52 protein-coding genes, 1 pseudogene and 1 riboswitch (1 of these 54 only partly in view) are annotated in these 55,386 nt (G+C 63.6%); of the genes and pseudogenes, 26 read left to right on the top strand and 27 right to left on the bottom strand.

The annotated features are described in order from the left end of the window. From CKO11_RS13420 to CKO11_RS13405, 4 genes are all read left to right on the top strand, one after another. A protein-coding gene (locus CKO11_RS13420) for a hypothetical protein (RefSeq protein WP_223639736.1) crosses the window boundary here: on the top strand, positions 1–484 show its end. It extends 1,391 nt beyond the left edge of the window; the window shows 484 of its 1,875 coding nt (coding positions 1,392–1,875); its start codon lies off the left edge, out of view; its stop codon occupies positions 482–484. A 502-nt stretch (positions 485–986) separates the two neighbouring features. Continuing rightward, positions 987–1,313 (top strand): hypothetical protein, encoded by a 327-nt coding sequence (locus CKO11_RS13415; RefSeq protein WP_223639733.1) that lies wholly within the window; start codon positions 987–989, stop codon positions 1,311–1,313. A 44-nt stretch (positions 1,314–1,357) separates the two neighbouring features. Beyond that, positions 1,358–1,744, top strand: a complete 387-nt coding sequence (locus CKO11_RS13410) for an SET domain-containing protein-lysine N-methyltransferase (RefSeq protein ID WP_223639731.1) — start codon at positions 1,358–1,360, stop codon at positions 1,742–1,744. Then, positions 1,744–3,885: a putative bifunctional diguanylate cyclase/phosphodiesterase gene (locus CKO11_RS13405; RefSeq protein ID WP_223639728.1), complete on the top strand. Its 2,142-nt coding sequence runs from the start codon at positions 1,744–1,746 to the stop codon at positions 3,883–3,885. The genes CKO11_RS13410 and CKO11_RS13405 overlap by 1 nt, the downstream gene beginning before the upstream one ends. A gap of 59 nt (positions 3,886–3,944) precedes the next feature. On the opposite strand, the gene CKO11_RS13400 is transcribed toward CKO11_RS13405, so the two are convergent. The 3 genes from CKO11_RS13400 to choX all read right to left on the bottom strand — a co-directional run bounded on the left by CKO11_RS13400 (position 3,945) and on the right by choX (position 6,329). Continuing rightward, on the bottom strand, positions 3,945–4,394 hold the full coding sequence (locus tag CKO11_RS13400; protein WP_223639725.1) for a hypothetical protein: 450 nt from the start codon (positions 4,392–4,394) through the stop codon (positions 3,945–3,947). 106 nt (positions 4,395–4,500) lie between these two features. Beyond that, positions 4,501–5,412: an alpha/beta fold hydrolase gene (locus CKO11_RS13395; RefSeq protein WP_223639723.1), complete on the bottom strand. Its 912-nt coding sequence runs from the start codon at positions 5,410–5,412 to the stop codon at positions 4,501–4,503. Further along, on the bottom strand, positions 5,409–6,329 hold the full coding sequence (gene choX / locus CKO11_RS13390; protein WP_223639721.1) for a choline ABC transporter substrate-binding protein: 921 nt from the start codon (positions 6,327–6,329) through the stop codon (positions 5,409–5,411). The genes CKO11_RS13395 and choX overlap by 4 nt, the downstream gene beginning before the upstream one ends. Positions 6,330–6,456: 127 nt before the next feature. Here choX and betI point away from each other — a divergent pair, with 127 nt between their 5' ends. Beyond that, entirely contained in the window at positions 6,457–7,107 is a 651-nt protein-coding gene (gene betI, locus CKO11_RS13385; protein ID WP_223639719.1) for a transcriptional regulator BetI, read from the top strand. A 62-nt stretch (positions 7,108–7,169) separates the two neighbouring features. On the opposite strand, the gene CKO11_RS13380 is transcribed toward betI, so the two are convergent. The 7 genes from CKO11_RS13380 to CKO11_RS13350 all read right to left on the bottom strand — a co-directional run bounded on the left by CKO11_RS13380 (position 7,170) and on the right by CKO11_RS13350 (position 16,339). Continuing rightward, the gene (locus tag CKO11_RS13380; protein ID WP_223639717.1) at positions 7,170–9,326 is read right to left on the bottom strand and encodes an esterase-like activity of phytase family protein; all 2,157 of its coding nucleotides are present in this window, start codon (positions 9,324–9,326) and stop codon (positions 7,170–7,172) included. Between the two features lie 253 nt (positions 9,327–9,579). Further along, a complete protein-coding gene (locus CKO11_RS13375; protein ID WP_411742018.1) occupies positions 9,580–11,085 on the bottom strand; it encodes a cobyric acid synthase in 1,506 nt (501 codons plus the stop codon). 102 nt (positions 11,086–11,187) lie between these two features. Then, on the bottom strand, positions 11,188–11,532 hold the full coding sequence (locus CKO11_RS13370) for a hypothetical protein (protein WP_223639715.1): 345 nt from the start codon (positions 11,530–11,532) through the stop codon (positions 11,188–11,190). Next, positions 11,529–11,870, bottom strand: a complete 342-nt coding sequence (locus CKO11_RS13365) for a cysteine-rich small domain-containing protein (protein WP_223639713.1) — start codon at positions 11,868–11,870, stop codon at positions 11,529–11,531. The genes CKO11_RS13370 and CKO11_RS13365 overlap by 4 nt, the downstream gene beginning before the upstream one ends. Positions 11,871–11,966: 96 nt before the next feature. After that, positions 11,967–12,153, bottom strand: a riboswitch (cobalamin riboswitch). A 94-nt stretch (positions 12,154–12,247) separates the two neighbouring features. Then, the gene (locus tag CKO11_RS13360) at positions 12,248–13,297 is read right to left on the bottom strand and encodes a lipocalin-like domain-containing protein (RefSeq protein WP_223639711.1); all 1,050 of its coding nucleotides are present in this window, start codon (positions 13,295–13,297) and stop codon (positions 12,248–12,250) included. Next, entirely contained in the window at positions 13,287–15,692 is a 2,406-nt protein-coding gene (locus CKO11_RS13355) for an FtsX-like permease family protein (RefSeq protein ID WP_223639709.1), read from the bottom strand. The genes CKO11_RS13360 and CKO11_RS13355 overlap by 11 nt, the downstream gene beginning before the upstream one ends. Then, positions 15,689–16,339 (bottom strand): ABC transporter ATP-binding protein, encoded by a 651-nt coding sequence (locus CKO11_RS13350; RefSeq protein ID WP_223639706.1) that lies wholly within the window; start codon positions 16,337–16,339, stop codon positions 15,689–15,691. Before CKO11_RS13350 ends, CKO11_RS13355 begins: the two co-directional genes overlap by 4 nt. 253 nt (positions 16,340–16,592) lie before the next feature. Between CKO11_RS13350 and prfA the strand changes: the two genes are divergently transcribed. The 3 genes from prfA to CKO11_RS13335 all read left to right on the top strand — a co-directional run bounded on the left by prfA (position 16,593) and on the right by CKO11_RS13335 (position 19,598). After that, positions 16,593–17,648 (top strand): peptide chain release factor 1, encoded by a 1,056-nt coding sequence (prfA, locus tag CKO11_RS13345; RefSeq protein ID WP_223639703.1) that lies wholly within the window; start codon positions 16,593–16,595, stop codon positions 17,646–17,648. Then, positions 17,645–18,490 carry a peptide chain release factor N(5)-glutamine methyltransferase gene (gene prmC, locus CKO11_RS13340; RefSeq protein WP_223639700.1) on the top strand — a complete coding sequence of 282 codons (846 nt, stop codon included), beginning with the start codon at positions 17,645–17,647 and terminating at the stop codon, positions 18,488–18,490. Before prfA ends, prmC begins: the two co-directional genes overlap by 4 nt. A 265-nt stretch (positions 18,491–18,755) precedes the next feature. Beyond that, positions 18,756–19,598 carry a DUF4167 domain-containing protein gene (locus CKO11_RS13335; protein ID WP_223639697.1) on the top strand — a complete coding sequence of 281 codons (843 nt, stop codon included), beginning with the start codon at positions 18,756–18,758 and terminating at the stop codon, positions 19,596–19,598. A 55-nt stretch (positions 19,599–19,653) separates the two neighbouring features. Here CKO11_RS13335 and rsmA read toward each other — a convergent pair whose 3' ends face one another. From rsmA to lptF, 6 genes are read right to left on the bottom strand one after another with little or no spacing between them, the layout of a single operon-like run. Then, positions 19,654–20,496: a 16S rRNA (adenine(1518)-N(6)/adenine(1519)-N(6))-dimethyltransferase RsmA gene (rsmA, locus tag CKO11_RS13330; RefSeq protein ID WP_223639694.1), complete on the bottom strand. Its 843-nt coding sequence runs from the start codon at positions 20,494–20,496 to the stop codon at positions 19,654–19,656. A gap of 42 nt (positions 20,497–20,538) precedes the next feature. Next, on the bottom strand, positions 20,539–21,537 hold the full coding sequence (gene pdxA, locus CKO11_RS13325; RefSeq protein ID WP_223639691.1) for a 4-hydroxythreonine-4-phosphate dehydrogenase PdxA: 999 nt from the start codon (positions 21,535–21,537) through the stop codon (positions 20,539–20,541). Then, a complete protein-coding gene (locus CKO11_RS13320; RefSeq protein WP_223639689.1) occupies positions 21,534–22,778 on the bottom strand; it encodes a peptidylprolyl isomerase in 1,245 nt (414 codons plus the stop codon). Before CKO11_RS13320 ends, pdxA begins: the two co-directional genes overlap by 4 nt. A gap of 40 nt (positions 22,779–22,818) precedes the next feature. Then, positions 22,819–25,071: an LPS-assembly protein LptD gene (locus tag CKO11_RS13315; protein WP_223639687.1), complete on the bottom strand. Its 2,253-nt coding sequence runs from the start codon at positions 25,069–25,071 to the stop codon at positions 22,819–22,821. Further along, positions 25,071–26,171: an LPS export ABC transporter permease LptG gene (gene lptG, locus CKO11_RS13310; protein WP_223639685.1), complete on the bottom strand. Its 1,101-nt coding sequence runs from the start codon at positions 26,169–26,171 to the stop codon at positions 25,071–25,073. The genes CKO11_RS13315 and lptG overlap by 1 nt, the downstream gene beginning before the upstream one ends. Next, positions 26,168–27,307, bottom strand: a complete 1,140-nt coding sequence (gene lptF, locus CKO11_RS13305) for an LPS export ABC transporter permease LptF (protein ID WP_223639683.1) — start codon at positions 27,305–27,307, stop codon at positions 26,168–26,170. The genes lptG and lptF overlap by 4 nt, the downstream gene beginning before the upstream one ends. Before the next feature lie 175 nt (positions 27,308–27,482). Between lptF and CKO11_RS13300 the strand changes: the two genes are divergently transcribed. Both CKO11_RS13300 and CKO11_RS13295 read left to right on the top strand, forming a co-directional pair. Further along, positions 27,483–28,949: a leucyl aminopeptidase gene (locus CKO11_RS13300; protein WP_223639681.1), complete on the top strand. Its 1,467-nt coding sequence runs from the start codon at positions 27,483–27,485 to the stop codon at positions 28,947–28,949. Position 28,950: 1 nt separating this feature from the next. Further along, positions 28,951–29,403, top strand: a complete 453-nt coding sequence (locus tag CKO11_RS13295) for a DNA polymerase III subunit chi (RefSeq protein ID WP_223639679.1) — start codon at positions 28,951–28,953, stop codon at positions 29,401–29,403. 141 nt (positions 29,404–29,544) lie between these two features. Here CKO11_RS13295 and CKO11_RS13290 read toward each other — a convergent pair whose 3' ends face one another. The 5 genes from CKO11_RS13290 to CKO11_RS13270 form a co-directional block, all read right to left on the bottom strand. Then, complete coding sequence (locus CKO11_RS13290) at positions 29,545–29,889, bottom strand: hypothetical protein (protein ID WP_223639677.1); 345 nt, start codon at positions 29,887–29,889, stop codon at positions 29,545–29,547. Positions 29,890–30,038: 149 nt separating this feature from the next. Next, the gene (nusB, locus tag CKO11_RS13285; protein ID WP_223639674.1) at positions 30,039–30,548 is read right to left on the bottom strand and encodes a transcription antitermination factor NusB; all 510 of its coding nucleotides are present in this window, start codon (positions 30,546–30,548) and stop codon (positions 30,039–30,041) included. Further along, positions 30,545–31,096 carry a 6,7-dimethyl-8-ribityllumazine synthase gene (locus CKO11_RS13280; protein ID WP_223639672.1) on the bottom strand — a complete coding sequence of 184 codons (552 nt, stop codon included), beginning with the start codon at positions 31,094–31,096 and terminating at the stop codon, positions 30,545–30,547. The genes nusB and CKO11_RS13280 overlap by 4 nt, the downstream gene beginning before the upstream one ends. Before the next feature lies 1 nt (position 31,097). Beyond that, entirely contained in the window at positions 31,098–32,231 is a 1,134-nt protein-coding gene (gene ribB, locus CKO11_RS13275; protein ID WP_223639669.1) for a 3,4-dihydroxy-2-butanone-4-phosphate synthase, read from the bottom strand. Continuing rightward, on the bottom strand, positions 32,228–32,818 hold the full coding sequence (locus CKO11_RS13270; RefSeq protein WP_223639667.1) for a riboflavin synthase: 591 nt from the start codon (positions 32,816–32,818) through the stop codon (positions 32,228–32,230). The genes ribB and CKO11_RS13270 overlap by 4 nt, the downstream gene beginning before the upstream one ends. A 223-nt stretch (positions 32,819–33,041) precedes the next feature. On the opposite strand from CKO11_RS13270, the gene CKO11_RS13265 reads away from it, so the two are divergent. The 3 genes from CKO11_RS13265 to CKO11_RS13255 all read left to right on the top strand — a co-directional run bounded on the left by CKO11_RS13265 (position 33,042) and on the right by CKO11_RS13255 (position 37,574). Next, on the top strand, positions 33,042–34,328 hold the full coding sequence (locus tag CKO11_RS13265) for a capsule biosynthesis protein (protein ID WP_223639665.1): 1,287 nt from the start codon (positions 33,042–33,044) through the stop codon (positions 34,326–34,328). Between the two features lie 106 nt (positions 34,329–34,434). After that, positions 34,435–35,535: a polysaccharide biosynthesis/export family protein gene (locus CKO11_RS13260; RefSeq protein WP_223639663.1), complete on the top strand. Its 1,101-nt coding sequence runs from the start codon at positions 34,435–34,437 to the stop codon at positions 35,533–35,535. Further along, positions 35,535–37,574 (top strand): capsular polysaccharide biosynthesis protein, encoded by a 2,040-nt coding sequence (locus tag CKO11_RS13255; RefSeq protein ID WP_223639661.1) that lies wholly within the window; start codon positions 35,535–35,537, stop codon positions 37,572–37,574. The genes CKO11_RS13260 and CKO11_RS13255 overlap by 1 nt, the downstream gene beginning before the upstream one ends. Here CKO11_RS13255 and ribD read toward each other — a convergent pair. The 3 genes from ribD to CKO11_RS13240 form a co-directional block, all read right to left on the bottom strand. Continuing rightward, positions 37,571–38,662, bottom strand: coding sequence for a bifunctional diaminohydroxyphosphoribosylaminopyrimidine deaminase/5-amino-6-(5-phosphoribosylamino)uracil reductase RibD (gene ribD / locus CKO11_RS13250; protein WP_223639659.1), 1,092 nt, complete (start codon positions 38,660–38,662; stop codon positions 37,571–37,573). The genes CKO11_RS13255 and ribD overlap by 4 nt on opposite strands. After that, positions 38,659–39,129: a transcriptional regulator NrdR gene (gene nrdR / locus CKO11_RS13245; RefSeq protein WP_223639657.1), complete on the bottom strand. Its 471-nt coding sequence runs from the start codon at positions 39,127–39,129 to the stop codon at positions 38,659–38,661. The genes ribD and nrdR overlap by 4 nt, the downstream gene beginning before the upstream one ends. Positions 39,130–39,286: 157 nt before the next feature. Then, complete coding sequence (locus CKO11_RS13240; protein WP_223639654.1) at positions 39,287–39,625, bottom strand: hypothetical protein; 339 nt, start codon at positions 39,623–39,625, stop codon at positions 39,287–39,289. Between the two features lie 144 nt (positions 39,626–39,769). Between CKO11_RS13240 and CKO11_RS13235 the strand changes: the two genes are divergently transcribed. Both CKO11_RS13235 and CKO11_RS13230 read left to right on the top strand, forming a co-directional pair. Continuing rightward, the gene (locus tag CKO11_RS13235) at positions 39,770–41,044 is read left to right on the top strand and encodes a sensor histidine kinase (protein ID WP_223639651.1); all 1,275 of its coding nucleotides are present in this window, start codon (positions 39,770–39,772) and stop codon (positions 41,042–41,044) included. Beyond that, positions 41,037–41,603 (top strand): response regulator transcription factor, encoded by a 567-nt coding sequence (locus CKO11_RS13230; RefSeq protein ID WP_223639648.1) that lies wholly within the window; start codon positions 41,037–41,039, stop codon positions 41,601–41,603. Before CKO11_RS13235 ends, CKO11_RS13230 begins: the two co-directional genes overlap by 8 nt. A gap of 87 nt (positions 41,604–41,690) precedes the next feature. Here the strand turns inward: CKO11_RS13230 and CKO11_RS13225 are convergent, their stop codons facing one another. Further along, the gene (locus tag CKO11_RS13225; protein ID WP_223639645.1) at positions 41,691–43,304 is read right to left on the bottom strand and encodes a DEAD/DEAH box helicase; all 1,614 of its coding nucleotides are present in this window, start codon (positions 43,302–43,304) and stop codon (positions 41,691–41,693) included. 285 nt (positions 43,305–43,589) lie between these two features. Between CKO11_RS13225 and argS the strand changes: the two genes are divergently transcribed. From argS to CKO11_RS13195, 6 genes are read left to right on the top strand one after another with little or no spacing between them, the layout of a single operon-like run. Beyond that, positions 43,590–45,335, top strand: coding sequence for an arginine--tRNA ligase (gene argS, locus CKO11_RS13220; protein ID WP_223639642.1), 1,746 nt, complete (start codon positions 43,590–43,592; stop codon positions 45,333–45,335). A gap of 57 nt (positions 45,336–45,392) precedes the next feature. Next, positions 45,393–46,406 carry an SPOR domain-containing protein gene (locus CKO11_RS13215; protein ID WP_223639639.1) on the top strand — a complete coding sequence of 338 codons (1,014 nt, stop codon included), beginning with the start codon at positions 45,393–45,395 and terminating at the stop codon, positions 46,404–46,406. Next, the gene (locus tag CKO11_RS13210) at positions 46,403–47,401 is read left to right on the top strand and encodes a glycoside hydrolase family 3 N-terminal domain-containing protein (RefSeq protein ID WP_223639636.1); all 999 of its coding nucleotides are present in this window, start codon (positions 46,403–46,405) and stop codon (positions 47,399–47,401) included. Before CKO11_RS13215 ends, CKO11_RS13210 begins: the two co-directional genes overlap by 4 nt. Then, complete coding sequence (locus tag CKO11_RS13205) at positions 47,394–48,191, top strand: segregation and condensation protein A (RefSeq protein ID WP_223639633.1); 798 nt, start codon at positions 47,394–47,396, stop codon at positions 48,189–48,191. Before CKO11_RS13210 ends, CKO11_RS13205 begins: the two co-directional genes overlap by 8 nt. Beyond that, positions 48,188–48,829 (top strand): SMC-Scp complex subunit ScpB, encoded by a 642-nt coding sequence (gene scpB, locus CKO11_RS13200; protein ID WP_223639630.1) that lies wholly within the window; start codon positions 48,188–48,190, stop codon positions 48,827–48,829. Before CKO11_RS13205 ends, scpB begins: the two co-directional genes overlap by 4 nt. A 3-nt stretch (positions 48,830–48,832) precedes the next feature. After that, positions 48,833–49,042 (top strand): hypothetical protein, encoded by a 210-nt coding sequence (locus CKO11_RS13195; protein WP_223639627.1) that lies wholly within the window; start codon positions 48,833–48,835, stop codon positions 49,040–49,042. 3 nt (positions 49,043–49,045) lie between these two features. Here CKO11_RS13195 and CKO11_RS13190 read toward each other — a convergent pair whose 3' ends face one another. Then, complete coding sequence (locus tag CKO11_RS13190) at positions 49,046–49,834, bottom strand: enoyl-CoA hydratase (protein ID WP_223639624.1); 789 nt, start codon at positions 49,832–49,834, stop codon at positions 49,046–49,048. Positions 49,835–49,887: 53 nt separating this feature from the next. Here CKO11_RS13190 and CKO11_RS13185 point away from each other — a divergent pair, with 53 nt between their 5' ends. Beyond that, the gene (locus CKO11_RS13185) at positions 49,888–50,304 is read left to right on the top strand and encodes a PaaI family thioesterase (RefSeq protein WP_223639621.1); all 417 of its coding nucleotides are present in this window, start codon (positions 49,888–49,890) and stop codon (positions 50,302–50,304) included. Between the two features lie 36 nt (positions 50,305–50,340). Here CKO11_RS13185 and CKO11_RS13180 read toward each other — a convergent pair whose 3' ends face one another. Beyond that, positions 50,341–51,807 carry an SLC13 family permease gene (locus CKO11_RS13180; protein WP_223639619.1) on the bottom strand — a complete coding sequence of 489 codons (1,467 nt, stop codon included), beginning with the start codon at positions 51,805–51,807 and terminating at the stop codon, positions 50,341–50,343. A 256-nt stretch (positions 51,808–52,063) separates the two neighbouring features. Here CKO11_RS13180 and rplM point away from each other — a divergent pair, with 256 nt between their 5' ends. The 4 genes and pseudogenes from rplM (at position 52,064) to pssA (ending at position 54,664) form a co-directional block, all read left to right on the top strand. Further along, the gene (rplM, locus tag CKO11_RS13175) at positions 52,064–52,528 is read left to right on the top strand and encodes a 50S ribosomal protein L13 (RefSeq protein ID WP_223639617.1); all 465 of its coding nucleotides are present in this window, start codon (positions 52,064–52,066) and stop codon (positions 52,526–52,528) included. A gap of 2 nt (positions 52,529–52,530) precedes the next feature. Continuing rightward, a complete protein-coding gene (rpsI, locus tag CKO11_RS13170) occupies positions 52,531–53,028 on the top strand; it encodes a 30S ribosomal protein S9 (RefSeq protein ID WP_223639615.1) in 498 nt (165 codons plus the stop codon). Between the two features lie 178 nt (positions 53,029–53,206). Further along, a pseudogene (locus CKO11_RS13165) lies at positions 53,207–53,911 on the top strand (phosphatidylserine decarboxylase); the annotation flags it as partial. Between the two features lie 15 nt (positions 53,912–53,926). Continuing rightward, the gene (gene pssA, locus CKO11_RS13160) at positions 53,927–54,664 is read left to right on the top strand and encodes a CDP-diacylglycerol--serine O-phosphatidyltransferase (RefSeq protein ID WP_223639611.1); all 738 of its coding nucleotides are present in this window, start codon (positions 53,927–53,929) and stop codon (positions 54,662–54,664) included. Positions 54,665–55,386 lie beyond the last annotated feature (722 nt).

The following is a 55,386-nucleotide window of genomic DNA, read 5'->3' as shown; positions in this document are numbered from 1 at the left end:
CACGGCAGAGCTTCCAGCTGACGCTGTCGCGCAGATCGAGGTGGGTGAGTTTGCCCATGCGGTGTTGCAAGCGGCAGGGCGTGGCCGGGTGCGCGGTTGCAAAGAGGGGCGCTGCCCATCTTGCGATCTCTACATCATCGCCCCAGGCAAGAAGACCAAGGCGCTGCTGCAAGCCACCTTTCCAGGTGCAAGGGTGAAGCCGTGGAAACAGCAAAACAAACCGCTGAAAGGGCGGCAGCAGAAGGAGCTGATCGCTTTGATCGACGCCAGCCGACACCAAGACCCCACCGCTCCGATCTTCTTCGCGGATCTGATGGCAGGGCTTGGCATAGCGGATCGGGCCAACTTCAACCGGCTGTGCCGCCATCCTGATGTTGCCGCTGAGTTGGCGCGGCGGAACCTGCAGCGGGTGCAGATCCACGCCAGCCGGGGCGCTGATGCCTTCCAGCCGATGTTTGGCCCGGTGGTCCCGCCCGGTGGATAAAGACCCCGGAGGTTTTGGGGTCAAAAATCTGAGCGCCTTCCCCTTATTAGGCGATGGTCGCTTCCCCCCGGTGGGGGTGGGCGCTCGGAAATCTCACGGCTTGGGGCGTGAAGGGCTGGCGCGGGAAACGACACCACCGCTCCAGCCTGGCCCCGGGTCTGCCCCGTTCGGCTGGCGTAGAACAAATCGTAGAACAGACGACGCCTGTTGACCTACCCCCGCCGATGGCGTTAGCCCTTGTTTTGCTGAGGCAAATGGCTGACGCGGTGCCTGTAACGGGAAACAAACCAAAAAACGCAAACCCTCCGCCGGCACCAAAGCTTTTCGTTTGAAGAGCGAGGCAACTGCAAACTGCGGATTGGTCCCCCCCGGTCAGCATCGGTCCCCCATTTATGGTTAAATTGATGTATTTTCTCCTTTCGCCTTAAAGGAGCGACAAGGCGTTTCGTTGCATTTTCAAAAGGTAATTCGAAAATGGCACCGATCCTGGGAATTCCGCCTGATGCGCTCTTACCTGATCCTTCTTGGCATTGTCGCTTTCACGATCCTTGGCGATTACGCTCTTAAATCTGCGGCGATGCGCAACGCGCCCCTGACCAGCAGTTGGTTTGGCGCCGGGGCGGTACTTTATGCCGCCACAGCGGTCGGCTGGGTCTGGCTGATGCAAACCCAAAATCTTGCCCAGATCGCCGTTCTTTACAGTTCGGCCACGATCCTTGGGCTTACGGCTGTGGGCGTCGCCTTTTTCGGAGAAACGCTTTCTTTGCGGCAAGTGATCGGCCTTGGGGCTGCACTTTTTGCCGTGGTGATCATGGAAAGCGAAGCTTGAGAATGTAAACGAAAAATTAACCATAAGGCCGCACGATGCTTCTAGTGAACCACTATGTCTCGCAAAGCCCCATTCACGGCTTGGGTGTTTTTACCAAAGAGCCGATCCGAAAAGGCGATACGGTCTGGAGGTATGACCCGATGTTCGATGTGGACATCCCCGCCAGCGCATTGGCACTGTTCCCCGAAGAGGCTGTGGAAACCGTGCTGCATCATGCGGAGTATATCCCGCATTTGCAGCTTTTCCGGCTTGGTAATGACGGCGATATGTTCATGAACCACGCCGACCGGCCCAGCCTGATTGATTGCGGCGAAGAAATGATCGCCGCCGCCGATCTTGAGGCCGGTGCGGAACTCACGTGCGATTACGCGCACGTCTGCGTCTTGGGTTATCACAATCAGCGGGTGATGCTGCAGGAGGTCGCCGCTTGATGCGCAGCAACACCCTGCCGCGGCAGATTGTAGCCCTTGTGACTGCGGTTTTGCTTGCGGTGTTGGCGGTGTTGTGGCTGTCGCTTCTCTCTGTCCGCCAGACGATGGATCAAAACGCGGTGGAGGAATCCTCCAAGCGGGTGATCGGGCGTATTCAAAGCCTTCAGGAAGAGGTGTCGCTGATCGCGAGCGACTATCATAACTGGACCGATCTTTATGTTGCGGCCCGTGACCTGGCGGTTGATCGGCTGGCCTCGAATTATGGCATCACCGCAGAGCGGGGCGATGTCTTCCAATATGCCGAGCTGTTTGACGGGCCGCTGCCCGATCCGCTTTCTTGGCAAGCTGGTGCTGGCCTTGCTCCGCAAACCGGACTTTTGCGCCCGGCGACACGTGAGGTTTTGCGCGAACAGGTCCACAAACTTGACAGTTCGACGCGGCAAACCTTCGATTTCTTTGGTATCCGCGATGGGAAGCCAGTGATGTTTTCGGCCTCTTACCTTCTGCCGGAAAACCGCCAGCTTTTAGAGACGGTGGCGCTAGAAAACGCGGCCATTGCGGTGATTGGCAAGGTTTTGGAAGACGCCCGCCTGCGCGACATGGAACAAGAACTCACCATCGCTGGGCTTGATGTGTTGTCGGAGCCGCCGCCTGCGGGGCAGGTCTTTATCACGCTTGCGGGGGTCACCGGAGAGCCTATCGCCTGGATGCGCTGGTCGCCGCCGCGCCCGGGGACCCTGCTTTTTTGGAAAATGTTCCCGATCATGGGCACGTTCAGCTTTGTTTTCGTGGCAATTTCTTATTGGGCAGCAATGCTTTTACGCTCCAAAGCGGCCGGTTTGATTGCCAGCGAGGCCCGCTCGTATGACCGGGCGCGCAGTGACGCGCTGACCGGCTTGCCAAACCGCTATGCGATGCGCGAGCATCTGGGCAAATTGCACAAGCGCAGCGATTTAGGCTGTGCCGTGATCGCCATTGATCTGGTGCGCTTCAAGGTGATCAATGACACCGTCGGGCATTTGGGGGGCGATGCCTTTTTGGTGGAATTTTCGCGCCGTCTGAACACTTTGGCCGACAAGCACACCTTTGTCGCGCGCTATGGCGGGGATGAATTCTTTGTCGTCGTCGCGGCAAAAGACGGGCTTGAAGAGATCGTCGCGCAAAAATGCATGATGTTGCAAAATCTTTCGGAGGCACCGATCACCTGCCATGGTGTCAGCTTTGAGGTTTTGGCCTCGAAGGGGCTTGCCTTCCATGACACGCAAACGATGGATCACGAGGACCTTTTGCGCCGCGCGGACCGGGCGATGTATTCGGCCAAGCTGCACGAGACATTTGAGGTGGTGCGCTATGACAAGGCGATGGAAACCGAAGATCTTGACCACAAACATATCGAAAAGGAACTGCGCCGCGCTCTAAGTGATGGCAGCGGTTTCACCATGTATTATCAGCCGATCTTGCCCGCCAGCGGTGACCCGGAACAAATGCGCTACGAGGCGCTTGCGCGGTGGGTGTCCCCCGACTTGGGTCCGGTGCCGCCGGATCGGTTTATCAAGGTGGCCGAGGCCAGCGGCTTGATCATGCAACTGGGCTGGATCTTGTTGGAGCAGGTCTGCGCCGATATGCAAAAGCTGCACGGGGCCAAGGTCAGCATCAATGTTTCGCCCACGCAATTGATGAGCCGTGGATTTGCCGAAAAGTTCACCCAGCGGGTTCGGGCACATGGCATTGACCCCGCGCAGATAGAGGTGGAGGTCACAGAACAAATCGTGCTGCGCGATGACCTGACCATCTCGCAAGAACTGATCACGCTCAGCGCCAATGGCTTCACCCTTGCGCTGGATGATTTCGGCACCGGCTTTGCCTCGATCGGATTTTTGACGCGCATGCCCTTTGACGTGTTGAAGATCGACCGCTCTTTTGTGCGCTCCATCGAAGAGGGGCAGCAGGGCATCAAGATGATCAAATCGATTGTCGGTCTTGCGCGTGCCATGGATTTGAGCATCATCGCAGAGGGGATCGAAACCGAAACCGATGCTGCCCGGTTGCGCATCATCGGGGCCGATTTTCTGCAAGGCTATCACTTTGGGCGGCCAGCCCCGCTTGAAAGCCATCTTGCCGCCGTGGCGGGCCCGTCCTGAGCGCGGGCAGAGGCCCCGGTCGGTGCCGGGGCCGCTCGCGGCGCTTGCCGCATAATGTCTTAGAAGGTCCAGACGCGGGTGCCGCTGGCGGTGAGCGCCGCGCCCATCGCGTCGGGGGCTGCCACGGTAACACCATCGATCAGCGCATCGGACGCCGCGCCCTTGCCCGGCAGGTAGATCGCGCAGACCTCTGCCTTCGCGCCTTTCTGGATCGCGGCCTTCAGCAGGGCTTGCGGGCTCATGTCCCGCGGCGGTTGCCCCGCCGTGGCGCTGGCCGGTGCATCTTTCAGTGCAATATCGCCCGCCGGGCGGCACAGCAGAATTTGCGTCGAGATCCCCCGCTGGACCGCTTGGAGCGTGAGGATCATGCTCATCAATTGGGTTTGCGGGTTTTCGGAGGTGACGACGGTGGCAAGCGTGCGGACATCTTGCGCGGCCAGCGGGGGCGCGAATCCGGGCGTGGTCACAAGTGTCAGCGCGACGGCGGTGGCTTTGAGAATGTTCTTCATGGTTGGTCTCCCTTGCGGTGTCATGGCTTCGCGGGGGACCGTAAAGAAGAGGCAGGCGGAACGATGTGACTTGTTCACACGCGCCGCGCCCCCTCACGGCTTCGTGTTATAATATAGCGTTTGGCGCGGGTGCGTGCCGCATCAGCCAATCAAGGCAGGCGCGTCCTGTCTGGTCATCCATCCAATGCCCCAAACCGGGCCGCAGGCTGAACTGTGCGTTTGGCATCTCAGCGGCCAAATCTTGCGCGGCGCTAGAGTGGATGCAGGGATCTTGCGCGCCATGGACCAAAAGCGCCGGAATTGTTTGGCGGGTCAGCGCGGCTTTCCAAGGTGGTGTGGTGGTGATCGCCAAAGCCTGCCGCAGGTAGCCGCCATTATCGAGCGCGCGTCGGATAAGTGCGGTGGCAAGATCACGGTTTTCCGCGCTGTGCAGCGGCATCTGCCCCAAAGAGAAATGCGCATTGCTGGCGCAGATGGTGGCGATCCCTGCTGCCTCGGACGGAAAGGGCAAAAAAAACCGCTCCATCAACTGCATCGAGGCGGCATCTGCGGTGATGTTGGCATCGCCCCCGGTGCTCGACAGTGAAATGAGCCCCGTCAGCCGTTGCGGCGCCTGCACCGCCAGCAGTTGCGCGATCATGCCGCCCATCGAAAAGCCGATGGCGGCAAAGCGCCCGATGTGCAGATGGTCGGCCAAATCCAAAACGTCTTGCGCCAAATGGGTCAGATCATAGGGTGCCAAAGCGGGCGCGCTGCCCGCCCACGAAAAACCGGCGGGGATCTGGGTGAACGGGCCGCCACAACGCGCCGACAGGCCAGAATCGCGGTTGTCGAGCCGGATCACCCGAAACCGTGCCGCCAGCCCCGCGACAAGCGTATCGGGCCATTCGATCAATTGCATGCCAAGCCCGGCGATCAAAAAGACCGCCGGGGCATTGGGGGCGCCGTCGTCGCGGTAGCAGATCCGCCCCCCGGTCAGATCGGCAAATCGGTCCGGCGCCAATGCGACCGCGCTCAAAGGTTCAGATCCGCCTTGATGGTGGGCAAAGCCTCCGCGCCATCGCGCGTCGTAACCCCGTCAAGCCAGCGCTCCAGAACCTCTGGATGATGGCCAATAAGCTTGCGGGCGGCGTCTTTCGGGCTCAGCCCCTCGTCCAAGATATAGCCCATGCCCTCGCTTTCGAGCGCGACATCGAAGGTGAGCTGTTTCAGCAGTTTGCCGACCTGCGGGCATTCCGACAGATAGCCTTGGCGCACTTGGGTCGACACGGTCGCGCCACCAAAATTGGGGCCGTAATAGTCATCGCCCCCTTCAAGATAGGCGATATCGAAATTGGTGTTCATCGGATGCGGCGCCCAGGCCAGAAACACGATCCAGTTGTCGCGGCGCACTTCGCGTTCGACTTGGGACAACATGCCCTGTTCAGAGCTTTCCTTGACCTCCCAATCGCCCAGACCGAAGGCATCCTTTGCAACGATATCAAGCATAATCTCGTTCGAGCCGGGCTCGATGCCATAAAGTGTCTTGTCGAATTGTTCGGCATGCGCGGCCAGATCGGCGAAAGAATGCACCCCGGCCTCATAGACATAAGAGGGCACGGCCCAGGTGAACTTGGCCCCTTCCAGATTGGTTTGGACCGTTTCGATGGTGCCGTTTTCACGATAGGCGTTGAAGTAAGTTTCCATCGCCGGGTCCCAATAGCCCATGAAAACATCCAGATCGCCACGCTCCATCGATTGATAGATCACCGGAATCCCCAAGATATCGGTCTTGGTCTCGTGGCCCATCCCCTCAAGCAAAACCTGCGTCACCGCCGAGGTGAGCGCCAGATCGGTCCAGCCCGGTTCTGCCAGACGCACCATGGCACAATCGGCCGAAGCCGGAAGGGCAGAGACGATCGCAAGCAGGCCTGCCGATGCAAGAAGCTGTTTCATGTAAAGATGATCCTTTCGGGTTATAGATTGACCGATTGGTTTATTAACTTCATCCTTGAATAGATTGATCGCTCAGTCAATCTAATTTAGGGATTTGGCCCAAAGTCGCGGCAGATGAGGCGTCCGGATGGGGCGAAGAGATATTTCCGAAATCCGGCGCGCCGAATATGCGGCTGCGGCCTATCGGGCGCTGATGCGCTATGGCAATCAGGCCACCTCGCTTGCCCGTGTGGCCGAAGAGGCGGGCGCTTCCAAGGCGAATGTCTTGCATTATTTCAAGAACAAAGAGGCGCTTTTGGCGGCGGCCTTGCGTCATGCCAATGCTGAGCTTTTGCGCGAAGCGGTGCTGCTTTTGGGGGAGGCACAGACCCCGCTGGAGCGGATTTATGCGGTGATTGAAACGAACTTGTCGCCGACCTCTTTCCGCCCGCAGGTGGCCCATGCGTGGATCGCGCTTTGCGCCGGGGTGCCCTATGTGCCCGCCTATCAGCGTATTCAAACGGTGATTTATGCGCGGATGCGCTCCAACCTGATGGGCCCGTTGCGCCATTTGCTGCCAGCTGCAGAGGCGGCGCTGATGTCGGATCTGATGACCACGGCGATTGACGGGATCTGGCTGCGCTGTGGGCTCAGCCTGAACGGGGTCACGCAACAGGAAGCCCGCGCGCAACTGGAAGCGGTGCTGGATGCCCGTTTGCCCGAAAGCGCCGAACGCCGCGCGGCTCGGGCCCGCATGCATGAGGTCGCCCGCATTTTGATCAAGGCGCGCAACGGATAAGGGGGGCCAAAAACCAAACAGCCCCCGCAGATGCGGGGGCTGCCGGGTGTATGGGCGTCAGATCAGGGTTTGACGGCGAAGAACATCGTCTCGCCCGAGTGGTCATCGACGCCATCATTGTCGGTCGAGACCCAAATCGTGCCGTCTTCCGTGATCGCAAGACCTTCAACCTTGTCAAGCACATAGCCGCCCGTTGCCGTCAGATCGGGCAGCAGGTCGCGCACCAATTCCTTTGACACGAGCGGCAGATCGCCACCAAGCGGCGCGGGCGTCATGTCGGCCAGCGGGATGCGGTAGATTTTCTTCGTCACCGCGCGGAAATCGTGCTGGTTGTCACGCTCCACCACATAGACGTAATCGCCATGCGCGGTGATTTCCGACAGGCCAACCCAGCCCGTTTTCGGCGCGGCTTTTTCATAGCGCACCGCGCCCCATTCGCCGGTCTCGATATTGTAAGAGACCAGCTTGACGTGGTTTTTCGGGTCGTCTTTCCATTCGCGCTGCACCGCCATCCAAAGCGTGTCGCCAATGCGGGTAATGCCTTCAAAGCCAAAGCGCTTTTCGACCGCCATCAACTCTGCCGGAAGGCCGATTTCTTCTTTGATCGCGCCCTTGGCATTGATGTGGTAAAGCGCATGCGGCACCACGCGGTCCGTGCGGCCCTCGGACGCGACCCAGAAGCCGCCCTTGCCATCCAGCGTGATCCCCTCAAGGTCCAGCTTTTGCGCCGGATAGCCTTTGCGCGTCACGCGAATGGCCTCAACGATCCGGGCCGGGCTTTGCGTGGTGTCGATCTTAAAGATCGTCGGCTGGAACCCGTAAAAGCTGTCATTCACCGCCCAGACAATGCCGCCTTCATCCGCGACCATGCCCGAAATTGCGCCCCAGCCGGTCAATTCGTCCATCCCGGCGCTGGTCAGATGCGGGTAAACGGCGGGCGCGTCTTGATATTCGAACACCATCACATGCGCACGCGCGCCACCATCTTCGATCAGATCGCTTTCATTGGCTGAAACCAAAAGATTGCGCGCCGGGATCGTGACATAGCCTTCCGGCCCCACGCCCGAGGGCAGCAGTTGTTTCAAGACCGGGCTGGCCGGGTCGGTCACATCATAGACCCCCACGACCGAGGCACGCTCGGCCCCAACAAACACCATCGGCGTGCCCTCAAATTCCCCGAAGGTAACCGATTCCGGCTCCACGCCCTTCGCGTCCGAGCGTTTGTCGGGGTAATGGCCGATCTGCACGATGGCATGTTCAAAGCTGGTGCCGCTGTCATAGACCACGGTCCCGTCTTGCGCAAAGATCGTCCAGCCGCGCGAGCCGCCCTCGTAATCGCCCTCGTTCGCGGTGGCAAAATGGGTGTCATCGATCCAGGTCACGGCATCGGGTTCGCGTTTGCGGCCCATCTGCGACTCGGTGAAAATCAGCGCGCCGCGCTCGTCTGTGGCATCGATGCCTTCCAGATCAACCGCCCCGGCCGAGAAATGCGACAGCACCTTGCCCGTTTTCGACACCACAACGATATGGTTGTTTTCTTGCAGCGTGACGACGGTTTCGCCCTCGGCATTGATCGAGACATATTCCGGTTCCGGATCGCTGGGCGCAATCTCGGCAAGGCCGGTCAGATCGACGGTCTTGATCGCGGCGCAATCCAACTGGCCATCGTTAAGCGGCAGCAGTTGCAGGGACCCGGCGGGCATCTGCGGCAGCGCGCCATCGTTCAGGTCTTCGTCGCGCTCATTCTCGATCGCCACGGCCAGAAAGCTGCCATCGGGGGCTTTCGCCACGCTATCGGGCTGACCGGCCAGCGCGCATTCGCCAACCATCTTGCCGCTGGCCGTGTCAATCGCGACCATCTTTCCCGAGGGGGCAGTGTAGCTTTCCGACGTGTTCACCCCCGCAAAGGCCATCGTGCCCAAAACAGCCACGCTGGTCGGTTCGCCGCCAAGCGCGATAGCGCCTTTTGGCGCGGGCCGGGCCGGGTCTGTGATGTCGATCATCCCCAGCGCCCCCAGCGGGCTATCGGTATAGACCAGCGTCATGCCATCGGCGGTGGCGTCGATGATCTCGGCCGAGCTTTCGCGGGCGATGTCTTCGCCCTCGGCCATGTTCATCACCACCGGGAAGGAAGCGATGCGATTGAAATTCATTTCGGCATGCGCGGTGCCAGCGGCCAAGGCCAGCAGCGAGGTCAGGCCCAGAAGGCGTGCGGTCATGTGACTCCCCGTTCATCTGTGGATACCCCCGCGTGATGGGGGGACCGCGTAACAGCCTCTTGTCGAAATCATGTCGCTTTCACGAAAGCCCCAAGACAGGCTGGCCCCGATGCGCCTGCCGCATCGCCGCTTGTCCGTTCCCGCTTTGATCAGCCCGCAGACTGGACGGGGCGTTCGCGCATCCGGGGGGCATTCACGCGCGGTCGCGCCTGTGCCGGACAGGGGGTGACGATACAGGCAAGAAACCGGCCTATTACCGGGCCAGATCAAGCAGCGCGTCCAGATCAAGGTCTTGTGCGATCTCATCGGCAAAGGCATCAAGCGCGGCATCAAGTCGGGCGGTCTGATCCACCTGCGCGGCCCGCGCGCCCTGTGTGGCAAGCCACGCGGCGCGAAACGCTGCCGCGCCGAAAAGCCCGTGCAGATAGCATCCCATCACCTTGCCATCGGCGCTGATCGCCCCCTCGGCCTGTCCATCGGGGCGCAGCCATGGCCGCGCCATGCCGGGCCCGGCACTTTCGCCCATATGCATTTCATAGCCCGTCACATGGGCGCCGGTGATCGCATCTTGCGCATCGATTTCGCGCAGCCGCTTTGCCGGGCCGATCACGGTTTCCAGATCCAAAAGCCCCAGCCCTTCGGTGGTGCCGGGCGGACCTTCGATCCCATCGGGGTCATGCACTTTGTGGCCAAGCATCTGAAACCCCGCGCAAATACCCACGATCCTGCCGCCCCGGCGCAGATGCGCGCGCAGGTCGATATCCCAGCCCTCGGCGCGCAGCGCCGCAAGTGCCGCGCGCGTCGCTTTTGAGCCGGGCAAGACCACCACGGCGGCCTCCGCCGGGATCGGCTGTCCCGGGCGCACCCAGCGCACATCCACGCCAGGTTCCGCCGCGAGCGGGTCCAGATCGTCAAAATTCGCCACCCGCGGCAGGTCCAGCACCGCCACCACCAAAGCCCCCGCCGTGCCGCCCTTGCGCGCGATGCCAAGCGAGTCTTCCTCCGGCAAATGCCGCGCGGCTTCGGACCAGCGCAGCACGCCCAGCACCGGCCAGCCCGTCTCGGCGCGGATATCTTCGGCGGCCGGGGCGAAAATTGCCGGATCGCCGCGAAATTTCGTCACGATCACCCCGGCCACACGCGCGCGTTCCGACGCCGTCCAAAGATGATGATGGCCAATCGCCGCCGCCGTGACCCCGCCGCGCGACTCGTCCCCCAACAGCACCACGGGTAGGTCGGCGGTCTCTGCCAGCCCCATGTTGGAAATGTCTTGCGGGCGCAGATAGCGTTCCGCGCCGCTGCCTGCGCCTTCGATCAGCACAAGGTCATGGGTCTGTGCCAGCCGGTCAAGGCTGTCCACGACGCGCGGGCGCAGGCTTGGCTTAAGCTGTTGATATTGCGCCGCGCTATAGCGCCCGAGCACCTGCCCCTGCACGACCACCTGCGCATCCACATCGCTGTCGGGTTTCAGCAGCACCGGGTTCATATGCACCGATAGCGGCACTCGGGCCGCGCGCGCCTGCAAGGCTTGCGCACGGCCAATCTCGCCGCCATCGGCGGTCACGGCGGCATTGTTGGACATATTTTGCGCCTTGAAAGGCGCAACCTTCAGCCCGCGCCGCGCATAAGCGCGGGCAAGCCCGGCCACCAACAGGCTTTTGCCCACATCCGAACTGGTGCCCAGCACCATCAAACAACGGCCACGGCGCGGCGCGGCGGGCTGGGGCTGCGGATCGGGCACGGGCGGGCAAGAGGGCATGGTCAAATCCGTTCAGCAGGCAAAGCGATCAGGCGAAAGCTCCTGCCGGGTAGGGGCAGGGGCCTTGGCCCGCGCGGGTCGGGCCAAAGCATAGGGGGCAGATCAGTGCAGCGCCACTGCTCTGGTCACGATTTTGGCGGCTGCGCGGCTGTGTGCCGCCTCGCCTGCCTCGGTCAGTTCTGTCAGCGGCACCTCGGGCGCGACATCGCCCCAAAGCCATGTCCCGTCGGCGGTGGCACGCCACACCGCCGGGCAAAGCTTGTCGCCACAACACAGATTGGCGGTGCCGCTGATCTCGAAGTCCTCGGTCACCGGGGCCAAGGAAATGGCCGCGCCCAAGCGGCGCAGAAAGGCAAGACCGGGGCTGCAAGGCGCATTGCAGTGGCGGCAGGTGACCGAGCTGACCACGGGTTGCGCGGGCGCGAAAGCGGGGGCCATATTCGTCATGCCATCCCCCTCGGCGCGGGTTTGGGGCGCGCCCGTGGCGGGGTGGTTTGCGGCTTCCCCGACCACGGCTGCGGATAGTCGAGCCATTTCTGAATGAAATTCCACGATTGTTCGTAGCCGTCATGCGGCAGCGCGCAGGCCGAGCAATCCTTGCGCGTCAAGCCATTCCCATCGGTGTAGGTTTTGTAGGGGCCCGGGCATTCATAGCCGATGAGCGGGCAATAGCAAAACAGGCAGTTGAAATCACGCTTCACCCCCTGATGGCAGGGCAAAAAGGGGCAAGCCGCATTGGTAAAGCCCTTGAAGGCTGCATTCTGAGTGGTTTCTTTCGGCTCCATACCGGTCCTCTGGCTCAGGTTCTGGTCTAGTGCCGGAAAGCGGTAAGGGGACAGGCCCCGGACAGACCGGGGCACCCTGCCTCCGGGCCCGCCGCCCGGGATGGTCGATGGCCTGGCAGGTCTCCTGGCTTACGGCTCGAACGCCCGCCGCGCCTTCCCGATCAAAGATCAGTGGCCTCGCTTTGGGCTCGCCGCTTACAGTTGCGGGGGCAGCGCCGGACTTGCACCGGCTTCCCTCTTCGCCCGCAGCATCACCTGCGGGACCAAGGCGCGCGCAGGATGCGCGCGCGGGGGCAAGCTGTCAATCCACAGCATCTTACAGACCAAGGCATCTTTTGGGCCACGGCGTATTGCGGGGCGCCCCGGCGGGTTTGGGGTTAGGGCGCGTAACCGGTCATTTCGAGATAGCCGACCCCGGCATGGCTGCCCGACACGGTCACCGGCCCCTCCCAATAGGGGACAGAGACATCCATCCATGCCTTCGGCGTCAGAGCCTTTATCGTCACATCCACCCCTTTGGCGGGCAGACGCAACCGCCATGTCAGCGGCAGATCACGCCCGGCCACCTGTTGCCTGTCTAACGGGGTTGCCATGAACGCCCCATCAGGAAAGGGCGTGGGTGTGCCATCGGGGGCGATCCATGTCGCGGCGGTAAAATCCTGTGTCCCGCGCAGCACAAAGCCCATCATCCGCGCGCCATCGTCAAAGCTTAGCGAAAACCAGTCCCAGCCGCTTTGATCCGCCGCCAGCAGTTGCGAGGACCATTCGCGGTCCAGCCACGCCGTGCCCGTGACCGGCACCGGGCCCTCGGGCAAGGTCAACTGCCCCGAAACCGTGTAAAACGGCTGCGAATAATAATGGCTGGCCTGACCGGCGGCAGATTTGACCGAATAGCCCTTGGTACCTTGTAAGACCAAGGGGCCGGTCGCCTGCAACGTGACCTGATAAGCGAAATCGGTGCCAGAGGCGGCAAGCTGCACCCGGTCGAGATCCGGCCCGCGCATCTGCCAGTCATCGATCCACGCCTCAAAGGGGGCGGCCCGCACCCCGGCCTGCCCGATGCCGCCGCGTGCACGCCGTTCGGCCACATAATGCGCGTTGGGGGTGGTGACGGCGGCATGGCCCATCCACAATTGCGGGCTTTGCCAGCCCTGATGCTCCTGCCCCTTTCGTTCTGGCGCAAGGGCAGAACGAAACAGCGTCCATTGCAGCCCATAGGGCGTGCCGTCGGGCCCGGTCAGATTGGCGGTCACATACCACCATTCGATGCGGAAATCGGGATGGGCGCCGTGATCTTGGGGGAAGCGTAGCACGGTTTCGGGATTGGGCTGGGTGAAGTCCTGCGGCGTCGTGCCCAGCCCGGCAAAGCCCTGCGCGGCGGCTTGAAGCGGCAAGAAGATGCACAAAAGCAGTGCTTTAGCGTTCATTGCGAAACACCCCCAAAAGCTGTGCGGGTGGCAGGCGTGCCAGTTGCAGCGCAGGCCATAGCGCGGCCAGCGCCGCCGCGGCCAAAGCCAGCAAGTTGAGCCGCGCGTAATCGGCCGGAAACAGGAACATCGGCAGCCGCCAGCCAAAGGCCTCCACATTGACTACCGCCAAAAGCGCCCATGCCAACGCAAGCCCCAGCGGCAAGGCCAGCGCCCCGGTCAGCGCTGCCAGCACCAGCGCGCGGGCAAGATCAAGCAACGCGAGCCTGCGCCGCGTCAGCCCCAGCGCCCAAACCGGAGCCAGTTGCGGCAGCCGCATCGCCGCCAGCGTGAGCAGGCTCATCAGCATCGCAAAACCTGCCACCGCCAAGGTCAGCAGGTTCAGCGCGGTGGTCACGGCGAAGGTGCGCTCGAACACGCTTCGCGACAGCGCCTTGAGCGCGGCCTGATCGATCATCGCATTCTCGGCAAGGCCGATCTTTTGCGTCAGTTCTTCTTGCAAGGCGGGCACCTGATCGGGGGCAAGCCGCAAGCCAAAACGGCGCGGGGCGACCTGCGGGAAGCTTTTCTGAAACAGCGATTCAGACAGGCTGACCTGCCCGACCGGATTGCCGTAGTCGCCGTAAATCCCCACGATCGGCAGGCGCAGGCCCTGAGCAAGCGGGATCACATCGCCCAATTGCAACGCGGCGCGGCGGTAAAGCTGTTCATTGATCAACACGCCTTCCCCCTTGGCAAAGGCGTCCCAAGCGTTTGGAATGGACTGCAAAAAGCGCCAATTGTCGCGATAGGTTGGATCGTCGCGCAGCCCATGCAGCGTGGCAGGCTGCCCGGCAATTTTGGTGTCCACGCTCATCAGCGGCAGCACCGCGCGGACCGGTCCATCTGCCAGCGCTTCGATCGCGGCGGCTTGGCGTGCATCGGCGGCTGTGACGTAAAGCTCAGCCGCCAAGCGCTGATCCAGAAAGCCGGTGAAGGTCAGCCGGAAAGATGACACCATGGTAGATACGCCGACATTGGCCGCCATCGCCAGCAAAAGCGCCATCAAGGCCAGCGACAGCCCGGGCAGTTGTTGGCGGCTATCGGCCCAGAACCATTGCGCCACAGGCCCTTTGGCGCGCGCTTGGGAAAGGCGCAGCACCACGCCCAAAAGCGGCGGCAGTGCCAGCGCGCCCCCCAATAGCAACGCGCCCAGCATCACAAAGCCCGCGCGCAGCCCCGTGCCCCAAAGCGCCAGCGCCCAAGCAAGGCCCAAAAGCCCCAGTGCCAGCGCAGCTTGCAGCGCAGGGCGTAGCGCGCGGGCGCGTGCTTGCGGTTGTGCACTGGCCAAAAGCGGCATCCGCGCCAGCGACCAAAGCGCCCCCGCGCCCGCCAGCGCCGTGCCGCCAAGCGCGAGCGCAAGGCCCGAAAGCCACCATGCGGGCCGCAAAGCCAGACTGCCCGAAACCTCGGCCCCGTAAAGGCCGCGCAGGCTGGCGGCCACATCGGGCAACAGCGCCGCCGCCACCCCATAGCCAAGCGCGACGCCGATCGCGCCTGCAATCAGCGCGAAAGCCGCAAGTTCCAGTGCCATCAGCGCCAGCAGCCGGGGCAGCGGCACCCCCAACGCGCGCAGGTTGCGCAGCATCGCCCGGCGTTGCTCAAACGCAAGCCCGATCGCGCCATGCACGATGAACAACCCCACCGCAAAGGACAAAAGACCAAAGGCGGTCAGGTTGAGGTGAAAACTATCCGTGAGCCGCGCCATATCGGCGCTTTCTTGCGGGGGGATGAGTTCCAGACCCGGCGCGATTTCGGCCAATGGGCGGCGGGTCAGCGGCTGATCGGGGGCCAACAGCAGCCGGTCGATCTTGCCCGCGCGGCCCAAAAGTCTTTGCGCGACGCCGATATCGGTGATGACGGTATTGGGCGCAACATCGGGGGCAGCGATGCGCGCAGCGGTGACCGTGGCGGGCAAACGATCCAGTGCATCGGGCGGGCCAAAAACCTGCCCCGGTCCGGTCAAAAATGCGGTGGGCTCGGCTTGCGCGCCCTCGGGGGTTGGCAAAAGCCCCATCGGCGCGGTCAGCGGGTCGATCCCGATAAGGCGGACCGGGCTTTCCTTGCTCGGGCGCAAGCGACCCTCGATCAACGGCGAAACATCCCAGCCCGCGCGGCGCAGCGCAATATAAGTGTCTTGCGCGATGGCGTCACCGGAGGTGGGGCGCAGCATGGCAAAGCGGGTTTCGCCCAAGGTCGCGGCGGCGGCGGCATAGCTTGCGCGCGCCTCGGCATTGATCGCTTGCACCCCGGCCCAAAGTGCGGTGCCCAAGGCCAGCCCCGCGACCAGCGTGATCCATTGCAACGGATTGCGCCGCCAATGCCCGATCAGCGCGGCCCAGATCGCGCGGTTCACGTCAAAACCCCGGCGTGCAGATGCGCGCGGCGGGGCAGTTTCGCCGCCAGCCGCGTGGAATGGGTCACCAAAACCAGCCCGGCCCCGGTTTCCGCGACCAGGTCACACAAAAGGTCAAACACGCCATCGGCGGTGCTTTCGTCCAGATTGCCGGTCGGCTCATCGGCCAGCACCAGTTGCGGTGCGGCGGCCAAGGTGCGGGCAATCGCCACGCGCTGTTGCTGCCCGCCCGAAAGCTGTTCGGGATATTTGCGCAGATGCGCGCTGAGCCCCAGCCGAGCGGCCAAAGCGGCGGTTTTGTCTGGATCATGGCGCCCGGCCAGCCGCGCCTGAAAGGCGATATTGGCCGCCACATCAAGCGAGGGGATCAGGTTGAATTGCTGAAAGATCACCCCCACCGTTGTGCGGCGCAAACCGGCGCGCGCGGCGTCGGAAAGCCCGGTCAGATCGGTGCCGGCCAGCGCCACCCGGCCCGCATCGGCGGTGTCGAGCCCGCCCGCCAGATGCAATAGCGTGCTTTTGCCCGACCCCGATTCCCCGGTCAGCGCCAGCATGTCGCCTGCAGCCAGGCGCAGCGAGACCCCGCGCAGCACCGGCGCATCCGCCCCCGGATAGGTCTTTTCCACGCCTTGCAGATCAAGCAGCATCTTGCCTCCTGTACCCCGCCTGGGCTCCAAAATATGCCACGCAGGCAGCAGGGAAAGGGCAGGCTTGCGGATTTCGCCCCGCGCGCGCTGGGCGAACCGTCAGGGGCTGCGCCCCCGGACCCCCGCTTTTTCGGGGGCGCGGCCCTCCCGGCCCCCGGGATATTTGCACAAAGCCGAGGGGCAGGGGGCCAGAATGCGGGCGGGGGCGGGTGCGCGCCCTTGACCCGCGCGCCTGTCTCGGTCAGATGAAGCCATGGTGCCGCTTGATAAACTTGCCCAGATTACGGCGCGCTTCGAATTTCTCGAGGCGAAACTCAATTCCGCGCTTGCGCCGGGGGAGATCGCGGCGTTGTCGCGCGAATATTCCGAATTGCGCCCGGTGGTGAGCGAAATCGCGGCCTATCGCACCGCGCTTGACGATCTGGCCGAGGCCGAGGGCTGGCTGGAAGACCCGGAAATGCGCGATCTGGCCGAAGAAGAACTGCCCCGCCTGAAAGCGCGCATTCCCGAAATGGAACAGGCGCTGCGCATCGCGCTGTTGCCCAAAGATGCCGCCGATGCCCGGCCCGCGATCTTGGAAATTCGTCCCGGCACCGGGGGCGAGGAGGCCGCGCTTTTCGCGCATGATCTGTGGCGGATGTATGAACGCCACGCCGAGAAGATGGGCTGGCAGTTCGAGCGGTTGGAATTCACCCCCACCGAATTGGGGGGGCTGAAAGAAGGCATGGCCCGGATCGTTGGCGAAGGCGTTTTTGCGCGGCTGAAATACGAATCCGGCGTGCATCGCGTGCAGCGTGTGCCCGAAACCGAGGCGGGCGGGCGTATTCACACCTCGGCGGCGACCGTCGCGGTGCTGCCCGAGGCCGAAGAGGTCGATATCGACATTCCCACGAGCGATATTCGCATCGATACGATGCGCGCCTCGGGCGCGGGGGGGCAGCACGTCAATACCACCGATTCCGCCGTGCGGATCACCCATATTCCCACCGGGCTTGTGGTGACCTCGTCGGAAAAGAGCCAACACCAAAACCGCGCCATTGCCATGGCGGTGCTGCGCGCGCGGCTTTACGAAATGGAACGCGACCGGCTTGCCACCGAACGCGCCGACAGCCGCCGCGCGCAGGTGGGCTCGGGCGACCGGTCGGAGCGCATCCGCACCTATAACTTCCCGCAAGGGCGAATGACGGACCACCGCATCAACCTGACGCTTTACGCGCTGCCGCAGATCATGGCGGGCGATCTGGGCGAGGTGATCGATGCGCTTGTGGCCCATGACCAAGCAGAAAAACTCGCGGAGATGGACGGATGAAGGCACAGATCGCGCTCATGCTGGGGACGCGCCAATTGGAAGGCGCGGGGATCGAAGGCGCCTCGACCGATGCGCGGCGGCTTTTGGCCCATGCGATGGGGCTGCCCGCCGAGCGGCTTTATCTGTCGATCCATGATGAACTGTCCGAAGAGCGGCACAAGGCCTATCTGAAATATCTCGCGATGCGGGAATCGCGCCAGCCGGTGGCGCAGATCACCGGCCATCGCGCCTTTTGGAAGCATGAATTCCGCGTCACGCGCGACACGCTGGACCCGCGCCCCGAGACAGAGCTTTTGGTCGAGGTGGCGCTGGAGGAACCCTTTACCCGGGTTCTGGATCTGGGCACCGGTACCGGGTGCGTTTTGCTCAGTCTTTTGGCCGAACGTCCCGAAACCACGGGGGTCGCGACCGATATTTCAGAAGCGGCTTTGAAAGTGGCGCAAGAAAACGCCGAACGGCTTAGCCTGCACGAACGCGCGCAGTTCATTCATGGCGATTGGTTTCACGGGGTCGAAGGGCGGTTTGATTTGATTGTCTCCAATCCGCCCTACATTACAGAAGAAGAAATGGCGCAGCTTTCCCCCGAAGTGCGCGATTGGGAGCCGCATGAAGCGCTGACCCCGGGCGGTGATGGCTTGGGGGCCTATCGTGCGATTGCCTTTGGGGCCTTTGCCCGGCTGAAGCCGGGCGGACGGTTGGCGCTGGAAATCGGGCCGACACAGGCGGCGGCGGTCAGCGCGATGTTAAGCGCGCAAGGGTTTGAGGTGCGCGAAGTGCGCCCCGATCTGGGGTGTCGCGACCGCGTCGTTTTGGCGCATAGGCCTGCGGCCACGCCCGCATGACGGCAAAAGCATCGGCCAAGACCCGCCTAAAAGTGTAAAATTGCCGCTTTTCGCTTGTTTTGCGCAATTTCCGGCTTGCGCGCGCGGGCGTGAAGTGTTTACTCACCGCTGTGGCTGGGGCGATTTCGCCCCCCACGACTTCAGCTTACACCTCGGATCCGGTCACATGCAGCGCAGGCTGCGACTTTCCTCCGATGGCGGGCTCCCGTTTCAAGGTTCCCGGCCCAGACCCACGCCCCCCAAGGGGCCCAACAGACGCAGGCTCATGAGATCCTCCAAGTCCCGTTCGCGCAACAAGTCGAACCGTCAGCGCAACATCGGCAATGTCATCAACCGTGTCTTCGACAGCTCCGGGCCCGAGGGCAAGGTGCGCGGGACGCCGCAGCAGATCATCGAGAAATATCTCGCGCTGGCACGGGATGCGCAATTGGGCAACGATCGCGTGGCCGAGCAGAACTTCTTGCAGCATGCCGAGCATTACACGCGGCTGCTGGGCGAGGCGCAGCGCGAACTGGCGCGCGAACAAGAAGAGCGCCAGCGCAATTATCAAAACAACAATAACAACAACCAAAATGGCGGCCAGAACAATGGCCAAAATGGTGGTCAAGGCGGCGGCCAGAATGGGGGCAACGCGGGCGGCCAAACGGGCGGTCAGGGCGGCAATCAGAATGACGCCGGTGGCGCCAATGCCGCGGGCGGACAGCCTGCGCAAGCCAGCACCGCGCCGCGTGACAGCCGTGATCCCTCCGGCGAGCAGCCGCGTTACGAAGGCGCGCCGGTGATGATGCCTGATTTCTTCTCGACCGAAGAAACGGGTGGGGATGACGGTCCGGGGTTGGTGGAAACGCCCGAGGCGCGCCAGCCCGAGCCCGAAGCGCCGCGCCCGCAAACCCGCGCCCGCAACACCCGCAAGCCCGCTGCCGAGGCGACCCCGGCGGCTGAACCGGGCACCGAGGCGAAACCGGCAGAGGAAAAACCGGCCAAAGCGCCGCGGGCCCGTGCACCGCGCAAGCCCAAGGCCGAAGCGGGCGATAAGCCTGCCAAAGCCCCCAAGGCCGCAAAAGCCGACAAACCGGCCCCCTCGCCCGAGGCGCCTGCTGCCGAGTAAGCGGGATGAAATTCCGAAACATAAAAAGCCGCGCCCTTGGGCGCGGCTTTTGCGTTCAGCGTGCCGCCACCAGCCGCGCCAGCGCGCAGAATTTTTCAAGGCTGACCCGTTCGGCGCGTTCGGTGGGGGCAATGCCCGCCTCTTCTAAAAGCGCCTCAATGCGCGGATGCACCCCTTTGAGCGAGGCGCGCAGCATTTTACGGCGCTGGTTGAAGCCCGCCGCCACCACCCGTTCCAGCACTTTCGCATCGGCCTCATAGCGCGGTGCGGGCAGCGCCTTGAGATGCACCACCGCCGAATGCACCTTTGGGGCGGGCTGAAACGCTTCGGGCGGCAGATGCATGACGATTTTCGCATCGCTGCGCCATTGCGCCAGGATCGCCAGCCGCCCGTAATGAGTGTCGCCCACTTTGGCGGTGATGCGTTGGGCGACTTCTTTTTGGAACATCAAGGTCAGGCTGTCCCAAGCGGGTGGCCATGCGGGCGGCGTGAGCCAGCGCACCAAAAGTTCTGTGCCCACATTATAGGGCAGGTTGGCGGCAATCTTGTAAGGCGCGCGCAAATGCGCGGCCACATCGACCGCCAGTGCATCGCCTTGGATCACCTCAAGCCGGTCGGGGTAATGCGCTGCAATCTCGGCCAGCGCGGGCAGGCAGCGGCTGTCTTTTTCCACCGCCAGCACCTTGCGCGCCCCCTCGGCCAACAGCCCGCGCGTCAGCCCGCCGGGGCCGGGGCCCACCTCCAGCACATCGGCGCCGGTCAAATCCCCCGCGCAACGCGCGATCTTGGCCGTCAGGTTCAGATCCAGCAAGAAATTCTGGCCAAGCGATTTCTTGGCCACCAGATCATGCGTGGCGATCACCTCGCGCAGCGGCGGCAGCCCGTCGATCGCAGCCATCAGCCGGTGTCCCTTTCTGTTGCGTTCCGTTTGCGGCGGGGTCTAGCCGCGCCGCGCCAGCCCCATGTTCTGCGCCATTCGAAGCGCGGAAATCAGGCTTGCGGGGCTGGCCATGCCGCTGCCCGCAATGTCAAAAGCGGTGCCGTGATCGGGCGAGGTGCGCACAAACGGCAACCCCAAGGTCACATTCACGCCGCCATCGAAATCAAGCGTTTTGATCGGGATCAGCGCCTGATCGTGATAGGCGCAGATCGCCGCATCATAACGCGCCCGCGCGGCGGGGTGGAACATCGTATCGGGCGGCAGCGGGCCCGTGACCGCATAGCCTTCGGCGCGCAGCCCGGCCACGGTGTCGGCGATCCAATGCATTTCTTCGTCGCCCATCGCGCCGCCTTCGCCCGCATGCGGGTTTAGCCCCGCCACGGCAAGACGCGGATTTTCCAGCCCAAAATCACGATTCAGCCCATCGGCGGTAATGCGCACCGTGTCGCGCAAAAGCTCGGGCGTGAAGCTGGCGGGCACATCGCGCAGCGCGATATGGATCGTTGTGGGCACCACGCGGCAAGGCGGGGTAACCCGCTCCGAGGCAAGCATCATCACCACTTTCGCGCCGCCGGCCAGATGGGCCAGATATTCGGTATGGCCCGGAAAGGCGAACCCGGCCCCGTCTTTCAGAACCCGCTTGTTGATCGGCGCGGTGGTCAGCGCCACCCCTTCGCCACGCATCACAAGCGCGGTCGCCCGGGCGATCACCTCAATCACCGCGGCGGCGTTTTCGGGGTTTGGCTGGCCCGGCACGGCGGCTGCGGGAAAGGCATGCGGCAGCACACACAGCCCATGGCCCGCATGGGTCATCGCCTCGGCGGGGGTGTCGATCTCGCGCAGTTTGGTGCCGCGCGGCAAATGCGCCGGATCGCCAACCCAGACAAAGGGAAGGCTGGCCCCCAGCGCTTCCCAAGCCTTTACGGCCAGTTCCGGCCCGACGCCCGACGGGTCGCCGCAACTCAGGATCACCGGCCCCCCGGCGGCAGGCCCGCTCATGGCCGCACGATCACAGCCTCGGCCTTGATCTCTTCGAGCAGGGCGTCGGCCATATTGCTGATACGGGCATTCACAAGTTGGTTGCGCATCGCTTGTTCGGAGGGTCCGGTCTCGCCCAAGCTGGCATCCAGCGCGCGGCCCCGGTCACATAGCATCACCAGCACATCATTCGCGCCCCGGCGCAGCACTGTCGTTTCGCCCGGGTCCATACGGGGCAGCGCAGCGGCGATATCAGCGGGCAGATCGCCGCGCCGCGCGGCTTCGACCCGCGCCAAGCGCTGGGCGGGCAGGTTGCGCGCCACGGTGTAAAGATCGTCACAGCGATCCGCCTCGGCGGCGACCTTGGCGGCAAGGTTTGCGGCTTCTTCGGCCCCAGTTGCGCCCAAAAGAAGGGTGGCATAGCCCACTGCCCGATCCCCGGGGGCGACGGCGCCGCCTTCATCCATGCCACGCATGAAAAACACCGCGACGGCATTGGGCATCGAAAGCGGCGGCGTGGTGCGGCCCGGGCGCAGCTTCATCACCGCGCCGCGCACTTCGGGCGGCAGCGCGTCAATTGCCATCCAGTCCAGCCGTCCTCCGTCGGCCGAACTGGTCGCCGAAGAAATTTCGCGCGCGATTTCAGCAAACTCGGCCTCGGTCCGCGCGGCAGAGGCACGGCGTGCCTTGGCCATGGCCTCGGCCTCGCCACCACCGCCGACGCGGATCACCACTTCGGACAGCAGCACTTGCTCCCGTTCGGGCTGCGGCGTTTCCAGCGACAGGGCACGGGCAACATCGGCATCCGACACCTGCACGCGGCCCGCAAAGCGCGCCTTGATCACCTCGCGCCAGATCATCCCGGCGGCCACGAAATCGCGGAAGGTCTGGGCGTCGACGCCATTTTCACCCAGCGCCTTGACGAATTCCTCGGCGGTCATATTGGCGCGGCCGGCAAATTCCGACATGCCTTGCCCCACCGCATCGGGGGCGAGTGCGATGCCATCTTGGCGCGCGACCCACATGCGCAGCCGATCTTCGATCAGCGCGTCTTCGGCCATCTTGCGCACATCGTCCTTGGCCCCCAGCAATTCCATGAAACGCTGGCGCTGGTCCAACTCGTAGCCGGTGATGGCCAAGTTATTGACGCGGATCACCGGGGCGAATTGGGAGCTTTGCGCCTGCACCGCCGGGGCTGGGGTGAAGACCGCCAGCACAAGCGCCAGCAAAGGGGCAAGAAGCAAGGAGAAATGCCGTGTCATCCGTTCCGTCTTCCGTTCGTCTGCATGATGGTCGCCGCGCCTAGCGCCAGCAGACCCTTTCCGGCCCGCGCGCACCCGCCTGCGCACCAAAGCCCGCAAGCTGCACCGACAGGCCGAAGTCGGTTTCGGGCTCCACACTAGTGGAGGATGTGAACCGACGCGAGAGAGAAAGATCGACGGTGACGCATTCGTTGGCATATTGCAGCCCCAGCGCGGCGCGTGCGGCGCGGTCGCGGGTGAGGTCATAGCGCGTCGAGAAGGTCGAGCGCCAGCCGGGCCGCCAGTCCCACCCGGATTCGATCAGCAATTCCGATGTTTTGGGGTTCGACAGCGTTCCCTGCATCCACAGATACCCCGCCGCAAATTCGGTGCTGCCGCCCAGATAGGCCATGCGCAACTCGTTGCGATCAAAGTTGAAACCATCGTCAAACAGCGCGCGGTTGGACAGCAAAAGCCCGCCCGCCGTGCTTAGATGCGTGGCCAAAAGCCAATCCGAGCGTTTACCCGCCAGACCCGAGCCGGGGGCGAACTGGCCCAGATCGTCGCGCCGGAAAATCCGCCCGGCGGTCAGCCCCAGCGACCAGCCAGAGGCATCGTGCCGGGTCCAGCTGAGCCCGAGGTTGGCGCGTGTGCCCTGTTCGCGCCTGTCTTCGCCCGGATAGCGCGACAACGAAAACAGGTTGCCCTCGTCAAATTCCGTCAGCCAACTGTCTTCTTGCGGCAAGCTGCGGTCGTTCTTGCCCGACCAGATCAATTGCACCACCGGTTCGATCACCTGCGCGGCGCGCCCATAGGCCGCCACCCAAGGCCAGCGCAATTCCACCCCCAGCGTCGGCTGGCTGCGCAGATGCGTGCCCGCATAGCCGGGCGTATCGTCTTGGCGCACGGCAATCGCATCAAAAGCGAGTTCGGCTTCCGCCGCGCCGACGATGCCGCCCCCCAACAGCCAATTGCGCCGCCAATCGGCCACCGCCGAAAACCGCAGCATATCGCGGCCATCGGATTCAGTATCGAGCAGGTCGGTATCTTCGTCGCCCACCACCAGATCGGTGGTGGCGCTTGAGGCGCGGCGATGCGCATGCACGCTGGCCTCAACGCTGAGCTCGCCGCCGATCGTGGCGGGGCGGAAGATCTTGGTCCAACTGGCATCGCCCGACAGCATCGGTTCCGTCGCATTGCTTTCGCCATCGCGGATCGAATGGGTATGTCCCAGCTGCGCCCAGATCATTTCATCGCTGCGCACGCGTTCCAGCGTCAACCCCGACCAAAGTCGGTCATCTTCGGTAATGTCGTAATTGAGCAGGTAAGACGGGTCCGAGACCAGCCGCAATTGCGCGCCCAGCACGAAATCATCGGGCAGCGCAAACCGGCTATCGGCAAACAGGAAACCGCGCGTCTCGCCCGGGCGGATCGAATCGCGGCTCAGCGCGCCTTCGATCTGATAGGCGCCGCCGGTCAGCGCCTTGCGATAGCGCAGCCCCAGCGTGGTGGTGCGCGAGGTTGCCAAATAAGGCGTCAGCGTCAGATCCGCCGAGGGACCAAGCGTGATGAAATAGGGCGCTTTCACCCCCGGCCCCAGAAGCGAGGTGGTGCGGAAGGAGGGGCGCAAAAAGCCCGTCAGCCGTTTCACGCTCGGGTCGGGCATGCGCAGCTTGGGCAGCCACAGCAGCGGCACCCCCATGGCCCGGAATTGCGCCTGTTCAAAGATCATCTGATGGCTGAGCGCATCATGGGTGATTGTCTGAGCGCGGATTTCCCAAAGCGGGGTCGGATCGGCGGCGCAAATCCGGCATGACGAGGCCACCACCTCGCGCAGCACGGTGCGGGTGCCGTCTTGGCGTTCCAGACTGTTGGCGGCCAGTTGCAATTCACGCGACAGCACCATGCGTGCGCCGCGCATCACACCATCTTGCAGATCGCGGCTGAGTTCCGCCTGATCGGCCAAAATCACAGACCCGGTCGCGCCCGGTTCCACCATGCGGATCGGCCCTTCGATGGCCAGCCGATTTTGGGACTGGTCATAGGTGATCCGGGTGGCGGACAGCCGATGCTCGCGCCAATAGACCTCTACATTGCCAGTGGCGATGATCGTGTTGGAGCCAGTCAGCAGGATCCGGTCGGCCAAAAGCGTGGCGGCATCCGACACCGGCGTGCTGGCGGGCGGGGCGGCTGCGGGGGCAATATCTTGCGCGGCGGCGGGGCGGAGCATCACACTTGACGCGAGGGCAAGGCCCATCAGTGCTGCGGCGGTCATGCCTGTCCAATGCGCGGGGCGGCGGCAACGGCGGGCCATCACTCTTCCTCCTGTTGCAGCAGCCAAGCGAGCGCCAGCATAGCCGCGATGGTGGGCGGGGCCCAGCCCGCCAAAGCCGCGGGAATCTGCCCGTTATCGCCCAGAACCTGCGCCATATTGCGCAGGAAAAACACCGAAAGCCCCGCCAGCAACGCCAGCAAAACCCGTCCGCCGGTGCCGCCAAAGCGGGCATGGCGCATGGTGAAACCCGCCGCCAGCAGCACCATCGCGGCCAGCATCAGCGGCTGAGACAGTTCCACTTGCAACCACACCAGATGACGGCGCGCGGAAAAGCCCGCCTCTTCCAGCGCGCGGATAAAGCCCGGAAGCTCCCAGATCGGCACGGCAGAGGGGGCATCGAAACTGTCGGCAATGCTTTGCGCGGTCAGGGTCGAGGGCAGCAAAAGCCGGTCGTGATGGGTGGCGTCACGTTCGGGATTGGTCGAGGTGCCCAAGGGCCAGTCTTTGGCGTTTTCCAGCTCCCACGCGCCCGGGCTCAGCCGCGCGGCGGCGGCATCAATGCGCCGCACCGGGCCGCGCGTGGCATCGAAAACCAGAAAGGTCACGCCGTAAAGCACCGTTGCCCCGGCATTGCCGCGATCGGCATGGATCACCGCCTGCCCGCCATCGGCGGTGCCCTGGCGCATCCAAACGCCCGCGCGTCCAACCGAGACGGTTTGCATTCCTTCGGCGCGCATTTCGCCCTCTAGCGCATCGGCGCGCTGGCTGGTGGCCGAAACAATCGGATTGCCCACCAAGACCAGCGCGATGCCGATCAAAAGCGCGACGATCACCGGCGCGGTCAGCATCCGCAGCGCAGAGCGCCCCGCGGCGCGGATCACGACCAGTTCGGACGAGCGCGCCAGCCCCAAAAACAGCACCACCGCCGCCAGCACGGTGATCAAGGGAAAGATCGAATAGACGGTTTTGGGCAGGCTGAGCGCGGCCAGCGCGGCGGCATCGGCCAACGTGCCGTTTTGCGTGTCGAGACTACGAATTTTCTCGACGATCTCGATCAGGAACAACACCCCGACAAAGGCGCCAGCGACGATGCCAAGCGCGCGCAAGAAACGCCGCGCGATGTAAAGGGAAAGCGTCATGCCGCCGCCTCCGGCAGGTTGGGCGCGGGGCGGGCGCGCCGACGGTGCGGTGCCGCCGCCCAAAGCAACAGCGCGGCCGCGCCGGCCAACCCCACAAGCGGCGGCAGATAAAACAGCCCCCAAAGCTCTGGCGCGGTCCGGGTGGCCGAGGTCGCGACATTGGACAGCGTCTGCAAGGCGATCAGCGCCCCCACGGCCCCGACCATTTGTCGCCACAGCCCAAAGCGCGAAAACCCACCGATCAACATGGCCGCGGCGGCCAGTAGGGCGGCTACGGGCGCCATCAAGGGTTGCGCCAAGCGGTCGTGCAATTCGCGCTGTGCCTCGGCGGGGGTGGACCCGGTAGCCGCCAGCAGCATCGGCGTGGGCGCCACCAGCCACCAGCTTGGCACGGCCTCAAGGCTGGGTTTGATCGTGGTGTCGGGGCCGATGGCGGCGGCCAGATCATAGGTGAAATCGGCAAAACGGGTTTGCGCCAGCGCCCCATCATCGGCGCGCAGGGTTTGCGCCACGCCATCGAACATCACCAGTTTCGGCCCCGCCTCGGCGGGCACGATCAGCGCCTTTTCCGCCGTATAGATCGTTTCCAGCCCCTGCGTGCGCGTGTCGTAAAGGAACAGATCCAGCAATTCGCCAAGGTCAGAGATTTGCCGAATATAAAGCGTGATCCCCTCGACCGGGCTTTCGAAACTGCCTTCGTTGAGGAATTTCGCGGTGATGTCTTGCGATATCTGCGCTTGCCGCGCGGTCAGCCGCGCCTTGGAGGCGGGCACCAGCACATGCACCAGTACCAGCATCAGGCAGGCCACGATTATCCCGAAAACCGCCACCGGGCGCGCCAGCCGCCATGGGCTGGCCCCCGCCGATTGCATCACCACCAGTTCGGATTCGCCCGCCAGCCGGTTGAGCGCGTAAAGCGTGGCCGCAAAGCCCGCCACCGGCAACACCAGCCGGATCGCATTGGGAAGCGTCAGCGCGGTGAATTCCAGCACCACCCACGCGGTCTGCCCATCGGCGATCAGCTTGTCGAACAAGAGCACGGCGCGGTTGATCCAATAAACCGACACCAGCACCAGCGCGAAGAAGCCGAAGAGCGCCATCAGCTGGGACAGAAGATATCGGTCCAGTCGTTTCAACCCGTCATCCCCCCGGATGTTTCACCCTCTCTAGCGCGGGATGCGGGCCGGGGAAAGCCCCCGGGCCGGGGCAGGGGCGCCTGCGGGGCGGATGCACGCAGGCAGGCCACGCTATACAATCGCGGCGCAAGGCTCTAGGCTCGTTTGCAATATCAAGATTGCCACAGGGAATGCCATGATCCACCCCGTCGCCCTCCGTTTCGAAGCTTCCGATCCTGCTGCGCTGGACGCGCGCGAAGGTCGCCTTGCCCTGATCGTCCCCGCCGAAGGCAAGCTTGGCCCGATGGGGCGCAAGCTGGACCGGCTGACCCGGGGTGCGGTGAAACGCGCGCTGGCCTCTGAGGCCTGGGGCAAGGTCAAGGCCGCTGATTCGCTGGAGTTGGGATTTCCGGGGGGGCTGGCCTGCGAGGCGCTGTCGCTGGTGAAGCTTGACCGCAAGGTGGACGAAGACACCGCGCGCAAAGCCGGGGCCAGCATCGCCAAGGGGTTGGGCGAAAAAGGCGCGCTGGTCGTGGCCGAGGGGCATCCGCGTGCCGCCGCGATAGCCTTTGGGCTGGCGTTGCGCGCCTATCGGTTCGATTATCACAGCGAAGAAAAGCCGCCCTTTGGCCCGGTGACCTTGATGGTCACCAATCCCGAGGCGGTGGCTGCCGAGGCCGCACCGCATGCCGCGTTGGCCGAGGGCGTGTTCTTCACCCGCGATCTGGTCAATGCGCCCGCCAACATCCTGACCACGGACGATTTCGCCGCGCGATTGGCCGCGATGCAGGAGCTTGGCCTTGAGGTCGAGATCTTGGAAGAAGACGATTTGGCCCGGCTTGGGTTCCGCGCGCTTTTGGCTGTGGGGCAGGGCTCGGAAAGCCCCTCCAAGGTCGTGGTGATGCGGTGGAACGGCGGCGCGCCGGATGCCGCACCTTTGGCGCTGGTCGGCAAGGGCGTTTGCTTTGACAGCGGCGGGATCTCGATCAAGCCCGCGGCGGGCATGGAAGAGATGACAATGGATATGGGCGGCGCTGCCGTGGTGTCGGGCGTGATGCGCACGCTGGCGCTGCGCAAGGCGCGCGCCAATGTGGTGGGGCTTGTCGGGCTGGTCGAGAACATGCCCGATGGCCGCGCGCAACGCCCCGGCGACATCGTCAAAAGCCTTAAAGGCGACACGATCGAGGTGATCAACACCGATGCCGAGGGGCGGATGGTGCTGGCGGATGTGCTTTGGTATGCGCAAGAACAGTTCGAACCCGCAGCGGTAATCGACCTTGCCACGCTGACGGGCGCGATCATCGTGGCCTTGGGGCATGACCATGCGGGCCTGTTCACCAATGACGAGACCTTCTCGGGCCATGTGCTGGAGGCCGCGAAAGCGGTGGGCGAGGGGGTCTGGCCGATGCCGTTGACGCCCAGCTATGACCCGCTGATCAAATCGCGTTTGGCCGATATCAAGAACACCGGCGGGCGTTGGGCGGGCTCGATCACGGCGGCGGCGTTCCTCAAACGGTTCGTGCGCGATGAGGTGCCGTGGTGCCATATCGACATTGCGGGGGTGGCGTTGCCGCCCGGCGAAACCGCGCTGGCGCCCAAGGGCGCGACCGGCTGGGGGGTGATGACGCTGGACCGGCTGATCCGCACCAAGTTCGAGGGGTAACATGCCCGCGCTGTTCTACCATGTCACGCAATCGCCGCTTGAGGCGGTTGTGGAGACCCTTTTGACCCGCGCATTGGGGCAAGGCTGGCGGGTGGAATTGCGCGGTGTGCAGGCCGAGCGGATGGCGTGGTTTGACCAAAAGCTTTGGCTCGGCCCCGAGGATGGATTCTTGCCGCATGGGCTGGCGGGCGGTGCGCATGACGATTTGCAGCCCGTTTTGTTGACCACCGCGCCCCGGCCCGAGGGGCGCCAGGCGGTGATGAGCATCGACGGGGCCGCCGTTGCGCCGGATGAGGTGGTGGATTTGGAGCGGGCGTGGATCTTGTTCAACGGGCTAGATCCGGCAGCGGTGCAACATGCGCGCGAGCAATGGCGCGCGCTGACCGGGGCGGGCGTCTCGGCACAATACTGGAATGAAGAGGGTGGGCATTGGATGAAAAAGGCCGAAAGTTGAGGCCCGCCAGAAGCTGAGCTGAAGCAAAAGACGCCAGCGCCCGACCTATCTTTGCCTGCCGGGCCGCCCCGTGCTTCGCCCTGTCCCAAGACAAAGAAAAAAACCCCTCGCCGAGGCGAGGGGTTTTTCCGTCCGGAGGATTCAGTAGGGCTTCTTGACGTAGTGACGTTTGGTATTTCTTTCGACCGGCACCGGGATCGGCACCATATCCAGCGCCATGCGCGCGGGGATCGCGTCGCGTTTGCCACCGCCGCGCGGCGGTTCTTTCTCGGCCATGCCCATCACCGCAATACCGAATTGCACACCGGAAAAGACCACGGTGTTGAAGATGAACAATAGCCCAAGCGCGATATAACCAATATCGGAGGTGAAGATCAGATGCCGCAGATTTGCAACATTGAACCCGAGCAACAGCCCCACAAAGACCGCCGAAAGGCCGGCCCCGTAGAACACATTTCGGATGTAGAGACGCACCAACTGCGGCATGTCGATTCCTCCGTCGTTAGAACCACTCTAACGCGAATTCGCAGGAATTAAACCGAAATCTTGCCAAAATGCCGCAGGGTCGTCACAAAACATATATAAAATGGCATGTGAGCCTGCTTGCGGCACCTTTCAGGCACCTTGGGCCGGGTTCAGAACGCCTCGGGCCTGATTTCACGCGCCATGTGATCGAGCACCGCATTGACGAATTTTGGCTCACGGCCTTCGGGGAAGAAGGCACGGGCCACATCGACGAATTCGTTGATCACAACCTTGATCGGCGTGGCCGGGTTGATCATTTCCGCGCCAGCGGCCCGGAACAGCGCCCGGATCACTGGATCGATGCGGTCGATCGGCCATTTCGCCACAAGCGCGCGGTCGGTGGTCTGGTCGATCTTCGCCTGCCACATCACCGCATCATCCAGCACGCGGCGGAACAGGGCATAATCGCCCTCGGCCATCTCGTCGCCCTCTTCGGTCACCATGCCAAAGCGGAAGCTTTCAAACTCACGCGCGACCCGATCCACCCCTTGCCCCGCCGCTTCCATCTGAAACAGCGCCTGCACGGCATAAAGCCGCGCGGCCGAGCGCATCCGGCGTTTGTCTTCCGGGCTCGGTTTCTTCGGGGGCTCGTTCGGGGTTTCGGGGGCGGTGTCGGTCATGCGCGGCTTGGTCCTTCGGTCTCACCGGCGATGCGGAAGTCTTCGCCTGCGGGGCGGAAGCCGATTCCCTTAGTCCGGTTGGCCCATTTGCGCGAGAGCGCGACAAGATGCAAGGCCGCAGCCGCCGCGCCACCGCCTTTGTCTTGATCGGCGGGATCGGCGCGCACCTCGGCTTGCTTGCGGTTTTCCACCGTCAAGATGCCATTGCCGATGCACAGCCCTTGCAGACCCAAAAGCGTCAACCCGCGCGAACTGTCGTTGCAGACAGTGTCGTAATGCGTGGTTTCGCCCCGGATCACGCAGCCAAGCGCGACATAGCCATCGTAATCGGCCATCCGGCTGGCCATGCCAATCGCGGTTGGAATTTCCAGTGCGCCGGGGACTTCGACAATATCGACCGTGGCTCCCACCTTTTCGGCGGTGGCCTTGGCGCCCGCGATCATATTGTCGGCAATATCCTTATAATAAGGCGCGACCACGATCAGCAGTTTGACCGGCGCATCGAAGCTGGGCAGGTCCAGAATGTGATGGCTTTCATTTCCCGCCATCTTAATAGCTCCGCGTTTCTTCGATGGTCAGGCCATAGCCTTCGATCCCCACCAGCTTCGGCGCGGGCGAATTGGTAAGCAGTTTGAGATGCGTCAGACCAAGCGCCAGCAGGATCTGCGCGCCAAGGCCGTATTGGCGCAGCGTTTGCGGGCTGGCTTCGCCCGGCAGCACCATCTTGGCCGAGGTTTCGCGCAACAACACCACAACGCCCCGGCCTTCGGTGGCAATCGCCTCCATCGCGCGGCTCAGATCGCCCGCTTTGGCCTCGTTGAGCCCCAGAACATCGGACAGCGGGTCAAGCGCATGCATCCGCACCAGCACCGGCTCGTCAGAGGAAATATCCCCCTTGGTCAGCACGATATGTTCCGCGCCTTCGGTCTCGTCGGTGAAGACGCGCATCGACCAATCGCCGCCATAAATCGAATGCACCGCGCGTTGCTTGGTTTCGCGCACCAAGCTGTCATAGCGGCGGCGATAGGCGATCAGATCGGAAATCGTGCCGATCTTGATGTTGTGCATCTGTGCGAAAGCGATCAGGTCGGGCAGACGGGCCATCGTGCCGTCTTCGTTCATCACTTCGCAGATCACCCCCGAGGGGTTCAGCCCCGCAAGGCGCGAAATATCGACCGCCGCCTCGGTGTGACCGGCGCGCACCAGCACGCCGCCTTCGCGTGCGCGCAGCGGGAACAGGTGCCCCGGCGTCGCAATATCTTGCGGGCCCTTGGTCGGGTCGATTGCCACCGCGACAGTGCGGGCGCGGTCATGCGCCGAAATGCCGGTGGAAATCCCCTCGCGCGCTTCAATCGACACGGTGAAGGCCGTTTCATGGCGCGAAGAGTTCGACGAGGCCATCAGCGGCAGGCCCAAGGCCTCGATCCGCTCGGCGGGCAATGCCAAGCAAACCAGCCCCCGGCCATGCGTGGCCATGAAGTTGATCGCATTGGGCGTGGCCATTTGCGCGGGGATAATCAGATCGCCCTCATTCTCGCGGTCTTCGTGATCCACCAGAATGAACATCTTGCCGTTGCGGGCGTCTTCGATGATTTCATCAATCGTCGAGATGGCGTCGTGGTAGCTTTGCTCCACCGGGCCGGGTTTGTCGTGTGCGCCGGACTTGTCCACCGGGTTCGTCATGCCTTCCACTCCGTCAAACGCGCGACATAGCGCGCGAGCGTATCGATTTCCAAATTGACCTTATCGCCGACCTTGGACGCGCCAAAACTGGTCACGGCCTTGGTATGCGGGATGAAGTTGATACCGAAGCTGCATCCGTCCACCTCGTTCACGGTGAGCGAGCAGCCATCGAGCGCGACCGAACCTTTGGGCGCGATGTATTTGGCCAGTGCCTCGGGGGCGCGGAAGGTGAAGCGGGTGCTTTCGCCCTCATCCACCATTGCGGTGATTTCGGCCACGCCGTCGACATGGCCCGACACGATATGGCCGCCCAGCTCGTCGCCCACTTTCAGCGCGCGCTCAAGATTGATGCGTTTGCCCACGGCCCAATCGCCGATATTGGTTTTGGAGACCGTCTCGCCCGAGATTTGCACCTCATACCAATCGGGGCCGGTGGCGATGATCGTGAGGCACACGCCCGCATGGGCGATCGAGGCGCCGATATCGACCGTCGTCATATCATAGCTGCTGCGGATCCGGGCGCGCAGGTCGCCCGTGTTTTCAAGACTGACGATTTCGCCCAGATCGGTGACGATTCCGGTGAACATGGCTTCCCCCTGTCGTGGTCGGCACCTGCCTAGCTTGCGCACGCCTTGCGCGCAAGGCTTGGGCCCGACGCATGGGGGCACAGGAACGGCGCGCGAATGCGTCTTGCGGTCGCAAGAGGGGCGGCGCGCACCGTTTTGGCGGCAAAGGCCCGCAGGCCAGACCGGATTTGGCGTGACTTGCTTCCCCCAAGGCGGCACAAGAGAGCTTTGGCAGGAAAAACCGATGAATCAGACCCGAAACCGCACCTTTTTGATGTTGCAAGGCCCGCATGGGCCTTTCTTTCATCAATTGGGGCGGATGTTGCGCGCCGCAGGTGGCACGGTCTGGCGCGTCGGTTTCAACCGCGGCGATCAGGCGTTCTGGCCCGACCGGGCCAGCTATGTGCGTTTTGACGGCGCGCCCGAGGATTGGCCTGCCCGGATCGAGACGCTTTTCGACGACAAGGGCATCACCGATCTGGTGCTTTATGGCGATACCCGCCCGATCCATGCGCAAGCGATTGCCGCCGCGAAGCGGCGCGCGATCACCGTGCATGTGTTTGAGGAAGGGTATATTCGCCCCTATTGGGTCACCTATGAACGCGGCGGCGCCAATGGCCATTCGCGTTTGATGCAGTTGAGCCTGGCCGAGATGCGCGCGGCCCTTGCCCAAAGCGAGATCGATTTCCCCGAAGCGCCGCCGCGCTGGGGCGACACGCGCCACCATATCTTCTACGGCGCGCTTTATCATTTCTATGTGCTGACGCTGAACCAAGCCTATCGCGGCTTTGCCCCGCATCGCGGCATCTCCGTGCTCGATGAGGCGCGGATCTACTTCAAGCGGCTGTTTTGGATGCCGTGGCAGGCGCTGGAGCGGGGCATTGCCACCGCACGGGTGCGGTTGACGGGCCACCCGATCCATCTTGTGCTTTTGCAGCTTGAACATGATGCCTCGATGCAGATGCATTCGCCGTTCACAAGTCAGGCGGACTTCGTTGATCTGGTCACCGCAGGCTTTGCCGAGGGGGCGCCGCGCCACCATCATCTTGTCTTCAAGGCGCATCCGCTTGAAGATGGGCGCGCGCCGCTGGCACAAGCGATCCGGGCCGCGACTGCGCGCCATGGTCTGGCGGGGCGGGTGCATTTTATTGGTGGCGGAAAACTGGCGGCTTTGCTGGCACAGGCGCGCTCGGCGGTGACGATCAACTCTACAGCGGGGCAACAAGTGCTGTGGCGTGGGTTGCCGCTGAAGCTTTTTGGCCGCGCGGTGTACGACAAGCCGGAATTCGTTTCAGATCAGCCGCTGCCCGCCTTTTATGCTGCGCCTGCAAGACCAGATACGCGGGGGTATCGCGACTACAGACACTACTTGTTGGAGACATCGCAGATTCCGGGCGGATTTTACGCGGCACGCGGGCGCCGCATTCTGCTGCGCAATGTCGTCGATATGATGCTGTCCGCCGAAGATCCCTATGATGCGCTGGTTGCCGGAAAAGCGGCGCCACGGCAACAGTTGCGCGTTGTAAGTTGACTATACTGGCTTTTTTTCGCCTTGGCTGCTAGGGTAGCGTCAAAATGACCGGCAATCCCGAAGAGGAGCCCGAGCAGTGAATACGAAAACTACCCGCAGGACCCTTATGCTGGGTCTTTCGGCGGTCCTTCTTGGGACTGCTTCTTGTGGCCTGCCGCGGTCGGGCCCGAATAAGCGCGAAATCTTCTCAGGCTCTGTGATGCGCAAGGGCGATGCCTTTGTGGTGACCGTCAATGACCATGTGACGCGGGCCACCTCGGTGCAGCCTGCGCTGGGCTTTTCTTCGGCGTTCCAAAAGGCGGGGGTTGTCGGTTCTGACACGATCAACCCGGGCGATACGCTGATGCTGACGATCTGGGAAAACGTCGATAACGGCCTGTTGGCACCGCAAGGCACCAGCGCCACGCAATTGACCGAGGTGCAGGTCGATGGTGCGGGCAATATCTTTGTGCCCTATGCGGGCAAGATCAAGGCGGCGGGCAATTCCCCCGATGCGCTGCGCAAGATCATCACCCAAAAGCTGGATGCGCAAACGCCCGATCCGCAGGTGCTGGTGTCGCGCGCGGCGGGCGATGGTGCCACCGTTTCGCTGATGGGCGCGGTTGGCGGGCAGGGCGTCTATGCGATCGAGCGGCCCACGCGCACGTTGTCGGCCATGCTGGCCCGCGCGGGCGGCGTGACGATCAAGCCCGAAATCGCCAAGATCACCGTGAAGCGGCATGGCAAGAAGGGCACGATCTGGCTGTCTGACCTGTATGACAACCCGCGCATGGATATTGCGTTGCGGCCCGATGACGTGATCTTGGTTGAAGAAGACACCCGCGCCTTCACCTCGCTTGGCGCAACCGGCGCGCAGGCGCGCGTGCCGTTTGAATCGCAGACGCTGTCGGCATTGGAAGCGATTGCAACCGTGGGGGGGCTCAGCTCGAATTTGGCCGATCCGACGGGGGTGTTCGTGTTCCGCAACGAACCGGCGGAAATCGCTTCGGTGGTTTTGGGGCGCAACGATCTCGTGGGCGATCAGCGCATGGTCTATGTGCTTGATTTGACAGAGCCGAATGGCATGTTCATGGCGCGTGACTTCGTCATTCGCGATGGCGATACCGTCTATGTGACCGAAGCGCCTTACGTGCAGTGGCAAAAAGCGCTGTCGGCGGTGACCGGTTCGGCCGCCACGGCGGATTCACTTAGCAATCTTAGCGACTGATGTCGCAGGCCTTGCAGGGCATCGCCGTCGGGGAAGGTGCTCCCCGGCGGCTTTATTATTACAGCCTTGGCTTTCTGCGCGAGCCCCGTCTGGGCGCGATCTTGCGCGCGCGCGGCCATGCCTTGGCGCTGGGTCTGCCCGGGGCGGACGATGGTGTTGTGGTCTGGGGCCGTTCGCTCATTGCCGCGCGCGGCGAGGCGGTGGCGGCCCGGCGCGATGTGCCCTTGGTGCGCTTGGAAGATGCGTTTTTGCGGTCGGTGCATCCGGGCCGGGGGCGTGGCGCCGGGGGGCCGCTGGGGCTTTTCATCGACCCGCAAGGCGTGCATTTCGATGCCGCGACCCCCTCGATGCTGGAACAAATGCTGGCGCGGGCGCCGCTGGATGATACCGCGCTTTTGGATCGCGCCCGTGATGGCATGGCACGGCTCAAGGCGCTAGATTTGTCGAAATACAATGACTTCGACCCCGATCTTGAGCCGCCTGCGCCGGGGTATGTGCTGGTGATTGACCAAACGGCGGGCGATGCCTCGGTGCGCCATGGCGGCGCGACGCCCGCGACTTTTCGTGAAATGCTGGCCGTCGCACAGATTGAAAACCCGGGCGCGCGCATCTTGATCAAGACCCATCCCGAAACCCGCGCCGGGCTTCGTGGCGGCCATTACGGTCCCGCGCATGAAGATGCCCGCACCGCGCTTTATTATGCACCTGTGTCCCCTTGGAAGCTGCTTGAAGGGGCGGTGGCGGTCTATACCGTCTCGTCGCAACTGGGGTATGAGGCGATTTTGGCCGGACATAAACCGCGCGTCTTTGGCCAGCCGTTTTACGCGGGCTGGGGGCTGACGGTGGATGAAAACCCGGTGGCGCGGCGGGAACGCCGGTTGACGCGGGCGCAGATGTTCGCGGTGAGCCATATCCTTGCGCCAACTTGGTATGACCCGTGCCGCGCCCGGGGGTGCAGCTTTGAAGCGGCGGTGGACCAGCTAGAGGCCGAGGTGCGCGCCTATCGCGCCGACCGTTTTGGCCATATCGCCAGCGGCATGCGGCTGTGGAAGCGGCGCCCTTTGCAAGCCTTTTTCGGGCGGCATAAGCGGCTGCGCTTCGTCGATCCGCCCATCAAAGCGGCGCAGGTCGCACAGAATACCGGGCGGGATCTGCTGATCTGGGCAGGCCGGGTGCCTGCGGATTTTCCCGCGCCCGCGCTGCGGGTGGAAGACGGGTTTTTACGCTCGCGCGGGCTTGGGGCCGATCTGGTGCCGCCGCTGTCTTTGGTCACCGACCGGCGCGGGATTTATTACGACCCGAGCCAGCCTTCGGATCTGGAGGCATTGATCGCGGCGGCGCCGCCGCCCGGCGGGAGCGCACGGGCCGAGCGGCTGGTGGCAGCCCTGTGCCGGGCGGGCTTGTCGAAATACAACCTTGGCGGCGGGGTGCCGGATTTGCCAAAGGGGCGGCGCATTCTGGTGCCGGGGCAGGTGGAGGATGATGCCTCGATCCGGCTGGGGGCGGGGCCTATTTGCACAAATTTGGCTTTGCTTGCGCGCGTTCGTGCGGAAAACCCCGATGCGATTGTGCTTTTCAAACCACATCCGGATGTGGAGGCGGGTCTGCGCCCGGGCGCGGTGGCCGAGGCAGAGGCGCTGCGCCATGCCGATCTTGTCTTGGATAAATGCGATCCTATCGCCTTGATCGATCAGGTGGAAGAGGTCTGGACCATGACCTCGCTTTTGGGGTTCGAGGCGCTTTTGCGCGGCAAAAAGGTCACCACCACGGGCGCGCCCTTTTATGCAGGTTGGGGGCTGACACGCGATCTGGGCGCGGTGCCGGCGCGGCGCGGGGGGCCGGTGTCGCTTGCGCAGTTGGCCCATGCGGCGCTGATTGCCTATCCGCGGTATTTCGATCCGGTGTCGCATCGCCCTTGCCCGCCCGAGGTGGTGGTGGCGCGGCTGGCCCATGGCCCCCTGCCGCATCCCGGCGCGGCAAACCGGGCCTTGGCCAAGCTGCAAGGGATTTTCGCAAGTTACGCGGGGCTTTGGCGTTAGCTGCGCTGCCAGCGGGCCAGCATATCGCCGCCGATCGGTTGCACATCGCTCAGCCGGTAGCGCGGCGCATCGGCCAACCGGTCAAGCCCCAGCACGCCAATGCCGGGGCGGGCATCGCCCCCCAGCACCACACCGGCGGTGAAGCCGATCAATTCATCGACCAGCCCCGCGCCCATCAGGCTGGCCCCCAACGCGCCACCGCCTTCGCAAAAGACCCGAGTCAGGCCGCGCTTTGCCAAGGCGGCCATCAGCGCCACCGGGTCAAGGCCCGTCGCCGTTTCTCCGATTTCAATGAGTTCGGCGCCAAGGCTGGACCAGTATTCTTTGGCGTCATCAGCGGCTTGTGGCCCATGCACAAGCCAAAGCGGGGCCTGATCGAGCGAGCCTGCCAGCCGCCCGCGCGGCAGGTCCAACCGGCGCGCGGCCACCACCCGCACCGGCGCGCGCACAGGGGAAAAGGCGCGCACGGTCAAAAGCGGATCATCGGCACGCGCCGTGCCTCCGCCCACCAAAACCGCATCATAACGCGCGCGCAACGCCTGCACCCGAGCGCGCGCCTGCGGCCCGGTGATCCATTGGCTTTCGCCATTGGCCAGCGCGATGCGGCCATCGAAGCTTGCGCCCAGTTTCAACGCGAGCCATGGCCGCCCGTGTTCGATCCGGCTTAAAAAACCCGCCTGAAGCGCGCGCGCCTCCGGCTCAAGAACGCCGGTGACCACGGCAACCCCCGCCGCGCGCAGCATCGCGTGCCCCTTGCCCGATACGCGCGGGTCCGGGTCTTGCAGGGCAGAGACCACCCGCGTCACGCCCGCCTCGATCAACCCCGCCGCGCAAGGCGGGGTCTTGCCGTAATGGGAACAGGGTTCAAGCGTGACATAGGCGGTGGCCCCGCGCGCTGCCGTGCCCGCCTGATCGAGCGCGCGGCGTTCGGCATGGGGGCGCCCGCCCGGTTGGGTCCAGCCCCGTCCGACAATGCGCCCGCCGTTCACGAGCACACAGCCCACCGCCGGGTTGGGCCAGACATTGCCCAAACCGCGCGCGGCAAGGCTGAGCGCCAGCCGCATGAAGCGGCGGTCGGCATGGATCACTCGGGCTCTCCGGTGACGCTGGGGCGCAGTTCGGAAACGAATTTGTCGAAATCGTCTGCGGCTTGGAAGTTCTTGTAAACGCTGGCAAAACGCACATAGGCCACAGTGTCGATCCGGGCCAGCGTTTCCATCACGATTTCCCCGATGGAGCGCGAGGGGATATCGGTTTCGCCCAGGCTTTCAAGCCGCCGCACAATCCCCGAAATCATCTGATCGATCCGTTCCGGGTCGATCGGGCGTTTTTGCATGGCGATGCGGATCGAACGTTCCAGCTTGTCGCGGTCGAAATCTTCGCGCCGCCCCGAGGTCTTGATCACCACCAGATCGCGCAATTGCACGCGCTCATAGGTGGTGAAACGGCCACCGCAGGCCGGGCAGAACCGACGCCGTCGGATCGCCACGTGATCCTCGGCCGGTCGGCTGTCTTTCACTTGTGTGTCCACATTCCCGCAAAATGGGCAGCGCATGGCCTCCCCTTTCTTCCTGTTCCCGCCTCATGTTGGGGTCTGATGCCCCGGTTATCCACAGACTATAGGGGGGATGCGAGAAATCGGGTAGCGAAATTGTGTTGCCACCAAATGCAGGGGGGAAGGTGTGGCGGCGCGGACTCAGCCGTGGGCCCGCTTAGCCCTCGGGCGGCGCGGCTTTGGCGCGTGGTTTGGCATAAACGGCCAGACATTCGGGCATGATCTGGAGCGTCTTGACCTCGCGCGCGAAGGCGGCATCCACCGCGTTTGCGCTCATCGGTTTGGTCTTGAGCGCGGGCGGCTGGCGTGTGCCATCGCCCTTGCCGGTGACAAGCGCATATGTGTCGCCCGGCTCGGCCTCGACATAGGCAAAGCAGGTGCCGCGTTGGGTGATGCGCGGCGCATCTGGATCGGCGGGCATCCCCTCAAGACAGCCCGCAAGCGCGAGCGGGGCCAGCACAAAAAGGCGGGGCAGGGGAGAGATCTTGCGGGGCATGGCAACCTCTTGCTACGGTTGCGGCCACGGTAGCAGCCTGCGCTGGCACGGCAAGCCCCTTCCCATACCAGCCCGCACCGCGCATGGTTGCCCCGGACGCGCGCTTGCGGCATGCTCGCGCCCATCGAGCAGACCGAGACCCGCATGCGCGCCCCGCCCCCAGAGCCAACTCCGCCGATCCGTGCCCCGAAACAGGGCGAAACCGCTTGGCTTTTGGTGCAAATCCGTTGGGTGGGGATTGCCAGTCTGGTGGCGACGCTGGCCTATTCGGTGAAGGTCTTGCAGCTTGATCTGCCGCTGGAGCCGTTGGCGGGGGTGACGGTTCTGTTGGTGTTTTACAACCTGCTGACCGCTGTATCGGTGACGCGCAGCACGATCTTGCCCGATTGGGTGATCGTGGCGCAGCTTGCGCTGGATACCGTTGCGCTGACGTTGTTGTTGGCGCTGACCGGCGGCGCGCAAAGCCCGTTTTCGATGCTGTTGGTGGTGCCGCCGCTGTTGGCGGTGTCGCTTTGTGCGCCCTTGTCGGCGGTGCCGATTTACCTGCTGAGCAATGCGGCGATGTCATTTTTGGTGGCGCTTGCGGTGGGGGCGGGTCCGGCGCCAACGGGGCTGATTTTGGCCTTTGTGCTGACCTCGACCTTGATGGTTTGGTTCGTGTTGCGGCTACGGCTCAGCATGGCGGCGCGCGAGGCGGCGATTGAAGAATTGCGCCGCGCCAAGGCCGAAGCGGATCAACTGGTGGGGCTGGGGCTTTTGGCGTCGGGCATGGCGCATGAATTGGGCACACCTTTGACCACGCTTGCAGTGACGCTCGATGATTGGGCCGATATTGGCCCGCCCGAAGGGGAGGCGCTGGCCCCGGAACTGGACCGGATGATCACCCAGTTGCACCGCTGCCGCGCCATCGTTTCGCGCACTTTGCAAGCGGCGGGGCGGGAGCGGCTGGAGGCCGCCGCCGATGTTCCGGCCGAAGCCGAGATCCGGCGCATTTTGGCAACATGGAGCGGCTCACGCGGGCGGGCGCGGGTGCCGCTTGTGGCGGCAAGCAGCTTGCGCGGCGCGCGCATCCTGACCGCGCCGATTTTTGAAGCCGCATTGGTGAACCTGCTCGACAATGCGGAAAGTCTGGCCCCGGGCACGCTTTCGGCCACGCTGGCATGCGAGGGCGGACGGCTGGAACTGGTGCTGAGCGACCGCGGGCCGGGCTTTCCCGAAACCGTGTTAGCACACCCCGGCGCGCCGTTTCTGTCGGGGTCTGGCCAGCCCGGGCGCGGTCTCGGGCTGTTCTTGGCCCGCAATGCGATCGACCGGCTTGGCGGCCGGATGGAATTGCGCAATACCTCTCGCGGGGCCGCGGTGCGGGTAAGCCTGCCGCTTCTGGCCCGATCCAGCTCCGAGGAGACCCGCCATGAGTGACCAGACCCCGTGCCTTTTGGTGGTCGAAGACGATCCGCATTTGGCTGAAACGCTGGCCGCGGCCTTTGCCCGGCGCGGCTATGAGGTGCATTCGGCCACCCGGGAAGAAGCGGCCATCGGTCTGGCGGGGCGCTATGCGTTCACCCATGCGATTGTCGATCTGAAACTGGCCGAGGGGTCGGGGCTGGGCGTGGTCAAGGCTTTGGGGGAAAAGCAGGATCCGCCCGCCATCGTGGTGCTGACGGGGTTTGCCTCGATCTCGACGGCGGTCGAGGCGATCAAGCTGGGCGCGACGCAATATTTGGCCAAACCCGCCACCGCGCGCGAAATCGAAGCCGCTTTCGGCCATCGCGCAGGGATGGCGATGCCCGAGATCGAGGCGCCGCAGATCGGCGTGAAGGCGCAAGAATGGGAGCTGATCCAGCGCACCTTGGCCGAGACCGGGTTCAATATCTCGGAAACGGCGCGGCGGCTGGGGATGCACCGGCGCACACTTGCGCGCAAACTGGCCGCGCATCGCGCCGCAACCGAAGGCGCAAGCGACACGGCAGAGCTTTGAGCCGCCGCCAAGAATAATGACAGCAAAAAGCCCCGGAAAACCGGGGCTTTAAAACATCTCCTAGCGGAAAACTCGCCGAGGAAGCCATCAGCTTTCCGAGGGTTCTTCGACATCCACATCGGCATCGGCCGAGGCGCTGGCCGGTGACGCTTTACGCGGGGCGGCGCTGTCTTTTGCGGCCGGTTTCGGGCTGGTGCGGAAGGAGCGCAGCAAGAAATCGGGCACGTGATCGCCCATGCCGACCACGGCGGGACCATTGTCGCGGTTGCGCCCCCGGTCGCGGCGGTCTTCGCGGCGGGTTTCATTGCGCGGCTCGGGGCGTTTGGCCTCCGGCACATCCACGATCAGGCTGTCTTCGGTCTCTGCCTCGGTCTTCGGCGCGGCGCTGACCTCGGGGGTATTATCCTTGTCGTTGCGCGGGGGGCGCTGCTTGTCGTCGCGGGTGCGCTCGCTTCTGCCCCGACCGCGCCCGCCGCGCGACCGGCTGTTGCGGCTGCCCTTGTCGTCGTCATATTTGCGCGGTTCGCGATGCGCCGCTTCGGACAGCGCAAAGCCCTCGGGTGCTTCGGCACGGGGGATTTCCATGTTCACCAGCGCTTCGATCGCGGCCAGGTATTTCGCGTCGCCCGGCGTGCCAATCGACATGGCGGCACCTTTGCGACCCGCACGGCCGGTGCGGCCAATCCGGTGCACGTAATCTTCGGCATGGCTGGGCAGGTCGTAGTTGAAGACGTGGCTCACGGCGGGAATATCAAGCCCGCGCGCGGCGACATCGGACGCCACCAGCAATTGCAAAGAGCCATCGCGGAACGCATCCAGCGTGCGCATGCGCTGGCTTTGATCCAAATCGCCATGGATTGGCGCGGCGTTGAACCCATGCGTCTTGAGCGATTTGGCCACGATATCCACATCCGTCTTGCGGTTGCAGAAAATGATCGCGTTGGTGCAGGCCTCGCCTTCCGCCGAAATCAGCGCGCGCAACAGTTCGCGCTTGGCTTTCGCGGTTTGGTCACGGCGCGGCGGGGCAATTTCCACCAGCGTTTGGGTGATCGTTTCAGAGGTCGTCGCCTGCCGCGCCACTTCGATGCGGGCGGGCGTGTGCAAGAAGGTATTGGTGATCCGCTCGATTTCCGGCGCCATCGTGGCCGAATAGAACATCGTCTGGCGGGTGAAGGGCGTCAGTTGGAAGATGCGCTCGATATCCGGAATAAAGCCCATGTCGAGCATCCGGTCGGCCTCATCCACCACCATGATCTGCACGCCGGTCAGCAACAGCTTGCCGCGCTCGAAATGATCCAGCAGGCGGCCCGGGGTGGCAATCAGCACGTCCACGCCCCGGTCAATCAGCTTGTCTTGTTCGCCAAAGCTGACGCCGCCGATCAACAGCGCCTTCGTCAGTTTGGTGTATTTGGCATAGGTGTCGAAGTTCTCGGCGACCTGCGCAGCCAGTTCGCGTGTCGGGCACAGCACCAGCGAGCGCGGCATGCGCGCGCGGGCACGGCCTTTGTCCAGCATCGTCACCATCGGCAAGGTGAAAGACGCGGTCTTGCCGGTCCCTGTCTGGGCGATGCCCAGCACATCTTTGCCCTCAAGCGCATGGGGGATCGCGCCAGCCTGAATGGGCGTGGGCGTTTCATAGCCCGCCTCGGCGACCGCCTTGAGAACATCGGGGGACAGTTTGAGATCGGTAAACTTCGTCATAAGCGTCCTTCATCGCGCGACCATCGGGTTCGGCGCGGGGTGGGGGGACGCTATTTCCGGGCGTCCCGGTCGATTGGTCGCACGGATTGCGACGCGATTGCCCTACTTCATAGCGGAGCGAACGTCAACAAACTGCCAAAAATGCCCCTGATTCGGCCTGCGACGCAGGGGCGCGGGGCGGTTTTTTGCCAGGTGAGTCGCTTTCGGGCATCACGCACGCGCCACCGCGTCAGTTGACGGGGGCGCGGCGCTCTGGCAGGGGAAAGGCAACGAAGGATGCCGATCATGAACATTTTTGCCGATATCCGCTGCACGATCATTGCGGCGCTTGAGGAAATGGAAGCCGAGGGCACGCTGCCCGCCGGGCTGGATACTGCCAATGTCGCGGTCGAACCGCCGCGCGATCCCGCGCATGGGGATATGGCGACCAATGCCGCGATGGTGCTGGCCAAACCCGCCAAGATGAACCCGCGCGCCTTGGCCGAGGCGTTGGTGGAACAATTGTCCGACGATCCGCGCATCGCCTCGGCCGAAGTGGCAGGGCCGGGCTTCATCAACCTGCGGCTGGCCCCGGGGATCTGGGCGGATGTGATCCGCGCCGCGCTGCAAGAGGGGCGCGACTTTGGCCGCTCGGACCTTGGCCGGGGCGTGAAGGTGAATGTCGAATATGTGTCGGCCAACCCGACCGGGCCGATGCATGTGGGCCATACCCGTGGCGCGGTCTTTGGCGATGCTTTGGCAAGCCTGCTTGATTTCGCGGGCTATGATGTGACGCGCGAATATTACATCAATGATGGCGGCGCGCAGGTCGATGTGCTCGCCCGCTCTGCCTATGAGCGCTACCGGGAGGCGAATGGCCTTGAGCCGGAAATCCGCGAAGGGCTGTACCCCGGCGATTACCTGATCCCGGTGGGCGAGGCGCTGAAGGCAAAATATGGCGCAAGCCTGATCGATAAGCCTGAGGAAGACTGGCTGGCCGATGTTCGCGAATTCGCCACCGAAGCGATGATGGAGATGATCCGTGGCGATCTCGCGCTTTTGGGCGTGAAGATGGATGTCTTCTATTCGGAAAAATCGCTTTACGGCACGGGCCAGATCGAAGGCGCGTTGAAGCGGCTTGAGGATTTGGGCCTGATCTATGAAGGCGTGCTGGAGCCGCCGAAGGGCAAGCTGCCCGAAGATTGGGAAGAGCGTGAGCAGACGCTCTTTAAATCCACCCAATACGGCGACGATGTGGACCGCCCGGTGAAAAAGTCGGATGGCGCTTGGACCTATTTCGCCCCCGATATCGCCTATCACTGGACCAAGATCGACCGTGGCTTCGATCTGTTGATCGACGTGTTCGGGGCCGACCATGGCGGTTACGTCAAGCGGATGAAAGCGGCGGTTGCGGCGCTGAGCGAAAACAAGGTCAGCCTTGATATCAAGCTGATCCAGCTTGTGAAGCTGTTCAAAAACGGCGAGCCCTTCAAAATGTCGAAACGGGCTGGCACCTTTGTGACGCTGCGCGACGTGGTGGAACAGGCGGGGGCCGATGTGACCCGGTTCCATATGCTGACCCGCAAGAACGATGCGCCTTTGGATTTCGACTTTGACAAGGTGCTGGAACAGTCGAAGGACAACCCCGTTTTCTATGTGCAATATGCCCATGCCCGCGTGGCCTCGGTGCTGCGCAAGGCGGTTGAACTGGGCGTTGATGTGAATGATGCCGCGCTGGCGGATGCCGATCTGAGCCGCAACACGCATGAGGCTGAACGCGCCTTGGCGAAGAAAATCGCGGAATGGCCGCGCTTGGTCGAGATTGCCGCGCGCGCGAACGAACCGCATCGGATCGCGTTCTTCCTTTACGAAATCGCGTCTGACCTGCATGCGCTATGGCATCGCGGCAATGAGGAAACCGCGCTGCGGTTTGTGCAAGAAGACGACCTGCCGCTCACATCGGCGAAAATCGCCCTTGCGCGGGCCTGTGCCGTTGTGATTTCGGCTGGTCTTGGTATTCTTGGCGTCACCCCGGCTGAAGAGATGCGCTAAGCTCCCGCCGAGGGCAGAAGTCCGGGGGTCACCACCCCAACCGGCAAAGAGGCGAGCATGCAACAACCCGATCCCCGGATGGGCGGGCCAAATGACGGCTCTGGCGGGGGCGCGCCCCCGATGCAACGCTGGGTGCAATGGGCTGGCGCGGCCAGTTCGGTTGCGCTGGTGATTGGGGTTGTGATCTGGGGCTACAAGCTGGCGGTGCGCGATGTGTCAGGCGTGCCGATCATCCGCGCGATGGAGGGGCCGGCGCGGGTTGCGCCGGAAAATCCCGGCGGCGATCTGGCGGCTCATGTCGGTTTGGCGGTGAACGAAGTCGCGGGCTCGGGCTTGGCCGCGCCGGGGCCGGACCGCGTTGTTTTGGCGCCCGAGCCGACCGATCTGGCCCCCGATGATGCGCCGATGGCTGCTTTGCGCCCGCTCCCCGAGATCGCGCCACCCGAAGAGGCGGCGACCCCCGAGGTCGAGGCCGAAGGCGAAGATATTGCCGCGCTGCCGGTGCCCGATCGTGCGCGCCCGACGCCAGAGGGCGCCCCAACTCCAGATAGGGCCGACGCCCCCGAACCTGGGATCGAAGCGGCGGTGGCCGCCGCGATGCAAGACATTTTGGAAGAAGAGCCCGCCGAGGCCGTCGCGCCGGAAGAAGAGGCGGCTGTGCCGCCCGAAGATATCATTTCGCCCGATGTGCCGGGGCTTGCCCGCTCCCCCCGCCCGGTGCCGCGTCCTGCGCGCGATTTGCAGGCCGAAGCGGCTGCCGCCGCGCGCGCGCAAGCGGACGGAGCGGAGGTCGAGGAATTGGATCCCGCCGAGGTGCCTGCGGGCACCCGCGTTGTGCAATTGGGAGCCTTTGACAGCCCCGAGATTGCGCGGGCGGAATGGGATCGTGCCATGCGCCGCTTCGATGCGTTGATGATCGGCAAGCGGCGCATCGTGCAAGAGGCGATTTCTGGCGGGCGGAGCTTCTGGCGGCTGCGGGTCGAGGGCTTTGCCAATGTCGATGAGGCGCGCCAATTCTGTGCCGCGCTGGTGGCCGAAGGGGCCAATTGCATCCCGACGGTCATGAAATGAGCGCGCCCGGCGCCACGATCTTGGGGCTGGAGGGGCTGGCGCTTGGGCACGACGAGGCGGCCTTTTTGCGCGCGGCGGACCCTTGGGGGCTGATCCTTTTTGCCCGCAATGTCGAAAGCCCGGCGCAACTGGCGCGGCTGACGGCACAGGCGCGCGAGGCGCTTGGCCGCGATGCGCCGATTTTCGTCGATCAGGAAGGCGGGCGGGTGCAGCGGTTGCGCGCGCCGCAGTGGCGTGACTGGTTGCCCCCGCTTGAGGAAGCCCGCACCACCGGGCCGCGTGGGCTTTGGCTGCGCGCGCGTTTGCAGGCGGCGGAACTGCGCGCGGTGGGGATTGATGGCAATTGCGCGCCCACCTGCGATATTGCCGGGCCGCGCACGCATCCGTTTTTGCACAACCGCTGCTTGGGCGAGACCGTGGCCGAGGTGGTGCAAAACGCCCGTGCCACCGCCGAGGGGTTGTTGGCCGGGGGCGTTTTGCCGGTGGTCAAGCACATGCCCGGCCATGGCCGGGCCGAGGCCGACAGCCACAAGAACCTGCCCATGGTTGCGGCCAGTGCCGCCGATCTGCGCGCCAATGATTTCGCGGTCTTCACGGCGTTGAATGACCTGCCCTTGGGCATGACCGCGCATATCCGCTTTCCGGCCTTTGACACTTCGCCCGCCACGCAAAGCGCCAAGGTGATTGATCTGATCCGCCAAGAAATTGGCTTTGCCGGGCTTTTGATGACCGATGACATCACGATGCAGGCGCTCTCGGGCCGTTATGCGGATCGGGCGCAAGCTGCGCTTGCCGCGGGATGCGATCTGGTGCTGCATTGCAATGGCACGCGTGCGGAAATGGCCGAAACCGTGGCCGCGGCGGGGGCGCTGTCGCCGGCCGCTGCGTTGCGGGCCGAAGCCGCCTTGCGCTGGCGCCATTCCCCCGAAGAGGTTGACTTGGATGCTTTGAGTGCCGAGTTTGAGAACCTCTCGCACGGGACAAGGGATGGCTGAAGCGACAAGCCTTTTTGAAAGCACCTCGGTCAGCGAACGGCTTGCGGCCGAGGCGCTGATTGTCGACGTGGATGGGTTCGAAGGCCCGCTGGATCTTTTGCTGACGCTGTCGCGCACGCAAAAGGTGGATTTGCGGCGCATTTCCGTTTTGGCCTTGGCAGAGCAATATCTGGCCTTTGTGGACCGCGCCAAAGCGCTACGGATCGAACTGGCCGCCGATTATCTGGTGATGGCGGCGTGGCTGGCGTTTTTGAAATCGCGCCTTTTACTGCCGCCCGAACCGGGGGAAGAGGGGCCTTCGGCCGAGGACATGGCCGCCCATCTGGCATTTCAGCTTGAACGGCTTTCCGCGATGCGCGAGGCGGCGGCGCAATTGATGGCGCGCGACCGGCTTGGGCGTGATTTCTTTGCCCGCGGGCTGGAGGAAAGCGTCGCGCGGGTGCGTAAGGTGCGCTACACCGCCAGCCTTTTGGATATGATCCAGGCCTATGCCCGCATTCGCACCCGCGATGAATTCCGCCCCTATGCGTTTGACCGGCGCGATGTCTTTACTATGGAAGATGCACTGGACCGGATGCGCGGCATGATTGGCTTCGCGGGCGACTGGACCGAGCTGACGAGTTACCTTCCCGAGGGCTGGGAGTTGGAGCCGAAGCGCCGCCGCTCTGCCACGGCGGCGACCTTTGCCGCTTCGTTGGAGCTGGCTAAGCAAGGCCATATCGAAATTCGCCAAAGTGAAACCTTCGCGCCGATTGCGATCCGCGCCCGAACCACCCCGCGTGAGACATGAGTGACAGCCGTTACGACCCGAATGAGAAATCTCTGTTCGAGGCGCCGCCCTTGGCGGAACAGGAGCGGATGGTCGAGGCGATCTTATTTGCCTCGGCAGAGCCGGTGACGGTGCGCGAAATGCAAGACCGGATGCCGCATGGTTCGGATGCCGGGGAGGCCTTGGCCTATTTGCAGCGCCGTTACGAGGGGCGTGGGGTGCATTTGGTCAAGGTGGGCAATGCTTGGGCCTTTCGCACCGCGCCGGACCTTGGGTTCTTGATGCAAAAGGAAACGGTGGAGATGCGCAAGCTGTCGCGCGCGGCCATCGAGACCTTGGCGATCATCGCCTACCACCAGCCTGTGACCCGCGCCGAGATCGAAGAAATTCGCGGTGTGGCAGTGAGCCGGGGCACCATCGACCAGCTTTTGGAGATGGAATGGATTCGCCTTGGGCGGCGGCGGATGACGCCGGGGCGCCCGGTGACCTTTATCGTGACCGAAGGGTTTTTGGATCATTTTGGGTTAGAATCGGCGCGCGATCTGCCGGGGATCAAGGAGCTGCGCGCGGCGGGGCTTTTGGACAATCGTCCGATGCCCGGCGCCGACGAGGAAGAGGGCGACATGGTCGGCCAAAGCGAATTGTTCGAGGAGGAGTGACCCATGGACCTTGGCCGAGTGGTGCAGATGGTGGTGAACATGGTGATGCGGCGTGCGATGCGCACGGGCGTTAACAAGGGCATCAACATGATGGCCAGCAAAGGTAAACCCGCCGCCCAGATGACGCCGGAAGAAAAGCAAGCCGCCGCCAAGGCCCGCCAAGCGGCGCGGCGCGCGCGCCAAGCAGCCAGCATCGCGCGGCGGCTGCGCTAACGCCTAGTCTGCCCAATCGGGCTTGCGCTTTTCGATGAAAGCCTGCACGCCTTCGGCGGTGTCACGGTAAAGCATGTTTTCCGTCATGATCGCGCCGGCATGGGCGTAAGCCTCGGCCAAGCCCATCTCGATTTGCTCGTAAAAGGCGCGCTTGCCGATCTTGACTGCCGCGCCCAGTTTCGCGGCAAGCGTTTCGGCCAATTGGCTGCTGGCCGCTTCCAAGTCCGCATGCGGCACCACGCGGTTCACCAGCCCCACCTCGCGCGCGCGCTCAGCACTGATAAAGTCGCCGGTGGTCAGCATTTCAAAGGCCACCTTGCGCGGCACGGCGCGGGTCAGTGCGACCATCGGCGTGGAACAGAACAACCCGATATTGACGCCATTCACGCCAAAGCGCGTGCCCTCGGCGGCGATGGCCAAATCGCAAGACGCCACCAATTGGCAGCCTGCCGCCGTGGCAATGCCATGGGCTTCGGCAATCACCGGCTGGGGCAGGGCGGGGATCATTTGCATCACTTCGGCACAGCGGGTGAACAGATCGGCGAAATAGGCTTTGCCGCCATCTTGCGCTGCGCGCCCGCGTTGCATTTCCTTCAGGTCATGGCCCGCGCAGAAGACTTTGCCCGCGCCTTTGAGCACCACGACCTTGACCGTGGCATCTGCCGCTATTTCCTCAAACCGGGCTTTCAGCGCGGCCAGCATCGCATCGGACAGCGCATTCAGGCTGCCGGGGTTGTTCAGCGTCAGATGCGCGATGACGCCACGTTTTTCCATCTCTACCAGATCGGTCATTGAAACTCCTCCCTTTGCGGCGAAGTCTGGAAGGCCATAGCCGCGAGGGGAAGATGCAACTGCAAATGGACGTAACGTCACTGGAGACGTTCTTGGCGCAAGAATTCCCGCAGGTGGCGGGAATGTTCGCGATTGAGCGGCTGGACGAAGAATTGGTTGTGCGGCTTCAGGTCGATGACAGCCATCTGCGCCCCGGTGGCACGGTGTCGGGGCCCAGCATGTTCGCGCTGGCGGATGTGGGGATTTACCTTGCGATCTTGGCGCGGATTGGGCCGGTGGCGCTGGCCGTTACCACAAATGCCAGTATCGACTTTTTGCGCAAACCCGCCGCCGGGGCGGATTTGCTGGCCCATGTGCGGGTGCTCAAACTGGGGCGCAGTTTGGCGGTGGGCGAGGTGCTGATCTATTCGGACGGGCAGGGGGCGCCGGTCGCGCGTGCCTCGATGACCTATGCGATCCCGCCGAAATAGGGCGGCAGCGGCGGGTGTCGCTGCCGCGCGGGCCGATCAAAGGCCAAAGACGAACGGGGCAAGCCCCATCACCGCCGCCCAGATCACCGCAATGCTGAGCAGGTTCACCACGAAACCTGCGCGCACCATATCGGCCAGCTTGAGCCCCTTATAGGTGAAGACAATCGCATTGGGCGGCGTGGCGACAGGCAGCATGAAGGCCATCGAAGCGGCCAAGGCCACGGGCACCATCAGCCATTCAACCGCGATGCCGCGTCCGACCGCGACGGCGCCCAGAACCGGCAGGAAGGTTGCGGCCGAAGCGGTGTTGGAGGTGATGCCGGTCAAGAACACCATCACCGCAGCGACGATCAGCACCAGAACCGACAAGGGCACCTCGTCCACGGCGGCAACATCTTCGCCGATCCACGCGGCGAGCCCAGTTGTTTCAAACGCGCTGGCCAGAGCAAGGCCGCCGCCGAACAGGATCAACACCCCCCAAGGCAGACGCGGCGCCACACTCCAATCCAGAACAAACCCCTGTCCGCGCCCGGCGGGCAAGGCAAACAGCACCACCGCGGCGGTGATCGCGATCCCGCTGTCCGAGACCGGCAGCCCCAGCGGCTCGCGGAAGATCCAGGCCATCGCGGTCAGGGTGAAGACCACCGCAACGGTTATTTCGCCGCGCGACATGGGGCCAAGTTGGGCGATTTCGGCGCGGATCACGTTTTGCACCGAAGCCAGATCCAGATCGCGGACATTAAAGGCGAGGCGGGTCAAGATCCAATGCGTGAGCGGCAGCATCACCACCACGATCGGCACGCCCAAAAGCATCCAGCGGAAAAAGCCAACTTCAATGCCGTGCCCGGTTTCCAAAAGGCTGGCCATCAGCGCATTGGGCGGGGTGCCGATCAAGGTGCCCGCGCCGCCGATTGAGGCCGAAAAAGCAATCGAGAGCATCAGCGCCACGCCGAATTGATGCGCGCGCTCTTTGTCGGGGCTTTCACTTTCGACCACCTCGACGACCGAAGCGCCCACCGCAACCATCATCACCGCTGTCGCCGTGTTGGATATCCACATCGACAAGAAGGCCGTGGCCAGCATGAAGCCGGCGATGATTCCCTCGGGTGTGCGGCCAAGGGCGGCCACGACATGCAATGCAATGCGGCGGTGCAGCCCCCAACGCTGCATCGCCCCGGCCAGAAGAAAGCCGCCCAGAAACAGAAAGATCAGATGGTTGCCATATTGCGCGGTAATCGTGCTGATGGGCGCGATGTCCAAAATCGGCATCGCGACGATGGGCACAAGCGCAGTGGCGGGCAGCGGGATCGCTTCGGCCAGCCACCAAATCACCATCCAGCCTGCCACGCAGACAAGCTTCCACGCCTCTGGGCTAAGACCCAGCGGGGCGGTTACGGTGAGCGCCGGGATCACGCAAAGCGGCCCCAGTATCAGTGCCAAGCTCCGAAACGGGCCGAGGCGTTGCGCCTCTTCCGCTTGGTGTTGCGGGCTTTCGCCGGTCATGAAATTCTCCCTCATTTCGCACCGCTCTCCCTATCACGGGAAAAGATGACATGCGCCGCGACGCGATGCACGGGGCGGGCAGATTGTCCGGGCTGACTCGGCTGTTTTCTGCTGCGCGGTGTGGGGTAAATAAATACCTATTTTTTAGTCCATTGAAAACGCTTTAAAAAATGAGCGCGAAGGGCCTTGATCTGTGCGCCGAAATGCTTGAAAAGCCCCCATCCGAATTCCACAACCCTTCAAAGGGCGATCGACAATGAAAACCTATACCGCGAAACCGGCGGAGATCGAGAAGAAGTGGATCCTGATTGACGCCGAGGGCGTCGTTCTGGGCCGCCTCGCCACGATCGTTGCCATGCGCCTGCGTGGCAAACACAAGCCGACCTTCACCCCCCATATGGACATGGGTGATAATGTCATCATCATCAACGCCGACAAGGTGCAGATGACGGGCAACAAGCGTTCCGACAAACGCTACTACTGGCACACTGGCCACCCGGGCGGCATCAAGTTCCGCACCGCGCGCCAAGTGCTGGAAGGGGCGCATCCGGAGCGCGTCGTGATCAAAGCCGTTGAGCGCATGATCTCGCGCAACCGTCTTGGCCGTGCGCAAATGGCGAACCTGCGCGTTTACGCCGGGTCCGAACATCCGCATGAAGCCCAGCAGCCCGAAGTTCTGGACGTGAAAGTCCTGAACAAGAAGAACACCCGGAGCGCGTAATCATGTCCGATATCAAATCCCTCGACGATCTGAAGTCGGCCGTGTCGGGCACCCCCGCCGAAGCCGAGACCGCCGTGGCCGAAGCTGCGCCCCGCACCCCGGTGCGCGACGCGCAAGGCCGTGCCTATGCCACCGGCAAGCGTAAAAACGCCGTGGCGCGCGTGTGGGTCAAACCCGGTTCGGGCAAGATCACCGTCAACGGCAAGCCGATGAACGAATATTTCGCGCGTCCGGTGCTGCAACTCATCGTCAACCAGCCCTTCGGTGTGGCCGGTGTCGAAGGCCAATATGACGTGATGGCGACCGTGGTTGGCGGTGGTCTTTCGGGCCAGGCCGGTGCGGTCAAGCACGGCATCTCGAAAGCGCTGCAACTGCACGAGCCGGGCCTGCGCGCCCCGCTGAAAGCCGCTGGCTTCCTGACCCGCGACTCGCGCGTGGTTGAACGGAAGAAATACGGTAAGGCGAAAGCCCGTCGTAGCTTCCAGTTCTCGAAGCGCTGATCTTTCAGATCACTTTTCGCAGATTCGAATGGGCTCGCATCTTTGCGGGCCCATTTGCATATGTGATACGCGCAAAAGGCTGCGCGGTTCGGGCGCGGGGGGCGGGGCACGGGTTGATGTTTGCGCGGCGGGGCTTTTGCGCTAGGACTCGCGCGACCAACAAGAGCATCCGCAAAGGAACCCCATGTCCGTTTCCATGCTTTCTACCTTCGTCAAGCCGATGCATCCCGAAGGCCGCAAATTTGTGGCTATCGCGGCGGCGATCACGCTGGTTCTGTTTCTGATCTGGACGCCGCTGGGCTGGATCGGCACCGGGCTGACCGTCTGGGTTTATTATTTCTTCCGTGACCCGGTGCGGGTGACGCCGACGCGCCCCGGGCTGATGGTGTCGCCCGCCGACGGGGTGGTGTCACTGCTGGAGCCCGCGGTGCCGCCCGCCGAGCTTGAACTGGGCGATCAGCCGCTGACCCGGGTCTCGGTCTTCATGTCGGTGTTCAACTGCCATGTGAACCGTCTGCCGATGGCGGGCAAGATCACCAAGGTCGCCTATCACGAGGGGCTGTTTCTCAATGCCTCGCTCGACAAGGCGTCGAAAGACAATGAACGCAACGGGATCGCGGTCGAAACACCCGATGGTCTGCGCTACGGTGTGGTGCAGATCGCCGGTCTGGTCGCGCGGCGCATCCTGTGCTTTGTGCGCGCGGGCGACAGCGTCGCCACGGGGGAGCGGTTCGGGCTGATCCGATTTGGCTCGCGCCTTGATATCTATCTGCCCGAAGGGGTGGACCCGATGGTGTGCATCGGCCAGACGATGATCGCGGGGGAAACCGTGATCGCCGATCTGCTCAGCCGTGAAGCGCCGCGCGAAGGCCGTGGCCAGTAAGAAAGGGCCCCAATCATGAGCCGTGAGCCGCAAGACCGCGAACGTATGCCTTTTTTGATGCTGTTGCCCAATCTGGTGACGCTGTCGGGGATGTGCCTTGGCCTGACCTCGATCCGCTTTGCCATGGTGGGCAAATATGAAACCGCGGTGATGTTGCTGCTTTTGTCGGCGGTGATCGACGGGTTGGACGGCCTTTTGGCGCGCCGGCTCAAGGCGACCTCCGATTTCGGGGCGGAGCTGGACAGCCTGTCGGATTTTCTATGTTTCGGCGTGGCGCCCGGGGTGCTGGTCTATCGTTTCGCGATGGGCGAGGGCAATGCGCTGGGCTGGATTTTCGTGCTGGTCTATGCGGCGGCGGCCTGTTTGCGGCTGGCCCGTTTCAATGTGATGCGTGGCGAAGAGGGGGCGACCACCCATTTCACCGGGGTGCCCGCGCCTGCGGGGGCGATCTTGGCGCTGTTGCCGGTGTTTTTGACCTTTGGGGGGTGGCTGGATGCCCAGCATCACGCGCCGATGCTGTCGGCGCTTTGGTTGGGCTTTGTCGGCATGCTGATGATCTCGCGATTGCGCACCTTCTCGCCCAAGGCGCTCAAGCTCAAGGGGCTGGGCGTGGTCGCGACCTTGATGGGAACGGTGATCGTGGTCGGCCTTGTGGTGACGAAACTGTGGCTCTTTCTGATCGTAATTGATCTGCTCTATATCGCAGTTCTGGTGCCGGGGATCTGGCGGATGAAGGGGCGCATCCTGCGCTAAGCGGCAAGCAAAGACGAAAAAAGGCCGAGGCAGAGCGATCTGCCTCGGCCTTTTCCGTTTGGGTCCGGGGTGGCGAAGGGGCCTTGCCGACCCCGCGCTGAGTCGCGGCTTTCGGAAAAAACGGGCGATTCTGGTGTGGCAGCGTGCTGTGTGGCGCCTCTGTCGGGGGCACGGGCGACTCGCAAGGCGCATTGCGGCCCTGTCGCCCGCATCCAGCACGCATGATTCTCTCTTCAGAGGCGATCTGGTGCATCTTTAAGTTGTGCGACGCTTGGGGGGCTGTTCACAAAATGCCCAAGTTTTCCTCGGAAAAACGAAGCCTAACGAAGAAAAATGACGTTTTCGCAAAAAAGGCTCTTGCGGCCCCCGGTCGAGATGCGTAGAACACCCCTCACCGAAGCGGCACACACCGCAACGGGACGCGGAACGGCGCCAACGCAAGGCGGTGCGGGGAAGCAAAAAAACTACTGAGGTTAGGCAGCCTGAAACGCCATAGTAAGAGTGGCGCTTCTGGTTTGTTTTTGCCTCTTGCTCTTTGACATTGATGGATATCTGAAGAGATATGTGGGCGGTTTGGGCGCGAGAGCGACTGCGGACCGAGACATATCGGCGCTCTAGCTTCGGCGATGATGAGCGTAGTCAGCTTCACTGTTTGGCGGCTCCGGTTTCCGGAGACGACAAGCAGATGTGACGATCCCTTCGGGGATCAGATATGTGCAAGG

Source organism: Rhodobacter sp. TJ_12, from assembly GCF_020023995.1.
GTDB lineage: Bacteria > Pseudomonadota > Alphaproteobacteria > Rhodobacterales > Rhodobacteraceae > Rhodobacter.
This window is presented reverse-complemented; position numbering and strand designations above follow the sequence as displayed.

What these genes read in the sequence shown, in the direction of transcription:
- CKO11_RS13415 (WP_223639733.1), top strand. Translation starts at nt 987, where the DNA reads ATGCGCTCTTACCTGATCCTTCTTGGCATTGTCGCTTTCACGATCCTT.
- CKO11_RS13405 (WP_223639728.1), top strand. Translation starts at nt 1,744, where the DNA reads ATGCGCAGCAACACCCTGCCGCGGCAGATTGTAGCCCTTGTGACTGCG.
- CKO11_RS13400 (WP_223639725.1), bottom strand. Translation starts at nt 4,394, where the DNA reads ATGAAGAACATTCTCAAAGCCACCGCCGTCGCGCTGACACTTGTGACC.
- choX (WP_223639721.1), bottom strand. Translation starts at nt 6,329, where the DNA reads ATGAAACAGCTTCTTGCATCGGCAGGCCTGCTTGCGATCGTCTCTGCC.
- betI (WP_223639719.1), top strand. Translation starts at nt 6,457, where the DNA reads ATGGGGCGAAGAGATATTTCCGAAATCCGGCGCGCCGAATATGCGGCT.
- CKO11_RS13380 (WP_223639717.1), bottom strand. Translation starts at nt 9,326, where the DNA reads ATGACCGCACGCCTTCTGGGCCTGACCTCGCTGCTGGCCTTGGCCGCT.
- CKO11_RS13375 (WP_411742018.1), bottom strand. Translation starts at nt 11,085, where the DNA reads ATGCCCTCTTGCCCGCCCGTGCCCGATCCGCAGCCCCAGCCCGCCGCG.
- CKO11_RS13370 (WP_223639715.1), bottom strand. Translation starts at nt 11,532, where the DNA reads ATGACGAATATGGCCCCCGCTTTCGCGCCCGCGCAACCCGTGGTCAGC.
- CKO11_RS13365 (WP_223639713.1), bottom strand. Translation starts at nt 11,870, where the DNA reads ATGGAGCCGAAAGAAACCACTCAGAATGCAGCCTTCAAGGGCTTTACC.
- CKO11_RS13360 (WP_223639711.1), bottom strand. Translation starts at nt 13,297, where the DNA reads ATGAACGCTAAAGCACTGCTTTTGTGCATCTTCTTGCCGCTTCAAGCC.
- CKO11_RS13350 (WP_223639706.1), bottom strand. Translation starts at nt 16,339, where the DNA reads ATGCTGCTTGATCTGCAAGGCGTGGAAAAGACCTATCCGGGGGCGGAT.
- prfA (WP_223639703.1), top strand. Translation starts at nt 16,593, where the DNA reads ATGGTGCCGCTTGATAAACTTGCCCAGATTACGGCGCGCTTCGAATTT.
- prmC (WP_223639700.1), top strand. Translation starts at nt 17,645, where the DNA reads ATGAAGGCACAGATCGCGCTCATGCTGGGGACGCGCCAATTGGAAGGC.
- CKO11_RS13335 (WP_223639697.1), top strand. Translation starts at nt 18,756, where the DNA reads ATGAGATCCTCCAAGTCCCGTTCGCGCAACAAGTCGAACCGTCAGCGC.
- rsmA (WP_223639694.1), bottom strand. Translation starts at nt 20,496, where the DNA reads ATGGCTGCGATCGACGGGCTGCCGCCGCTGCGCGAGGTGATCGCCACG.
- pdxA (WP_223639691.1), bottom strand. Translation starts at nt 21,537, where the DNA reads ATGAGCGGGCCTGCCGCCGGGGGGCCGGTGATCCTGAGTTGCGGCGAC.
- CKO11_RS13320 (WP_223639689.1), bottom strand. Translation starts at nt 22,778, where the DNA reads ATGACACGGCATTTCTCCTTGCTTCTTGCCCCTTTGCTGGCGCTTGTG.
- CKO11_RS13315 (WP_223639687.1), bottom strand. Translation starts at nt 25,071, where the DNA reads ATGGCCCGCCGTTGCCGCCGCCCCGCGCATTGGACAGGCATGACCGCC.
- lptG (WP_223639685.1), bottom strand. Translation starts at nt 26,171, where the DNA reads ATGACGCTTTCCCTTTACATCGCGCGGCGTTTCTTGCGCGCGCTTGGC.
- CKO11_RS13300 (WP_223639681.1), top strand. Translation starts at nt 27,483, where the DNA reads ATGATCCACCCCGTCGCCCTCCGTTTCGAAGCTTCCGATCCTGCTGCG.
- CKO11_RS13295 (WP_223639679.1), top strand. Translation starts at nt 28,951, where the DNA reads ATGCCCGCGCTGTTCTACCATGTCACGCAATCGCCGCTTGAGGCGGTT.
- CKO11_RS13290 (WP_223639677.1), bottom strand. Translation starts at nt 29,889, where the DNA reads ATGCCGCAGTTGGTGCGTCTCTACATCCGAAATGTGTTCTACGGGGCC.
- nusB (WP_223639674.1), bottom strand. Translation starts at nt 30,548, where the DNA reads ATGACCGACACCGCCCCCGAAACCCCGAACGAGCCCCCGAAGAAACCG.
- CKO11_RS13280 (WP_223639672.1), bottom strand. Translation starts at nt 31,096, where the DNA reads ATGGCGGGAAATGAAAGCCATCACATTCTGGACCTGCCCAGCTTCGAT.
- ribB (WP_223639669.1), bottom strand. Translation starts at nt 32,231, where the DNA reads ATGACGAACCCGGTGGACAAGTCCGGCGCACACGACAAACCCGGCCCG.
- CKO11_RS13270 (WP_223639667.1), bottom strand. Translation starts at nt 32,818, where the DNA reads ATGTTCACCGGAATCGTCACCGATCTGGGCGAAATCGTCAGTCTTGAA.
- CKO11_RS13265 (WP_223639665.1), top strand. Translation starts at nt 33,042, where the DNA reads ATGAATCAGACCCGAAACCGCACCTTTTTGATGTTGCAAGGCCCGCAT.
- CKO11_RS13260 (WP_223639663.1), top strand. Translation starts at nt 34,435, where the DNA reads ATGCTGGGTCTTTCGGCGGTCCTTCTTGGGACTGCTTCTTGTGGCCTG.
- CKO11_RS13255 (WP_223639661.1), top strand. Translation starts at nt 35,535, where the DNA reads ATGTCGCAGGCCTTGCAGGGCATCGCCGTCGGGGAAGGTGCTCCCCGG.
- nrdR (WP_223639657.1), bottom strand. Translation starts at nt 39,129, where the DNA reads ATGCGCTGCCCATTTTGCGGGAATGTGGACACACAAGTGAAAGACAGC.
- CKO11_RS13240 (WP_223639654.1), bottom strand. Translation starts at nt 39,625, where the DNA reads ATGCCCCGCAAGATCTCTCCCCTGCCCCGCCTTTTTGTGCTGGCCCCG.
- CKO11_RS13235 (WP_223639651.1), top strand. Translation starts at nt 39,770, where the DNA reads ATGCGCGCCCCGCCCCCAGAGCCAACTCCGCCGATCCGTGCCCCGAAA.
- CKO11_RS13230 (WP_223639648.1), top strand. Translation starts at nt 41,037, where the DNA reads ATGAGTGACCAGACCCCGTGCCTTTTGGTGGTCGAAGACGATCCGCAT.
- CKO11_RS13225 (WP_223639645.1), bottom strand. Translation starts at nt 43,304, where the DNA reads ATGACGAAGTTTACCGATCTCAAACTGTCCCCCGATGTTCTCAAGGCG.
- argS (WP_223639642.1), top strand. Translation starts at nt 43,590, where the DNA reads ATGAACATTTTTGCCGATATCCGCTGCACGATCATTGCGGCGCTTGAG.
- CKO11_RS13215 (WP_223639639.1), top strand. Translation starts at nt 45,393, where the DNA reads ATGCAACAACCCGATCCCCGGATGGGCGGGCCAAATGACGGCTCTGGC.
- CKO11_RS13210 (WP_223639636.1), top strand. Translation starts at nt 46,403, where the DNA reads ATGAGCGCGCCCGGCGCCACGATCTTGGGGCTGGAGGGGCTGGCGCTT.
- CKO11_RS13205 (WP_223639633.1), top strand. Translation starts at nt 47,394, where the DNA reads ATGGCTGAAGCGACAAGCCTTTTTGAAAGCACCTCGGTCAGCGAACGG.
- scpB (WP_223639630.1), top strand. Translation starts at nt 48,188, where the DNA reads ATGAGTGACAGCCGTTACGACCCGAATGAGAAATCTCTGTTCGAGGCG.
- CKO11_RS13195 (WP_223639627.1), top strand. Translation starts at nt 48,833, where the DNA reads ATGGACCTTGGCCGAGTGGTGCAGATGGTGGTGAACATGGTGATGCGG.
- CKO11_RS13190 (WP_223639624.1), bottom strand. Translation starts at nt 49,834, where the DNA reads ATGACCGATCTGGTAGAGATGGAAAAACGTGGCGTCATCGCGCATCTG.
- CKO11_RS13185 (WP_223639621.1), top strand. Translation starts at nt 49,888, where the DNA reads ATGCAACTGCAAATGGACGTAACGTCACTGGAGACGTTCTTGGCGCAA.
- CKO11_RS13180 (WP_223639619.1), bottom strand. Translation starts at nt 51,807, where the DNA reads ATGACCGGCGAAAGCCCGCAACACCAAGCGGAAGAGGCGCAACGCCTC.
- rplM (WP_223639617.1), top strand. Translation starts at nt 52,064, where the DNA reads ATGAAAACCTATACCGCGAAACCGGCGGAGATCGAGAAGAAGTGGATC.
- rpsI (WP_223639615.1), top strand. Translation starts at nt 52,531, where the DNA reads ATGTCCGATATCAAATCCCTCGACGATCTGAAGTCGGCCGTGTCGGGC.
- pssA (WP_223639611.1), top strand. Translation starts at nt 53,927, where the DNA reads ATGAGCCGTGAGCCGCAAGACCGCGAACGTATGCCTTTTTTGATGCTG.